Here is a 54,809-nt window from a genome sequence, read left to right as displayed (position 1 = left end):
GGCCGGCTACCGCGCCGCTTATGTTCAGGGCTTACAGCATGTACTGGATTGGCTGAACGACTACGGTCAGGCGCCCAAGCGTCTGCTGTTTGTCTCAAGCAGCAGCGTTTACGGTCAGCAGGACGGTGAATGGGTCGATGAAACCTCGCCCACGCAAGCGAGCGGTTACTCCGGGCGTTTGATGCTGGAAGCCGAGCAGGTGGCTTTGCACAGCGGCATACCGGCCAGTCTGGTTCGCTTGACCGGCATCTACGGTCCGGGCCGTGAGTGGCTGCTGACTCAGGTGCGCCAGGGTTATCGTGTGGCAATCGACCCGCCGTTGTATGGCAACCGGATTCACGTCGACGATGCTGCAGGCCTGCTGGCGTTCCTGCTTCAGGCGGATCATCGGGGCGAAATGCTGCAGGACTGCTATATCGGTGTCGACGATACACCTGCACCACTGTCGGAAGTGGTCGGCTGGTTGCGCGAGTACTTGGGGGTCACTGAATGGGCAGCGGATGCCAGTGTCCGCCGCAACGGCAGCAAGCGTTGCAGCAATGCCCGGGCTCGGGCATTGGGCTGGGTACCGCGTTATCCGAGCTTTCGTGAAGGGTATGTGGCGATTCTTGAAGGGCGCTGCTGAAGGTCAATCGCCACACACACATCTAATGTGGGAGCGGGCTTGCTCGCGATGAGGTCGTAACATTCAGCATCTACGTTGACTGTTACACCGCTATCACGAGCAAGCCCGCTCCCACATTTGGATTGTGTTGATATCAGGGTTGGATCACTGCTTCTCGAGCAACCACTTGCGATCACCCGGCGTGAACGAAGGCATCTCGTCCGCCTGAGCAGTGTTGATCGTTTGGAATATCTCCAGCTGTTTGCCCTTGCGCGCGAAAATCCAGGTATTGCCTTGGCCGTTCTGTTGCAGCCAGATGTTGTCGTTGCCGCCGCTCATGGACGCGCAATCACCGGCGAGGCAGAGCGCGTAGCGATCTGTGCCTGGCAGGCCTTCAATCCGGCCATCGGCCTGGAACTGAACGGTGCTGCCTTCGCCTGGACCGCTGACGACTTTCCAGCTACCGCCCATGTAAGAGGAGTACAGGGCCCGCTCGAAACTGGCGCCAATCGGTGCGCCTTCGGGAACCGTGCCTTGCGCCCGATCGAAAACCTGTTCCGGTTCGGAGTCGGTTGCCACTTGCTGGAGTTGTTTGCCGTCGCGACTTAGCTCACTGGCGGAGCTGCCATAGAAGTCGACCTTCCAGGCACCGGATTTTTCGCCCAGCAGTTTGCCTTCGACATTTTCAAAACCGTTGGTGTATCGCGCCTGGCCGGCTTTGGTATTGATGTCCCATTCCAGGTTTGGACCGTGGGTCTGGAGGGCTTCGCGCAAGTGGCCGCCTTTGGACGCAGCATCGATTGCCGCCTGGTTGATCCAGGTGCCACTGATGTCGCGGTCGGCGGGATCGCTGGCACAGCCGCTGAGAAAAATGGCAAGCAAAGAGAGAGCAAGCGCTTTGCGCATGACGGAATCCTTTCAAAACGGAATTGGCGCAGCGCGGCGGCTGCGCCAGGACGTGTTACCAGTTACTCGATGACGAGAATGGCGTCCATCTCAACCTGAGAGCCTTTTGGCAGTGCAGCGACGCCGATGGCGGCGCGGGCAGGGTAAGGCTGGTCGAAATATTTGCCCATGATCTCGTTGACCTTGGCGAAGTGGCTCAGGTCGGTGAGGAAGATGTTCAGTTTGACGATATCTTTGAACGAACCACCGGCGGCTTCAGCCACGGCCTTGAGGTTCTCGAAAACCTGAATGGTCTGGGCTTCGAAGCCTTCGACCAGTTCCATGGTTTTTGGGTCCAGAGGGATTTGACCGGACATGTAGACAGTGTTGCCAGCCTTGATCGCCTGGGAATAAGTACCGATGGCGGCAGGTGCTTTGTCGCTGGTGATAACAGTCTTGGTCATGAATGACTCCTTGTAATGGGTTGGTTACGCGCGCATGCGGGTGATGCGGGTGACCCCGGTCAGGGCGCGCAGTTTCTTGATCACTCGGGCCAGATGCACTCGGTCGTGCACGCTGACCACCAGTTGGACCACGCTGATGCGACCATCGCGTTCGTCCATGCTGATTTTTTCGATATTGCCATCGGCCGCGTTGACGCTGCTGGCCAGCAGGGCAATCAGACCGCGCTGGTGTTCCAGCTCGACGCGCAGTTCGACGTTGAATTCGCCGGTAACATCCTTCGCCCAGGAGAGCTGGATGCATTTTTCCGGGTTATGGCGGATTTCGCTGATGTTGCGGCAGTTGTCCAGGTGCACCACCATCCCTTTGCCTGCGGACAGGTGGCCGACAATCGGGTCACCAGGGATCGGTGTGCAGCACTTGGCGTAACTGAGGACCAGGCCTTCGGTGCCGCGAATCGCCAGCGGACCTTCCGCGCTCGGCAGCTGTTCGCCTTCGCCGAGCAGGCGGCGGGCGACGACATAGGCCATGCGATTGCCAAGGCCGATGTCTTCAAGCAAGTCTTCGATCACTTCGAGACGGTATTCGTTGATCATCAACTGGATGCGCTCGGCCGGTACTTTTTCCAACGAGCTGTCGAAGCCGTTGAGCACCTTGTTCAGCAGGCGTTCACCAAGGCTGATGGACTCGGAACGGCGTTGCAGTTTCAGGGCGTGACGAATATGCGTGCGGGCCTTGCCGGTAACCACGAAGTTGAGCCAGGCCGGGTTTGGCCGGGCGCCCGGGGCGCTGACGATTTCCACGGTCGAGCCGCTTTGCAGTGGTTCGGACAGTGGCGCCAGGCGACGGTTGATCCGGCAGGCGATGCAGCTGTTGCCGACGTCGGTGTGTACCGCATAGGCGAAGTCGACCGCCGTGGAGCCTTTGGGTAGCTCCATGATCCGGCCTTTGGGCGTGAAGACATAGACCTCGTCCGGGAACAGGTCGATCTTCACGCTTTCGATGAACTCAAGGGAGTTGCCGGCGCGCTGCTGCATTTCCAGTACGCCCTTGACCCATTGGCGAGCACGGGCGTGAGTGCCTTTCGGTTGCTCATCACCACTGGATTTGTACAGCCAATGGGCGGCGATGCCGTTGTTGGCCATCTCTTCCATTTCACGGGTGCGGATCTGAATCTCGATCGGTACGCCGTGCATGCCGAACAGCGTGGTATGCAGCGACTGATAGCCGTTGGCTTTGGGAATCGCGATGTAATCCTTGAAGCGCCCCGGCAGTGGTTTGTACAAATTATGTACAGCACCGAGCACTCGATAGCAGGTATCGACCTTGTCGACGATGATGCGGAACGCGTAGACGTCCATGATCTCGTTGAAGGCCCGACGCTTGCCGCGCATCTTCTTGTAGATGCCGTAGATGTGTTTCTGCCGACCGCTGACCTCGCCCTGAATCTCGTCGATGGCCAGGCAGTGGCTGAGGGACTCTTCGATCTTGTTGACGATTTCCTTGCGATTACCCCGGGCGCGTTTGACGGCCTGGTAGATCCGCGCGGAACGCATCGGGTGCATGGCTTTGAAGCCGAGGTCTTCGAACTCTATACGAATGCTGTGCATGCCCAAGCGGTTGGCGATGGGTGCATAGATTTCCAGGGTTTCCTTGGCAATCCGTCGGCGTTTTTCGCCGGACAGCACTTCCAGGGTCCGCATGTTGTGCAGGCGGTCGGCCAGCTTGACCAGGATCACGCGAATATCGCGGGCCATGGCCATGGCCATTTTCTGGAAGTTTTCGGCTTGGGCTTCGGCTTTGGTCTCGAAGTTCATCTGGGTCAGTTTGCTGACCCCGTCGACCAGTTCGGCCACGGTTTCACCGAACTGCGCTGAGAGCGCTTCCTTGGCAATACCAGTGTCTTCGATCACGTCATGCAGCATGGCCGCCATCAGGCTCTGATGGTCCATATGCATGTCGGCAAGAATATTCGCGACCGCTAATGGGTGCGTGACGTAGGCTTCGCCGCTGCGTCGGCGTTGGCCGTCGTGGGCTTGTTCGGCGTAGAAATACGCTCGGCGAACCAGGTTTACCTGGTCCGTGCCGAGATAGGTCGATAAGCGATCGGCGAGGGCGTCTATGCTCGGCATGATGACTCCTGCCGATGACTGTGACCCTGCGCCGTGCTACGTCGACCAGGCATAGGCTTAGACGGCCTCGTTGGACTCGTCCTCGAACGCTGCGAACAGCGGTTCGTCTTCAACGATTTCGGCTTCAGCGATGACTTCATAGCTCATCAGACCTGCTGCGATTTCACGCAACGCCATTACGGTAGGTTTATCGTTTTCCCAGGCCAGCTTAGGCTCTTTGCCACCGGTCGCCAATTGACGAGCACGTTTGGTAGAGAGCATGACCAGCTCAAAGCGGTTAGCCACGTGATCTAGGCAGTCTTCAACGGTTACGCGGGCCATGGTATTCCTCGTAGCAAATGCAATATGCGCGCTGCCCGGATGGGCAAGCGGACTGAACAGTTTAAAAAATCACCAGCGTTTAGGGAAGCGCTGATTTTTCGCCCAGCTCTCCAACGCGCTACAAGTGCCAATGTAAAGCCCTTGCAGCGGTTTTGGGAAGTGGTCTTTAAGCCAGCAGTTCAGCGAGTAATTTACCGAAACGCTGCTGCTGAGGCTTTTGGCGGAGCTGATTGGCGCGGAAGATCGCCTTCAGATCGTCCAGTGCAATGGCAAAGTCATCGTTGATGATCAGGAAGTCGTAATCGAGGTAATGACTCATCTCGCTGACCGCTTCGCGCATCCGGCCCTCAATGATTTCGTCGCTGTCCTGACCGCGATTGGTCAGGCGTTGACGCAAGGCTTGCTGGGACGGCGGCAGAATGAAGATCGAACGAGCCTGGGGCATCAACTTGCGCACTTGTTCAGCGCCTTGCCAATCGATTTCCAGAATCAGGTCATGGCCTTCATCCAGGGTCTGCTGCAAATGGCTCTGCGAAGTGCCATAGAGGTTGCCGAACACTTCGGCTCGCTCGAGGAAGTCCCCATGCTCGATCATCCGCACGAACTCGGCGCGGTCGACAAAGTTGTAGTTCACGCCGTCGACTTCACCGGGGCGCATGGCGCGGGTGGTGTGCGAAACCGACACGCGGATTTGCGGCTGCGCGTCGATCAGGGCCTTGACCAAGCTGGTCTTGCCCGCGCCTGAAGGGGCGGAAATGATGTAGAGAGTGCCGGTGCTGTGGGTCATGTCGGGGGAGCCTTACTCAATATTCTGCACTTGTTCGCGCATCTGCTCGATCAACACTTTGAGGTTGACCGCCGCCTGAGTGCTGCGCGGGTCGAAGGCTTTGGAGCCCAGTGTATTGGCTTCGCGGTTGAGCTCTTGCATCAGGAAGTCCAGGCGCCGGCCAGCGGCACCGCCGGATTTGAGTACGCGGCGAACTTCAATGATGTGGGTGCTCAGCCGGTCCAGTTCTTCGGCCACGTCGCTCTTTTGCGCGAGCATGACCATTTCCTGTTCCAGGCGCTGCGGGTCCAGCTCGGCCTTCATGTCGGCGAAGCGGTCCAGGACTTTCTGGCGCTGGGTCGCGAGCATTTGCGGGACCAGCTCGCGTAGGGTCACAACGTCTTCTTCTATGGAGCTCAAGCGTTCGTTGATCAGGCGGGCCAGCTCCGCGCCTTCGCGCTCGCGGCCGCTCTTCAGTTCTTTCAGGCCCTGGTTGAACAGGGCCAGTGCTTCAGCGTTCAGCGCTTGCGGGTCGCTCGCGTCGGCCACCAGTACACCCGGCCAGGCCAGGACTTCCAGCGGGTTCAGGGCTGCTGGGTGTTTGATCAGGCTGGCCACGGTCTCGGCCGCTGCCACCAGTTGCGCGGCACGTTCACGATCCACCTGCAAAGGCTTGCCGGTGGTTTCTTCGGTGAAGCGCAGGGTGCATTCGAGTTTTCCGCGGGACAAGCCCTGGCGCAGCGCTTCGCGCACAGCACCTTCGAGGTCGCGAAAAGACTCTGGCAGACGCAGGTGCGGTTCCAGGTAGCGGCTGTTGACCGAGCGCAACTCCCAGCTCAGGGTGCCCTGGATGCCGGCTTTTTCGACGCGGGCGAAGGCGGTCATGCTATGCACCATGGAGGTACCTCGCGATTCGGGCCTGCTAAAACCTCGAGGGGTTTCAGCGGGCCTGATGGATAAATTAAAGCCGACAGGCTGCAAAGGCGCAGGATTGTAACGCAGTGCAGCGAATGCTCCCAAACTGCGCGTGTGATAAAGGGCTGCAGGTGGTCGGCAGTCGGCGTCAGGGCCTTGTTCAGAGCCTTCGGTCGCGGCGCAGGTTTTTTAGAAGTGCCCAGTCGGTGTTCCGGGCTCTATAATGCTCGGCAGATTTCCGTCCCTGTACAGGTATTCCTCTATGAAACGTCCAAGTGGTCGCGCTGCCGATCAGCTCCGCTCGATCCGCATCACCCGCAACTACACCAAACACGCCGAGGGATCTGTACTGGTCGAGTTCGGTGATACCAAAGTGATCTGTACGGTCAGCGTCGAAAATGGCGTGCCGCGCTTCCTTAAAGGTCAGGGTCAGGGTTGGTTGACTGCTGAATACGGCATGCTGCCGCGCGCCACTGGTGAGCGTAACCAGCGTGAGGCGAGCCGTGGCAAACAAGGTGGTCGTACGCTCGAGATCCAGCGTTTGATCGGTCGCTCCTTGCGCGCTGCCCTGGACATGTCCAAGCTGGGTGATGTCACCTTGTTCGTCGATTGCGATGTGATCCAGGCCGATGGTGGCACTCGCACCGCGTCGATTACCGGCGCCATGGTTGCACTGATCGATGCCTTGAAAGTGATCAAGAAGCGTGGCGGCCTGAAAGGCGGTGACCCGCTCAAGCAAATGATCGCTGCTGTTTCGGTGGGTATGTACCAAGGCGAGCCTGTGCTCGATCTGGACTACCTGGAAGACTCGGCTGCCGAGACTGATCTCAACGTCGTGATGACCAGCACCGGCGGTTTCATTGAAGTTCAGGGTACTGCCGAAGGCGCGCCGTTCCAGCCTGAAGAGCTGAACGCGATGCTGGCTTTGGCTAAGAAAGGCATGAACGAGATTTTCGAGCTGCAACAAGCTGCACTGGCTGACTGATTGCCCCGACTTCCAGCAAGGAGAGCATCATGAGTGACGAACAACTTCCGCTGCCTATGCCGAGCCAGGAGGTTCGCCAATGGGCGATGTTTTGTCACTTGTCCGCCTTGCTGGGGATCTGGATTCCTTTCGGTACGCTGATCGGGCCGCTGATTCTCTGGCAGATGAAGCGCGAGATGGACCCCTTCATCGATGCGCAGGGTAAGGAAGCGCTGAATTTTCAGATCACCGTCGCCATCGCATCGGCCATCTGTTTCTTGTTGATGGTGCTGATAATCGGGTTCTTCCTGTTCGGGCTGGTAGCGATTGGTGCCATGGTGCTGGCGATTATCGGCGGCATCAAGGCCAATGAAGGGGTGCCGTATCGCTATCCCTTCACCTGGCGCCTGATCAAGTAAGCGTTTGAAACCCCGCCACAACCCCTGTAGGAGCGAGCTTGCTCGCGATGAGGGCATTACATTCAACATTGATATGGAGGTCAGACCGCTATCGCGAGCAAGCTCGCTCTTACAGGGGGCACAAAAAAGCCGACATCGCTGTCGGCTTTTTTGTGGCTGCGAAAAGACGCTTAGATGGTCAGCGTCCAGTCGTAATCCACGATCAGCGGTGCATGCTGCGAGAAACGTGGTTGGCGCGGCAGGCGTGCGCTACGTACGAAGCGACGCAGACCCGGAGTCAGCAGTTGATAGTCGAAACGCCAACCCAGGTTGAGCATCTCGGCCTGTTCGTTGTCCGGCCACCAGCTGTACTGATCGCCTTCACGACTGACTTCACGTAGCGCGTCGACATAACCCATGTTGCCGACAATCTCGTCCATCCAGGCCCGTTCAGGCGCCAGGAAACCCGGAGATTGCTGGCTGTCGCGCCAGTTTTTGATATCCAGCTTCTGTTGCGCCACGTAGAGCGAGCCACAATAAATGTACTCGCGACGTTTGCGCCGCTGTTTATCTAGGTAGCGAGCGAAGTCGTCCATAAACTTGAACTTCTGGTTCAAGTCTTCATCGCCGTTCTGCCCTGATGGAAGCAGCAAGGTTGCGATACTGACCTTGTCGAAATCGGCTTGCAGGTAACGCCCGTAGCGGTCGGCTGTCTCAAAGCCCAGGCCGCTGATGACCGCCTTGGGTTGCAACCGCGAATACAAAGCCACGCCACCTTGGGTGGGGACTTCAGCATCGCAGGCATAAAGGAAGTAGCCATCCAGTTGGAAGGCTGGGTCGTCCAGTTCAAAGGCGGAGGCACGGGTGTCCTGCAGGCAGATGACGTCGGCATTCTGTGCTTGCAGCCAACTGAGCAAACCACGCTCGACTGCAGCCTGAATACCATTGACGTTCACACTGATGATCCGCATAAATGGCCCCAAAAATCACGTGCGTGTATGATACCCGAGGTCTACCTAATTAGCTAAATCCGTGATATTGGGGCTTTTTTCATGCAGGCGTATCAGCGCGATTTCATTCGTTTTGCCATCGATCGCGGCGTTTTGCGCTTCGGTGAGTTCACCCTGAAGTCCGGGCGTACCAGTCCTTACTTCTTCAATGCCGGCCTGTTTAACAGCGGATCGGCCCTGGCTCAGCTCGGGCGTTTTTATGCTGCGGCCATTGTCGAAAGCGGTATTTCCTTCGACGTGCTGTTCGGCCCGGCCTACAAAGGCATTCCTTTGGCGGCCACGACGGCTGTGGCGTTGGCTGAGCACCATCAGCTCGATCTGCCATGGTGTTTCAACCGCAAGGAAGCCAAGGCCCACGGCGAAGGAGGCAGCCTGGTTGGCGCCCCACTGGCGGGTGATGTGCTGATCATCGATGACGTAATCACTGCCGGCACTGCGATCCGTGAAGTGATGCAAATCATCCAGGCCCAAGGTGCCAAGGCTGCCGGTGTGTTGATCGCCTTGAACCGCCAGGAGCGTGGCAACGGTGAGTTGTCGGCAATCCAGGAAGTGGAGCGTGACTTCGGTATTCCGGTGGTCAGCATCGTGTCCTTGACCCAGGTTCTGCAATTCCTGGCTGATGATCCGCAGCTCAAGCAGCACCTGCCGGCGGTGGAAGCCTACCGCGCGCAGTACGGGATCTGATCTTCGCCAAGGTTTGAACCACAATAAAAAAGGCCCCGCTCAGCATGCTGAGCGGGGCCTTTTGTTTGCATCGCTTAGTGACGCTTGCGATTGCTGATCAGTGTGCCCACACCAGTGTCGGTGAAGATTTCCAGCAACACCGCGTTAGGTACGCGACCGTCGATGATGTGCGAGGTCGTGACGCCGCCTTGTACTGCTTCCAGTGCGCAACGGATCTTTGGCAGCATGCCGCCGTAGATGGTCCCGTCAGCGATCAGCTCGTTGACTTGCTCGGTAGTCAGACCGGTCAGGACTTTGCCTTGCTTGTCCATCAAACCGGCAATGTTAGTCAGCAGCATCAGCTTCTCGGCTTTGAGGGCTTCAGCTACTTTGCCAGCCACCAGGTCAGCGTTGATGTTGTACGACTCGCCATCGGCGCCGACACCGATAGGTGCGATGACCGGGATGAAATCACCTTTGACCAGCAGGTTCAGCAAGTCGGTGTTGATCCCGACTACTTCACCAACGTGGCCGATGTCGATGATTTCCGGGGTGGTCATTTCTGGTGTTTGGCGGGTGACAGTGAGCTTTTTCGCACGAATCAGCTCCGCGTCCTTACCGGTCAGGCCGATGGCGCTGCCGCCATGACGGTTGATCAGGTTGACGATGTCCTTGTTCACCTGGCCGCCGAGGACCATTTCCACCACGTCCATGGTCTGCGCGTCAGTCACGCGCATGCCATCGATGAAATGGCTCTCGATCGACAGACGCTTGAGCAGGTCGCCGATTTGCGGGCCGCCGCCGTGAACCACCACCGGGTTGATGCCGACGGCTTTCATCAGCACGATGTCGCGAGCGAAGCCGGTTTTCAGCTCCTCGCTTTCCATCGCGTTGCCGCCGTATTTGATCACCAGCGTCTTGCCGACATAGCGGCGAATGTAAGGCAGCGCTTCGGACAGGACCTTGGCGGTGTTGGCGGCGGCTTCGCGTTCGAGGGTCATTCAGGGCTCCGGCACTTCAAAAGAAGGCGCTTCAAAAAATCAAAACGGTAGAAGGAGATCAGGTGCAACACGTTTCAGCTGGGCGTGGAAGACATCCTTGATGCGCTGCAATTCAGCCTCGTCATCGGCCTCGAAGCGCAGCACCAGCACCGGTGTGGTGTTGGACGCGCGAACCAGGCCCCAGCCTTTGGTGTAGTCGACTCGCACGCCGTCAATGGTGGTCAGGTTGGCGCCTTCACCCCATTTCGCATCGTGCAGTGCATCAATGATGCTGAATTTGCTCTCTTCGGTCACATGGATATTGATTTCCGGCGTAGAAATATCGTTCGGGAAGGTCGCGAACAACTCTTCAGCAGTGGATTTTTCCTTGCTGAGGATCTCCAGCAGCCGCGCGGCGCTGTAAATGCCGTCGTCGAAACCGAACCAGCGCTCCTTGAAGAAGATGTGCCCGCTCATTTCACCGGCCAACAGGGCGCCGGTTTGTTTCATTTTCTTTTTGATCAGCGAGTGACCGGTCTTCCACATTAGCGGACGGCCGCCGTACTCCTTGATCAGCGGGGTCAGGCGGCGGGTGCATTTGACGTCGAAGATGATCTCCGCGTCCGGATTGCGCGCTACCACGTCGCGGGCGAACAGCATCAGCAAGCGATCGGGGAAAACGATGCTGCCGGTGTTGGTCACAACGCCGACGCGGTCGCCATCGCCGTCGAAGGCCAGGCCCAAGTCGGCGTTGGTTTCCTTGACCTTGGCGATCAGGTCCACGAGGTTTTCAGGCTTGCCCGGATCCGGGTGATGGTTCGGGAAGTTGCCATCGACTTCGCAGAATAGCGGGATGACTTCGCAGTTCAGGGCTTCGATCAGTTGCGGGGCGATCACGCCAGCGGCGCCGTTACCGCAATCGACCACAACTTTCAGGCGACGGGCCAGTTTGATGTCCTGGACGATTTCGGTGTTGTAGCGATCGAGTATTTCGACCTTGGTGATGCTGCCCTTGCCGCTGCTCAGGTTGTTGGTCTTGAGGCGTTCATGCAGGGCCTGGATCTGTTCGTTGGCCAGGGTGTCGCCAGCGATGACGATCTTGAAGCCGTTGTAGTTCGACGGGTTGTGGCTGCCGGTGAGCATCACTCCGGATTTGCCGGCCAGTACGTTGGCGGCGTAGTACAGCGCAGGGGTTGGCACCAGGCCGACGTCGCTGACGTGGCAGCCGCTGTCGGCGAGGCCCTGGATCAGTTGTTCCACCAGCTCCGGGCCGGACAAGCGGCCGTCGCGCCCGACGGAAACGTTCGGTTCGTCCTGGGCCAGGCTCTGGGAGCCGATGGCGCGACCGATCCAGTAAGCGGTTTCAGCGGTCAGGGTTTCCGGGACGGTGCCGCGAATGTCATAGGCGCGGAAGATGCTGTCGGGAAACTTGGGTGCGACTTGGGCTGGGCTGCTCATTACTGGAAATGCTCCATCTTGAAGGTGGCTGGACCTGCCTGCGAAGAACTCGTCAGCAGGCTCAAACTGAAAGGTATGACGGCGTTTTCCACAGAGAGTTCGTGGTGTGCAAAGGCCATGTCACCGGCGCCAGCGAGCGAATGACCGGCCAATGCCTTGATTTTGGGCGGTAAACCTTCCAGATGAGGTCTATGCATTTTTCGTCCTGAAATGCAAAACACGGGTTTAGGCCGGGCAGGGCGCCCAGCCTGAATGCCTGTGATCAGTGGCTGCCGGAATGCCCGAAACCGCCGGTACCGCGCTGGGTTTCATCGAACTCTTCGACCAGCTCGAAGTGCGCTTGAACCACCGGCACCAGAACCAGCTGGGCCAGGCGTTCGCCAACCACGATGTTGAAATCGGTCTGGCCACGGTTCCAGCACGACACCATCAGTGGGCCCTGGTAATCGGAGTCGATCAGGCCGACCAGGTTGCCCAGCACGATGCCGTGCTTATGGCCTAAGCCTGAGCGCGGCAGAATCAGTGCTGCCAGGCCCGGATCGCCGATATACACCGACAGGCCAGTAGGGATCAGCAGGGTTTCGCCCGGTTTGATGACGGTGTCTTTTTCCAGCATGGCGCGCAGGTCGAGGCCGGCGGAGCCTGGCGTGGCGTACTGCGGCAGCGGAAATTCGGTACCAATGCGTGGGTCGAGGATCTTGGCTTGTAAAGCGTGCATGCGAGTTAAACCTGGTTCAGACGTTCGGCGATAAAAGTGATCAGCTGGCGGGCAATCTTGCCCTTGCTGGTCTGGGCAAAGAGAGTTGCGTGCAATTCCCGGTCAATCACGCTGCAGGCGTTTTCCTCACTGTTGAAGCCAATGCTCGGGTTGGCGACGTCGTTGGCGACGATCAGGTCGAGGTTTTTGTCTTTCAACTTGCGGGCAGCGTAGTCGAGCAAATGTTCGGTTTCGGCAGCGAAGCCGACACTGAACGGACGGTCGGGACGGGTAGCGATGGTGGCCAGAATGTCTGGGTTGCGCACCATCTGCAGCAGTAAGCCGTCACCGTTCGTAGGGTCTTTCTTGAGTTTCTGTGGGGCGACGACTTCGGGGCGGTAGTCGGCGACCGCCGCGGAGGCGATGAACAGGTCACAGGGGATCGCGGCTTCGCAGGCGGCTAGCATGTCCCTAGCGCTGACAATGTCGATTCGCGTCACCCGGTCCGGGGTCGGCAAGTGCACGGGGCCTGTGATCAAGGTCACACGAGCGCCGGCTTCGACGGCGGCTTCGGCCAGTGCGAAGCCCATTTTCCCGGAGCTGTGGTTGGTGATGTAGCGCACCGGGTCGATGTTTTCCTGAGTCGGGCCAGCGGTGATCAGCACGTGTTTGCCGGTCAGCGATTGACGCTGGAAACAGTCGGCGGCGCAGAGTGCAAGGTCGTTGGCTTCGAGCATGCGGCCCATGCCGACGTCGCCGCAGGCCTGGCTGCCAGAGGCCGGGCCGAACACTCGCAGGCCACGGCTTTCGAGCAATTGGGTGTTGGCTTGGGTCGCTGGGTCGCGCCACATGGCCTGATTCATGGCCGGGGCGATAGCGACGGTGGCGTCGGTGGCCAGTACCAGCGTGGTCAGCAGATCATCGGCGATGCCTTGTGCCAGGCGGGCGATAAGGTCCGCGGTGGCGGGGGCGATCAGCACCAGATCGGCCCACTTGGCCAGCTCGATATGGCCCATCGCAGCTTCGGCCGCCGGGTCGAGCAGGTCCATGTGGACCGGGTGCCCGGACAAGGCCTGCATGGTCAGCGGGGTGATGAACTCGCTGCCGCCACGGGTCATGACCACGCGTACTTCCGCGCCCTGGTCGAGGAGTCGGCGAACCAGCTCGGCGCTCTTATAGGCGGCAATGCCACCGCCGACGCCGAGAACAATGCGTTTCCGATACAGCCGCTGCATAGGCCTGCCTTTCCGTTCAGTGATGGCTACGTGCAATACCCCTCCCCAGGTGAAATCGCACGCAAAAAAGATGGACTAAGATAGCACAGCGACCGCTATGGAACAGCGGCGCCCACACACATGGAGGTGCTATGAGTATTCGCGATTGGCCTGCGGCAGAACGCCCGCGGGAGAAGCTTCTTGATCAAGGTTCGGCGAGCCTTTCCGATGCCGAATTACTGGCAATTTTTCTACGAACCGGAGTGGCGGGCAAAAGTGCCGTCGACCTTGCGCGACACTTGTTGCTTCAATTTGGCAGTCTGCGGGCACTGCTGGAGGCGGATCAGCAGACCTTCAGCCGCCAGCTGGGGTTGGGCCCGGCGAAGTTTGCCCAATTGCAGGCAGTGCTGGAGATGGCCCGGCGTCACTTGGCCGAGAGGTTGCGGCGGGACTCTGTGCTGGAAAGCCCGTTAGTCGTACGCGACTACCTCAAAGCATTGCTGCGTCATGAGCCGCATGAAGTGTTTGGGTGTCTGTTTTTGGATGCCAAGCATCGTGTGCTGGCGTTCGAGGCGTTGTTCAGAGGCTCGATCGACAGCACCAGTGTCTATCCCCGGCAAGTGGTCAAACGTGCGCTGGCGCACAACGCAGCGGCGTTGATTCTGTGTCACAACCACCCTTCGGGCATCGCTGAGCCGAGTCAGGCTGATCGTGTACTGACCAAGCGCCTTCAGAAGGCGCTGGATCTGATCGATGTGCGGGTGCTGGACCATTTCATCATTGGTGAAGGCGACCCGCTGTCGATGGCCGAGTACGGCTGGATGTAGCCGCACAAAGGCTCAGGGCTTGATGCTGACCTTTGAGAAGTCCTGTCGACCGAACGGGCTGACCTGGTAGCCCTGAACCTCCTTACGCGTCAGGGCGAAGGCTGTCGGGTGCGCTAGCGGCAACCAGAGCGCCTGTTGCTGAATTTGCGCCTGAGCTTGTTGGTACAGCTTGCTGCGCACACCTTGCTCGCCGGTGGTTTTGCCGGCGCTGATCAGCTTGTCCAGGCCTTGGTCGCAGTAGCGGGCGAAGTTAGTGCCGGACTTCACTGCCGCGCACGAGAACTGCGGCGTGAGGAAGTTATCCGGGTCACCGTTGTCGCCAGCCCACCCCATGAATAGCAGGTTGTGCTCACCGGCTTTCGCGCGGCGGATCAGCTCGCCCCATTCGATCACCCGAATCTCGGCCTGAATGCCGACTTCGGCAAGATCTGCCTGCAATAGCTGCGCCCCCAGACTTGGGTTTGGGTTGAGCAGACTGCCTGAGGGGCGGGTCCAGATGGTGGTCTTGAAACCGTCTTTAAGACCGGCCTTGGCCAGCAATTGTCGCGCTTTTTCGACGTCATGCGGATAGCCCGGCAGATCCTTGGCATAGCTCCAGGTATTGGGCGGGTAAGGTCCGCTGGCGGGTTCGGCGGTGTCTTCGAAGACGGCTTTCAGGTAGCTGGTTTTATCAAAAGCGAGGTTGATTGCCTGGCGTACTTCAGCTTTGTCCATCGGCGGATGTTGACTGTTGATGGCGACGAAAGCGGTCATGAACGCCGGCGTTCTCTCGACTTTCAGCGCCGGCTCCTGGCTGGCGGCCTGCACATCCAGCGGTTTAGGAGAAAGGGCGATCTGGCACTCGTTACGTCGCAATTTTTGCAGGCGCACGTTCGCGTCTGGTGTGATGGCGAACACCAGGGTGTCCACCGACGGTTTGCCGGCGAAGTAGTCGCGGTTGGCCTTATAGCGAATCGACGCGTCCTTCTGGAAGCGCCCGAAAATGAACGGGCCGCTGCCGATTGGTTGGCTGTTGAGTTTTTCCGGGGTTCCGGCCTTGAGCAACTGGTCGGCATATTCAGCCGAATAGATCGATGCGAAACCCATGCTCAGGGTTGCGATGAACGTCGAATCCGGGTGGTCGAGGGTGAAGCGCACGGTCAGCGGGTCGAGCGCGTCGATCTTTTTGATCAGCGTCGGCAACTGCATCGATTGCGCATGGGGGAAGCCGCTCTGGGCGATCTGGTGCCAGGGGTTGGCAGGGTCGAGCATCCGGTCGAAGCTGAACTTCACATCTTCGGCAGTCAGGTCGCGGCTCGGGCTGAAGTAATCGGTGTGATGGAATTTCACCTGCGGATGCAATTTGAAGACATACGTCAGCCCGTCTGTGGAGACTTCCCAGCTGTCGGCGAGGCTGGGTACCACTTTGCCGCTAGCGGTATCGAAGTCCACCAGGCGGTTCATCAGCACGTCGGCGGACGCATTGGTGGTGGTCAGTGAGTTGTATTGCACCACGTCGAAACCTTCCGGGCTGGCCTCTGTGCAGACGCTCAGGGCGGCGGCATGGGCCAGCGGGCTCAGAAGGGGAGCGAGCAGTAGCGGTAGGGCAGCGAGGCGCATATTCGGTTTCCTTTGCAGATCGAAGGCCCATCTGCGAGTGCAGTCTGGAAAAGGCTTACCCTAGTGGCCTCTTTTGAAAATAACTATCCAATTTTTCAGATTGTCATGTTTCAGGGTTGTCGTTTATTAAGCGGTAAATTGCCGGATAACCGGTTTTTCTGACGAAATCAGAGGCTGTTTTTCGGGTAAATATGACCTTTATCGGCTCTTGAATGGGGCAGTTGAGGGTTGATCTTTGTCGCGGCGTCGCGTGTAGAGGCAACAAAACTCAAGTTCAGCGACGAGCGGTAACTGCCTTCGTCAGCCTTTGATTTGGGCGCCCGAAGCAAGAAAAACGGGACTTTACGAAAGGTAGATCACATCGCTTGTTGTTGCTATTGGGTCTTTCTGGTATAAAGCAGCGCTCTTTTCTAGGGGCCCGGTTCCTTCGCTTGTAGGTGTAGCCGGTAAGACCCTTAAAGAAACGCGGCGCCTGGCGCCAAATGACTGAGAGATTAAGCGGCCAACCCATGCCGGGTTGGGCATGTGGTTTTAGAGGGCTGAGGCATGTCGAGAGTATGTCAAGTTACCGGTAAGGGTCCGGTGACTGGGAATAACATTTCCCACGCAAACAACAAAACCCGTCGTCGTTTCCTGCCGAACCTGCAGCATCACCGCTTCTGGGTCGAGTCCGAGAAGCGTTTTGTGCGTCTGCGCGTATCTGCCAAAGGCATGCGTATCATCGACAAGCGTGGCATTGATGTCGTGCTTCTCGAAATTCGCCGCAATGGCGCTAAGGTCTAAGGGAGAGAATCATGCGTGAATTGATCCGTTTGGTGTCGAGTGCCGGTACTGGCCACTTCTACACCACTGATAAGAACAAGCGCACCACTCCGGATAAAATCGAAATCAAAAAATTCGATCCGCGGGTTCGCAAGCACGTGATCTACAAAGAAGCCAAAATCAAGTAATTGGTTTTGCTTCTGACGAAAAAACCCGCCTTCTGGCGGGTTTTTTTGTGCCTGCGATTCAGGCCTTCTGTTCAAACACCACATAGATCTTGCGGCAGTCTTCCAACACCTCCCAGGTGCCTTTGAAGCCGGCCGGGATGACGAAGCGATCGCCAGCGCGCAAGGTCTTGGCGTTGCCTTCTCTGTCTCGTAGTACGGAAACGCCCTGCACGATCTCGCAGTATTCGTGTTCGGTGTAGTTCACCAGCCACTGCCCCACGGCGCCTTCCCACACACCCGCACTCATCTGGCCGCAAGGGCTGTTGTAGTGGTTGTAGAGGGTTTGCTCGGGGTCGCCTTTGAGGATTTTTTCCTGGATTGGGCGAAAGCGTTCCGCCTTGGTGTTGGCCTGGTTGAAGTCGACGATGTCTTGGATGCTCATTGTTTTTATCCCCCGTAATTGCGGCGCGAGTGGCTGGAAAGCCCAAAGTCTATGTTTATTAAAATGAACATCGCAAGGTCGTTTGGCGGCATTGTGTCAAATATATTGAAACTTGAGGTGCCGCTGGTTTAGGGTGACGCTTGCCTTGGGCCGAATTTTAGGCTGGCCAGGCAGGATTCTTGAGGGTGCCTGCGTAGAACGCGTGGCGCTTGTATTCAATAAGAGGAGGACACTCGTATGACCACCCTGACTCGTGCTGACTGGGAACAACGCGCCCGCGATCTGAAGATCGAAGGCCGTGCTTATATCAATGGCGAATACACCGATGCGGTCTCCAGCGAGACGTTCGAGTGCATCAGCCCGGTCGATGGCCGTCTGCTGGGCAAGATCGCCAGCTGTGACGCCGCCGACGCCCAGCGCGCAGTAGAGAATGCCCGTGCTACGTTCAATTCCGGTGTCTGGTCGCGTCTGGCGCCGAGCAAGCGCAAATCCACCATGATTCGCTTCGCCGGCCTGCTGAAAAAGCACGCCGAAGAGCTGGCGCTGCTTGAAACCCTCGACATGGGCAAGCCGATCAGCGATTCCCTGGGCATCGACGTTCCAGGCGCAGCGCAAGCGCTGAGCTGGAGCGGTGAAGCCATCGACAAAATCTACGACGAAGTCGCTGCCACACCGCACGATCAGCTGGGTCTGGTGACCCGTGAGCCGGTGGGTGTTGTCAGTGCCATCGTGCCGTGGAACTTCCCGTTGATGATGGCCTGCTGGAAACTCGGCCCGGCGTTGTCCACCGGTAACTCGGTGATCCTCAAGCCATCCGAAAAGTCGCCGCTGACTGCTATCCGCATCGCTGCACTGGCCGTTGAAGCCGGTATCCCGGCTGGCGTGCTGAACGTGCTGCCTGGTTATGGTCACACCGTCGGCAAGGCACTGGCCTTGCACATGGATGTCGACACGCTGGTGTTCACCGGTTCGACCAAGATCGCCAAGCAATTGCTGGTCTACTCCGGCGAATCGAACATGAAGCGCGTCTGGCTTGAAGCCGGTGGCAAGAGCCCGAACATCGTATTCGCCGATGCGCCGGACTTGCAGGCCGCCGCCGAAGCCGCGGCCGGCGCTATCGCTTTCAATCAGGGCGAGGTGTGCACCGCCGGTTCGCGTCTGCTGGTCGAGCGTTCGATCAAGGACGCCTTCCTGCCATTGGTGATCGAAGCCCTTAAAGGCTGGAAGCCTGGCAATCCGCTGGACCCGGCGACCACCGTCGGTGCGCTGGTGGATACCCAGCAGATGAACACTGTGCTGTCCTACATCGAAGCTGGCCATACCGATGGCGCCAAACTGGTGGCTGGCGGCAAGCGCATCCTGCAGGAAACCGGTGGCACTTACGTCGAACCGACGATTTTCGACGGTGTGAGCAACGCGATGAAAATCGCTCAGGAAGAAATCTTTGGCCCAGTGCTTTCGGTCATTGCTTTCGACACCGTGGAAGAAGCCATTCAGATCGCCAACGACACGCCATATGGCCTGGCCGCGGCGGTGTGGACATCCAATATCTCCAAGGCTCACCTGACTGCCAAGGCTCTGCGTGCCGGTAGCGTCTGGATCAACCAATACGATGGCGGCGACATGACCGCACCGTTTGGTGGCTTCAAGCAATCGGGTAACGGTCGTGACAAGTCGCTGCACGCGTTCGACAAGTACACCGAGCTGAAGGCGACCTGGATCAAGTTGTAATAACCAGGGTTCTTGGCTTTGTACCGTCTGTGATGACGTCATCGCGGGCAAGCCTCGCTCCTACGGATATTGCGATGTCCCTGTAGGAGCAGGGGACGCCTAGTCCTTGCCCGCGATCCAGTGCGAAGCGCTGGCAACGGTATATAGCCAGGAGCCGGATCCATTTCACAGCCGGGCTTTCCTTCAAGGAAGTCCGGCTGTGTTGTTTCGGGTCCCGAAGAATAATTATCCACAGGAGCGTGGAAATGCGTTGGGCGACTTATTTCGCCGTATTGGCGTCTGTCTTGAGTGTCGGTCTGGCGCTGGGCGTCAGCATGCCGCTGGTGTCGCTGCGGCTTGAAAGCTGGGGCTATGGCTCGTTTGCCATTGGTGTGATGGCGGCGATGCCGGCGGTTGGCGTACTCCTCGGCGCCAAGATCTCGAGTCGCCTGGCGGCGCGTTTCGGAACTGCGGCTTTGATGCGCTTGTGTTTGTGGGCTGGAGCAGTCTCGATTGGCCTGTTGGCGCTGTTGCCAAGCTACCCGATCTGGCTGGCGCTACGCCTGATGATCGGAGTCATCCTGACCATTGTCTTCATCCTCGGTGAGAGCTGGATCAATCAGTTGGTGGTGGAACAATGGCGAGGACGGTTGGTGGCGCTGTATGGCAGCAGTTATGCCTTGAGCCAACTGTCCGGGCCGTTGCTGCTGGGCGTTCTTGGGACCGAAAGCGATTTTGGTTTCTGGGTCGGCGTCGGGCTGCTGGTGGTCTCGCCGTTCCTGCTGCTGGGTCGCAGTGGAGCGCCGACCAGCGAGGCTTTCAGTGTGACCCTGAGGGACTTGCTGGGCTTTTGTCGTGGGTTGCCGGCAATTGCCTGGGCGGTGGCGCTGTTTGCCGCGTTCGAGGCAATGATCCTGACCTTGTTGCCGGTCTATTGTTTGCGCCAGGGCTTCACCGCGGAAATGGCCCTGGCGATGGTCAGCACCGTGGTGGTGGGCGATGCATTATTGCAACTGCCGATTGGCGCACTGGCGGATAGGCTGTCGCGTCGTACGCTGTTTACCGGTTGTGCAATGGTCTTGCTGCTGTCGAGCCTGGCGATTCCGCTGTTGATCGATACCTTGCTGATCTGGCCACTGTGGGTGCTGTTTGGTGCCAGTGCCGGCGGGTTGTTCACCTTGTCGTTGATTCTGATCGGCGAGCGCTATCGCGATGATGCGCTGGTCCGCGCCAATGCCCATGTCGCGCAGCTATGGGGCATCGGTTGCCTGATCGGACCGTTGGCGGCAGGAGCGGGCAGCCAATGGATCAGCGGGCATGCCTTACCGTTGTTAATGGCGGCAGGGGCTTTAGGGTTGGTGATTCTTGTGTCGCGCCAAGGGGCGTTTGGTACGGTTGCCGAGGCGGTTTAAAGCATCCGCTCCAGGCCAACGGTGGTACTGAGCCAGGCGCTAAAGTGTCGCCACCAGCTCCCCGGCTCACGGGTCAGGGTATGCAGTTGATGGTTGTCTTCAGTGACCCAGACTACGTGGCCATTCTCCAGTCGGGCCTGATAACTCAGGGCCGGTGCCATACCTTGCAGGGCCAGCGCGCGGACATGCCCGGCCAGCTCCGGGCTGTCGACCATCACGCCGACTTCGGTGTTCCACAGTACAGAGCGCGGATCGAAATTGAATGAGCCGATGAAGGACTTCTGCCGGTCGAAGATCATCGCTTTGCTGTGCAGGCTAGAGTCAGAGCTGCGGTACGAGCCGCTTTGGAATGGATGGGGTCCGCTGCCACCATGCTCTCCAGGTTGGCGCCGCAGCTCGAAGATCTTCACGCCATGTTCCAGCAGGGCTTTGCGATAGGGTGCGTAACCACCATGCACTGCCGGCACATCGGTGGCTGCCAGTGAGTTGGTCAGCAAGCTCACCGAGACCCCGGCGTCAGCGCGCCCGGTCAGATACACCAGACCCGGCTGACCGGGAACGAAGTAGGCCGAGATCATTATCAACTCTTTGCTGACGCCTTGGAGCACCGGGGCCAGTTGGGTGGTGAGCAGCAACTGAGGGTCCGGCTCGTCTTTGGCCAAGACCTTGCTCGGTGCATCCCACAGCGCCTGACTCCAGGCCCAGATTAACTCTTTGCGCCAGATATCCAGGCGTGGTTTGGTTCGATAAGTCATCAGTCGCTGATACAGCGCCTGGTTCTGTTGCCGGGCTTCGACCAGGAACTCCTTCAATCGCAGCCGGGTGTTGGCCAAGTCCTTGGCAGACGGTTTGCTCGAGAGAAACTCGTCAATCGGTTTGCTCAGAGCACTGTTCCAGTATTGGTCGAAGCTGTGTCCGAGCTGCTCGGCGACCGGGCCGACACTGAGCATGTCGATATCGGTGAAATTCAGATCAGGTTCGGCATCGAAATACTCGTCGCCTAGATTGCGCCCGCCGACGATGGCCACGCTGTTGTCCGCCAGCCACAACTTGTTGTGCATCCGCCGATGTTGCAGTGACAGATTGAACAGCCGACCCAGGGTTCGAGTCACGCCGGTACTTCGGCCCAGGTGCAGCGGGTTGAACAGCCGAATCTGGATGTGCGGGTGGGTGGCGAGGGTGGCAATAATCTGATCCAGGCCATCGCTGGTGGTGTCATCCAGCAGAATACGGATGCGCACACCGCGATCGGCCGCCTTGAGCAGCTCTTCCACCAGCATCCGTGTGCTGAGGCCGTCATGGACGATGTAGTACTGCAAGTCGAGGCTGCTCTGGGCGTTGCGGATCAGCTCGGCGCGGGCCATGAAGGCTTCGGTGCTGTTGGACAGCAGGCGGAAACCGGACTGACCCTGGTAGGGCGCCGCCTGGGCCTGGATCGAGCGGCCAAATACTGAGTCTGTCGCAGGCAAGGCCTGACTGGGCTCGCGCGGCACATCGAAGGTGGCGCAACCGCCCAAGGTCAGGACGAACAACAAAAGAAAGGGCAGTGCTCGTCTGGATCTCAAGTCGGCTCGTCCCGATTGGCGGCGGTTGTCGTCATATGGACGCTGGCTTGCGGTCAACGGTCAGTCGACGGCGCCATCGGATTCGGCCAGCAGTTTGATCGCCGCAGTCCCCACCTTGCGTACTGCCTCTTCAATCTGCGCAGTCGGTTTGGCAGCGTAGTTCATTCGCAGGCAATTGCGATATTTGCCCGAGGCCGAAAAGATACTGCCGACGGCGATCTGTACGCCCTGTTCGAGCAATACACGATTCAGTTTCAAGGTGTCGAAGCCGTCGGGCAGTTCGACCCACAGCATGAAGCTGCCTTGTGGGCGGCTGGCGCGGGTGCCGGCGGGGAAATAGCGGCTGACCCAGTCGATCATCAAATCGCGGTTACGCTGGTACTGGGTGCGCATGCGCCGCAAATGTGGTTCGAAATGCCCGGCCTTGATGAATTCGGCAATGGCGATCTGTGGCTGCGGTGCGGTGGAACCGGTGCTGATGTATTTCATGTGCAGCACCCGCTCCAGATAACGGCCCGGCGCCACCCAACCGATGCGCAAGCCCGGCGCCAGAGTTTTCGAGAACGAACTGCAGAGTAGGACGCGACCGTCTTCGTCGAAGGATTTGATGGTCCGTGGACGCGGGTAGGTGTACGCCAGTTCGCCATACACATCGTCCTCGATGATCGCCACGTCGAAGCGCTGAGCCAGCGTCAGCAAGGCCCGCTTGCGCGACTCCGGCATGATATAGCCCAGTGGGTTATTGCAGTTGGGAGTCAACTGTATGGCCTTGATCGGCCATTGCTCCAGCGCCAGCTCAAGGGCATCGAGGCTGATCCCTGTGAGCGGATCAGTGGGGATTTCCAGGGCTTTCATGCCCAGGCCCTTGAGGGTCTGCATGGCGCCGTGAAAACTCGGCGAGTCCACGGCGACGATGTCGCCTGGCTCGCACGTGGCGCGAATGCTGGTGGACAGCGCCTCATGGCAGCCGGTGGTGATCACCAGTTCGCTCGCACTTAGCTGGCAGCCCGAGTCGAGCAACAAGCGGGCGAGCTGTTCGCGCAATTCCAGGGTGCCGTAAATGTTGTCGTAATGCAGACCAGGCATGTCCTGCCGACGGCTGATCCGGGCCAAGCCGCGTAGCAACGGTTTTAGGGTCGGTGTGGTCAAGTCCGGCATACCGCGGCCCATCTGTATGATGTCTTTGCGGGGCACGGCACGGATCAATTCGAGTACCTGATCCCACTGGGAAATATCCACAGGTCGTTGGGCGGGGCGACCAATCGCCGGCAACTCAGGCAGCTCGCGCCCAATGGGGACAAAGTAGCCGGATTTGGGCTTCGGCGTGGCCAGGCCACTGTCTTCCAGCATCCGATACGCCTGTTGCACGGTGCTCAGGCTGACTCCGTGTTCGACGCTCAACGCCCGCACCGAGGGTAGCCGGTCACCAGGGCGATAGAAGCCCTGTTCGATACGCGTACCCAGCAATTCGGCGAGATTGACGTAAAGGGTCATGGCGAGGCCTCGATGGGATCAATGCAGGGAACCAGTACAGATGGCGCAAAAATACAAGATTCAGTGCCACGATTGGAAGTTCTGTATGGAAATAATACCAATGCTTTGAATCTGTAATGGTTTCGGACGTCCGCGCATCATGTCTGCTCATGGCTACCCAAGTAAACAGGAGCAGAAAAATGAACGGCTTGAGCGATGTGCGGCTCGCGTTACACAGTCAGGAATTAGTGGCAGGGCAAGAGAAAGGGTCACGTGCGGCGACTATGCGCAACGTCCCGTCCGGCCTGAGCCGTTGGGGTCTGTTCTGGCATCGCCTGCACACCCGCAAAGCCTTGCTCGACCTGACGGCCGAGCAGTTACGCGATGTTGGCTTGAGTCGTGAGCAGGCGCGGGAGGAGGGGCTCAAACCCTTTTGGCGGATTTAGGGCGTGAAACACATCCCTGTGTAGCAGCTGCTGCCAGGCTGCGTCGGCCGCGAAGCAGTCGTGAAACCTAGCACCACGAATCTGAAGGTAGATCGGGGTAACCGGATTGCGACTGCTACGCAGCCGGACGCAGGCTTCGCCAGCTGCTACAAGGAATGCGTCGGCCTCACGATTATTTACGTCAGTTCTTTGAGCCGATGCCACAACATCCCCAGCGCCAGCAGCGGTGAACGCAGGTATTTGCCACCGGGGAAGGTGATGTGCGGCACCTTGGCGAACAGATCGAAGCCGCCGCTTTGCTGGCCGCTGATGGCTTCGGCCAGCAGCTTGCCGGCCAGGTGCGTGGCGTTTACGCCATGACCTGAATAGGCCTGGGCGTAATACACATTTGGCTGGTCCTTGAGTCGTCCGATCTGCGGCAGGCGATTGGCGCCGATGCCGATCATTCCGCCCCACTGATAGTCGATTTTCACCCCGGCCAGTTGTGGGAACACTTCCAGCATTTTCGGCCGCATGTAACCCGCGATGTCCTGTGGGTCGCGCCCGGAATAGTGACAAGCACCGCCAAACAGCAAACGCCGGTCCGCCGAGAGGCGGTAGTAATCCAGCGCTACCCGTTGATCACAGACCGCCATGTTCTGTGGCAGCAATGAATGGGCCAGGGCTTCGCTCAAGGGTTCGGTGGCGATGATGTAGCTGCCGGCGGGGAGCACTTTGCCGCTGAGTTGCGGGTTGAGTTCGTTGAGGTAGGCGTTGCAGCCCAGCACCAAGGTCTTGGCGCGGACCGAGCCTTGGGCTGTGTGAACGTTGACTTCAGGGCCGTAATCGATTCGGGTGACAGCCGATTGCTCGAACAGCCGCACGCCGAGTTGCTGCGCGGCGGCGGCTTCGCCCAGCGCGAGATTCAACGGATGCAGATGCCCTGAGCCCATATCGATCAAACCGCCGACATAGCGATCGGAGCCGACCACGCTGCGCATTTCATGGGCTTGCAGCAGGCGGGTTGCGTGACGATAACCGAGGCTGCGCAGTTCTTCGGCGTCCTCGGCGAATCTTTCAAGATCGCGGGGTTTGTTGGCCAGATCGCAATAACCCCAGGTCAGGTCGCAGGCAATCTGAAAACGCTCGACACGTTGGCGGACGATCTCTACGGCTTCCAGGCCCATCAGCTTCATCTGGCGTACGCCGTCCGTGCCGATCACGTTGGCGAACTGATCGAGGCCATGACCGACACCGCGAATCAACTGCCCACCATTACGCCCACTGGCGCCCCAACCGATTTTGCGCGCTTCCAGCAGCACCACGCTGAGGCCGCGTTCGGCCAGTTCTATCGCCGTGTTCAGCCCGGAAAAACCGCCCCCGACCACACACACGTCGGCCTGCAACTCGCCTGTGAGCACCGGGTGGTCGGGCTGTGGCAGGCTGCTGGAGGCGTAGTAAGAGGCGGTATGCTGGTTGCTCGGGACAGGTTGCTGAGCACGGGCATTCATGTGCGTGATCCTGATTATTGTGTTTGGAAAACTTTACGGAGCATAAGCCGGACCTTTCAGAATCGGCAACACTGGTCGGCTGGCGCTGTCTGGAACGTGGCTTTTAAGGCAAAATCCCAATCCATCCACTTTCCCGGTAACCGCTTCGATGAGCTGCAACAGCCAGAAAATCCGCACTCTTCGGCAGCAGATCCCCTCGTTCGAGTGTGTACCCGGCTGCCATGACTGCTGTGGTCCGGTAACTACCTCACCCGAAGAAATGTCCCGCCTGCCGCGCAAGACCCGGGCCGAGCAGGACGCAGCGATGGATGAACTCAATTGCGTCCACCTGGGCCCCAACGGTTGCACAGTGTACGAGGAGCGACCGCTGATCTGCCGTCTGTTCGGCACCACAAAGACCTTGCCATGCCCCAATGGTCGGGGGCCAGTGGAGCTGATTCACCCGCGGGTCGAGAAGCAGATTCATGAGTACATGGCTAGCACGCGGCAAGTGTTGGTCTGATAGCGGCTTATCCCGGTCAACCGAGCCGCCACCATCGCGAGCAGGCTCGCTCCCACATTAGATCTTTAGTGGGCACGGATTTGTGTACGACATTGATCCCGTGTGGGAGCGAGCTTGCTCGCTATGGCGCCCGCACAGGCGACCACTATCTTCGGATAACCCTTCAATCCGGAATCGGCAGACTCAAACTCTCTTTCACTTCTTCCATCACGATATAGCTCTTCGACTCCCGCACATGGGGGAGCTTGAGCAGGATGTCGCCCAGCAATTTACGGTACGACGCCATCTCGGAAATCCGTGCTTTCACCAGGTAGTCGAAGTCGCCTGACACCAGATGACACTCCAGAACGTGAGGCAGCTTCAGCACGGCCCGTCGGAACTCTTCGAAGGTGTCGCCGGATTTGTAGTCGAGGCTGATCTCGACGAATACCAGCAGGTTGGCCTTCAAGTGCTGGGGGTTGAGCCGGGCGTTGTAGCCCATGATGATCCCTTCGCGCTCCAGACGACGCACCCGCTCGGTACAGGGCGTGGTCGACAGGCCGACCTTTTCCCCCAGCTCGGTGAAGGAAATGCGCCCGTCCGCCTGCAGGATGCGCAAGATGTTGCGGTCGATCTTGTCCAGCTCGCGTTTGCTCTGGGTATTGGTACGCATAGGGGATGCGCCTCCGTGAAAAGGGTTTTTGCCGAGAATTCTCGCCAAATATAGGCACTTATATAGTGAAAAGCACTGGCAAATTTTTTTTACACTGCGCGCAACTTCGCTCTGAACAACAAACGTCAGCGGTAAGCCGCGATGAGGGATATGAAAATGCGCGTTCTGGTCTTGGGTAGCGGCGTCATCGGTACCGCCAGTGCCTACTATCTGGCTCGGGCCGGCTTTGAGGTGGTGGTCGTCGACCGTCAGCCGGCCGCTGCCATGGAAACCAGTTTCGCCAACGCCGGACAGGTTTCTCCGGGTTATGCCTCGCCGTGGGCTGCGCCGGGTGTGCCACTGAAGGCGATCAAGTGGCTGTTGCAGCGCCACGCGCCGCTGGCGATCAAGGCCACCGCCGACATCGACCAATACCTGTGGATGGCGCAGATGCTGCGCAACTGCACCTCCAGCCGCTACGCAGTGAACAAAGAGCGCATGGTCCGCCTGTCCGAGTACAGCCGTGACTGCCTCGACGAACTGCGCGCCGAAACCGGCATTGCCTACGAAGGCCGCAGCCTGGGGACTACCCAACTGTTCCGCACTCAGGCGCAACTTGACGGTGCGGCGAAAGACATCTCGGTACTCAAAGAGTCTGGCGTACCTTTTGAACTGCTCGACCGCGCTGGCATTGCCCGCGTCGAACCTGCACTGGCCAGCGTCACCGACATCCTCGCCGGTGCCTTGCGCCTGCCGAACGACCAAACCGGTGACTGCCAGATGTTTACTACCCGCCTGGCCGAAATGGCCGTGAAATTGGGTGTGGAATTCCGCTTCGGTCAGGACATTCAGCGCCTCGACTATGCTGGTGAGCGCGTCAATGGCGTGTGGATCGACGGTAAGCTGGAAACCGCTGACCGCTATGTGCTGGCACTCGGCAGTTACTCGCCGCAGTTGCTCAAGCCGCTGGGCATCAAGGCACCGGTGTACCCGCTCAAGGGTTACTCCTTGACCGTGCCGATCACCAACGCGGCGATGGCCCCGACTTCGACTATCCTCGACGAGACTTACAAGGTCGCGATCACCCGTTTCGACAATCGCATTCGTGTCGGTGGCATGGCTGAGATCGCCGGTTTTGACCTGTCGCTCAACCCACGCCGGCGCGAAACCCTGGAGATGATTGTCAACGACCTTTATCCTCAGGGCGGTGATTTGTCCCAGGCCAGTTTTTGGACCGGCCTGCGTCCGACGACGCCGGACGGCACTCCGATTGTCGGTGCCACGCCGTTCCGCAATCTATTTTTGAACACGGGTCACGGCACGCTTGGCTGGACCATGGCCTGTGGCTCTGGTCGCTTGCTGGCTGACCTGATGGCGAAGAAATCGCCGCAGATCAGCGCCGAAGGCCTCGATATTTCTCGTTACGGTAACAATCCCAAGGAGTCAGCTAAACATGTCAATCCAGCGCCAGCTCACCAATGACCGCATGAGCCAGATCGTTGTTCATGGCAGTACCGTGTATCTGGCAGGGCAGGTCGGCGACGATATGAGCGCCGGGATTGAACAGCAGACCCGTGAAACCCTCGCCAATATCGAGCGTTTGCTGGATCTGGCCGGTACCGACAAGAGCCGTTTGCTGTCGGTGACGATTTACCTGAAAGACGTCGACGCTGATTTTGCTGGCATGAACAGTGTCTGGGACAAGTGGCTGCCAAAAGGCGTGGCGCCTGCCCGTGCAACCGTCGAAGCCAAGCTCTGCGAGCCGGAAATTCTGGTTGAGCTGTCGGTTGTGGCCGCTCTGCCTTAAGTAACGCTTTAAGTAACAACGATCCCTCTCCCGGTGCTGTTGGTGGTTCACGCTGTCAGCCAGCGCCGGTTTTTTTTCCTCATGACCGCCTACTAGAAGTCTGCCGCCATGCGTCCTGCCCGTGCCCTGATCGATCTTCAAGCTCTGCGTCACAACTACCAGCTGGCCCGCGAATTGTCGGGAGCCAAGGCTCTCGCCGTGATTAAAGCCGATGCTTATGGCCATGGCGCGGTGCGCTGCGCCCAGGCGCTGGAAGCTGAGGCTGACGGTTTTGCTGTGGCCTGTATCGAAGAAGCGCTGGAACTGCGTGCGGCCGGTATTCGTGCACCCGTGTTGCTGCTCGAAGGATTTTTCGAGGCTGATGAGCTGGCGCTGATTGTCGAGCATGATTTCTGGTGTGTGGTGCATTCGCTGTGGCAGCTCGAGGCGATCGAGAAAGCCGCACTGGCCAAGCCTCTGACCATCTGGCTCAAGCTCGACTCGGGCATGCACCGTGTCGGACTGCATCCGGCGGATTATCAAGCGGCCTATCAACGACTCCTGGCCAGCGGCAAAGTGGCCAAGATCGTCCTGATGAGCCACTTCGCCCGCGCCGATGAGCTCGATTGCACCCGCAGTGCCGAGCAGGTCGCAGTTTTTGAAGCCGCTCGCCAGGGTTTGTCGGCTCAGGTCAGCCTGCGCAACTCGCCGGCCGTTCTCGGTTGGCCGAACATTCCCAGTGACTGGGTGCGCCCGGGCATCATGCTTTACGGCGCGACTCCGTTTGAAGAAGCCAACGCGGTGGCCGCGCGTTTGCAGCCGGTGATGACCCTGGAATCGAAGGTGATCTGCGTGCGTGAACTGCCAGCCGGCGAGCCGGTGGGCTATGGCGCGAAATTCATCACCCAGAAGCCGATGCGTATCGGTGTGGTTGCCATGGGCTATGCCGACGGCTATCCGCGCCAGGCGCCTACCGGTACGCCAGTGTTGGTGGCCGGGCAGCGCAGTCAGCTGCTTGGGCGGGTATCGATGGATATGTTGTGCATTGACCTGACCGATGTGCCGCAGGCTGGTCTTGGTTCGACGGTCGAGTTGTGGGGCAAAAACATCTTCGCAAGCACAGTGGCGATGGCCGCCGACACCATCCCTTATCAGATTTTCTGCAACCTGCGCCGAGTGCCACTGCTCTATTCCGGTAACTAACGGGCAGTCCGCTTTACCGGAAGTCGCCTTCCTGAACAGGATTCAGGTCCAAGTGTTGTAAATACTGAACGCTGTCGCCATGATAACGTTCAATATCCATACAACCTGAATCCTGGGAGGCTAATGCATTGGACGTCGGTGAACGACTGCAATCCATCCGTAAACTGAAAGGTCTTTCCCAGCGTGAGCTCGCCAAGCGCGCGGGCGTCACCAATAGCACCATTTCGATGATCGAGAAAAACAGCGTCAGCCCCTCGATCAGTTCGCTGAGGAAGGTTCTTGGTGGTATCCCCATGTCCATGGTCGAATTCTTTTCCGAAGAAATCCTCCAGGAGAAGCCGACTCAGATCGTCTACAAAGCCCACGAGCTGATCGATATTTCCGATGGCGCGGTCACCATGAAGCTGGTCGGCAAGGCTCATCCGAGCCGGGCGATCGCTTTTCTCAACGAAATTTACCCACCAGGTGCCGATACCGGCGGCGAAATGCTCACCCATGAGGGTGAGGAGACCGGGATTCTCCTGGAAGGTCGACTGGAGTTGGTGGTGGGGCTTGAGACATTCGTGCTCGAAGCCGGTGACAGCTACTACTTCGAAAGCACCAAGCCGCACCGTTTCCGTAATCCGTTCGATGCGCCGGCGCGACTAATCAGCGCAGCCACGCCAGCGAACTTCTAAGAAAAGAGGCGTCCAGCAAGGTTTGCGGAGGCGCCCTGGTTGGTTTTCGCCACGACTAATCCCCCTTCGACTTTAGGGTTGTTTCAGTGTGGCGGGCTAACCGTTATACTTGCGCCCGCCTGCGAACCGTGGCCGTGGGCGTGACTAGCCACCATTGAGGGTGTACGCGTGAACCTAATTATGAAAATGCTGGCTGCACCAGCAACCGTATTGGCCCTTTGGGCAGTCAGCGCTCAAGCTGCGACCAACGACGATATCGCTAAACGCCTTGAACCAGTCGGCCAGGTCTGTGTGCAAGGTCAAGAGTGCAAGGGGATGGAAGTCGCGGCTTCGGCGGGCGGCGGCGGTGCGAAAACTCCCGACGACGTGATTGCCAAGCATTGCAATGCTTGCCACGGCACCGGCCTGCTGGGCTCGCCAAAAATCGGCGACGCTGCTGACTGGGGCAAGCGCGCCAAAGAACAAGGCGGTCTTGACGGTCTGCTGGCTAAAGCCATTACCGGTATCAATTCGATGCCGCCAAAAGGCACTTGCGCTGATTGCTCCGATGCCGAGATCAAAGGCGCAATCTCGAAGATGTCTGGCTTGAAATAAGCTTCATCTTCCGCGAAAAAGCCGCTTGCGAGCGGCTTTTTTGTGCCTGAGATTTAGCCGCAAGACTGTTCTTTGCAGCAAAGACCCGGCAAGCTCGGGCCAACCCAATTCAAGGCGGGTCCACGGAGGGTCAGATGGTGCAGTCCTGTTCAATCGAGCACGCGGTCGATGACGTACTCACGCGTTTGCCGGCGCATATTCATATGGGCCTACCGCTGGGTCTGGGCAAACCCAATATTTTTGTTAACGCGCTGTACCAACGCATTGCGCAGCTGCCCGAGCGGCAACTGACGATCTACACGGCCTTGAGCCTCGGCCGTCCAACCCTGGGCGATGGTTTGCAACGGCGCTTTCTTGAGCCCTTTATCGAGCGGGTATTCGGTGATTATCCAGAGCTGGATTTTCTCGCTGATCTGCACCGCGACAGCCTGCCCGCCAATATCCGTATAGAGCAGTTCTTCTTGCAGCCGGGCAGTTTGCTCAACAGCCCGCCCGCTCAACAGGACTACGTCAGCAGCAACTACAGCCATGCCGCGCGGGACATCAATGCCGCTGGTTTGAACCTTGTCGCGCAATTGGTCGCTCGTGATCCATTGCAGGCGGATCGCTTGAGCTTGAGTTGCAACCCGGACATCACGCTCGACTTGCTGCCGATGATCGCCAAGCGGCGCGCGGCGGGAGAAACCATTCTGATGCTCGGCCAGGTTCACCGCGACCTGCCCTACATGCCGGGCCATGCAGAAATCGGCAGTGATGCTTTCGATCTGCTGATCGACGAGGAGGACAGCACGACGCTGTTTTCCACACCGAATATGCCCGTGGGCTTCCAGGACCATTTCATCGGGCTGCATGCCAGTACGTTGGTGCGCGATGGCGGCACCTTGCAGATCGGCATCGGCTCCATGGGCGATGCCCTGGCCGCCGCACTGCTGGCGCGGCAGGCGGATAACGACGGTTATCGAGCACTGTTGGCGGATATCAATGTCACTCACTGGCAGCGCCTGATCGAGCGGGAAGGGGGCGTCGAGTCCTTCGCCAAAGGGCTTTACGGTTGTAGCGAAATGTTCGTCAACGGGCTATTGGTTCTGGCCGATGCTGGAATCGTGCGACGCAAGGTTTACCCGGATGTCGCGCTGCAAGAGCAGGCGAATGCCGGAATGCTGGATGAAGCGGCCGAGCCTGGGGGGATCTCGGTACATGGTGGGTTCTTCCTTGGCCCGCGCAGTTTCTATCAGCGCTTACGCGAGTTGCCGTTGAGCAAGCTGGCCGAATTCAACATGACCGCCATCAGCTACATCAATGAGCTATACGGCAACGAACAGCTCAAACGCTTGCAGCGCCAGGATGCACGCTTCATCAACAGTGCCTTCACCATGACCTTGCTCGGTGCCGGGGTGGCGGATCAACTGGAGGATGGGCGGGTAATCAGCGGTGTCGGTGGGCAATACAACTTTGTTGCCCAAGGCCATGCGCTGGAAGGCGCGCGTTCAATTCTGATCCTGCGCAGTTGGCGCGAATCAGGCGGAGATGTGAGCTCGAACATTGTCTGGGAGTACGGTCACTGCACGATCCCGAGGCATCTGCGTGACATCGTGGTGACCGAATACGGCATCGCCGACCTGCGCGGCAAGACCGACTCGACGGTGATCGAGGCGTTGTTGAATATCAGCGATTCGCGCTTCCAGCAGGGCTTGATCGAGCAGGCGCAGAAAGTCGGCAAGTTGCCCAAGGACTTCCGTCTTGATCCACGTTTCGCCGACAACAGCCCACAGCGTTTGCAGGCGATTCAGGCGCGGCATCCGCAGCTGTTTCCGGAGTATCCGCTGGGCAGTGATTTCAGCAGCGAGGAGCGTGATCTGTTGCGGGCGCTCAACTGGCTGAAGAGCAAGTTCAAGCTCACGGAAATTCTTGAACTGGGCAAGGCTGCGCTGGATGCGCCGGAGCCTGAGGCTTTCCCCGCGCATCTTGAACGGATGCAACTGATGAAGCCCGAAGGCCTGCGCGAGGATCTGTTCCAGCGCTTGCTGTTGGCGGGTCTAAAGGCCACCGCTCAATAACTACCAGCGAAGATCAAATGTGGGAGCGAGCCTGCTCGCGATAGCGGTGTAACAGTCAACATAGATATTGAATGTTATGGCCTCATCGCGAGCAGGCTCGCTCCCACAGTGTTGTGTGGTGTGGCAGATCAGTCGATAAACGTCACAACGCCGCCCGCCAGGGATTTCACCCGAGCCAGGGATTCAACACGATAACCCTGCGAGTCCAGTTCAGCACGGCCGCCCTGGAACGATTTCTCGATCACGATACCCAGGCCTGCCACTGTGGCGCCGGCTTGCTTGATGATCGAGATCAGCGCTTGCGAGGCCTTACCGTTGGCCAGGAAGTCATCGATGATCAGCACGCGGTCGCTGCTGGTCAGGTGTCGTGGGGAAATCGCCACGGTGCTTTCTGTCTGCTTGGTGAACGAGTACACGGTCGCCGACAGCAGGTTTTCGGTCAGGGTCAGGGACTGATGCTTGCGGGCGAAAATCACCGGCACACCGAGATTCAGGCCGGTCATGATCGCCGGAGCAATACCTGAGGCTTCGATGGTGACGATCTTGGTGATGCCCGAATTTGCGAACAGCGTGGCGAATTCGTCGCCGATCAGCTTCATCAATTGCGGGTCGATCTGGTGGTTCAGAAAGGCGTCGACTTTCAGGACTTGATCGGAAAGCACGATGCCTTCTTCGCGAATTTTCTTGTGCAGTGCTTCCACGGAACTTCCCTCTTTTGACGCCTTGTGCGCCTGAGCTCTGTTAAAAAGTGTTCGGTTAAAAAGTAATCGATTCTAGCGCTTTAACATCGCGCGTATGTCCGCTAATGCGGTATTGCCGCGAACGGCTTTGACTTCGGTAGGGATGTCGTCGGTGCCTTCCCAGGCCAGGTCGTCCGGCGGCAGTTCATCGAGGAAGCGGCTCGGCGCACAGTCGATGATCTCGCCATATTGCTTACGCTTGGCAGCGAAGGTGAAGGCCAGAGTCTGGCGGGCTCGGGTAATTCCGACGTAGGCCAGACGGCGTTCTTCTTCGATGGTGTCGGCTTCAATGCTGGAGCGGTGAGGGAGGATTTCCTCCTCCATGCCCATGATGAACACGTAGGGAAATTCCAGGCCCTTGGAGGCGTGCAAGGTCATCATCTGCACGCCTTCGGCGCCGTCTTCCTCTTCTTGCTGACGTTCGAGCATGTCGCGCAAGACCAGTTTGCCGATGGCGTCTTCGATGGTCATCTCGCCATCTTCGTCTTTTTCCAGGGTGTTCTTCAGCGCCTCGATCAGGAACCAGACGTTGCCCATGCGGTAGTCAGCAGCTTTGTCGCTGGAACTGTTGGTGCGCAGCCAGTTCTCGTAATCGATGTCCATGACCATGCTGCGCAGGGCGGAAATCGGGTCCTCTCCCGCACACTGCTCACGCACGCGGTCCATGAAGCGTTTGAAGCGCGCCAGGCGGTCGGTGAAGCGGCTGTCCAGATGCTCGCCAAGACCGATTTCCTCGGTGGCGGCGTACATCGAGATCTTGCGCCCAGTGGCGTAGTTGCCAAGCTTTTCCAGGGTAGTCGAGCCGATTTCCCGGCGTGGGACGTTGATCACCCGCAGGAAGGCGTTGTCGTCGTCCGGGTTCACCAGCAGGCGGAAGTAGGCCATCAGGTCTTTCACTTCCTGACGTCCGAAAAAGCTGTTGCCACCGGACAGACGATAGGGGATCTGGTGATGCTGAAGCTTCAGCTCGATCAGCTTGGCCTGGTAGTTACCACGATAAAGAATCGCGAAATCACTGTATGGCCGGTCGGTACGCAGGTGCAGGGTGAGGAGTTCCACGGCCACGCGTTCGGCTTCGGCGTCTTCGTTGCGGCAGCGGATCACGCGGATCTCATCACCGTGCCCCATCTCGCTCCACAGCTGTTTTTCAAATTCGTGGGGGTTGTTCGAGATCAGCACGTTGGCGCAGCGCAGGATACGGCTTGTGGAGCGGTAGTTCTGCTCGAGCATCACCACTTTCAAGGACGGATAGTCGTCCTTGAGCAGCATCAGGTTTTCCGGGCGTGCGCCGCGCCAGGCGTAGATCGACTGGTCATCATCGCCAACCACGGTGAACTGGTTACGCTTGCCGATCAGCAGCTTCACCAGCAAATACTGGCTGGCGTTGGTGTCCTGGTATTCGTCCACCAGCAGGTAGCGGACTTTGTTTTGCCATTTTTCCAGGATGTCAGCGTGCTCCTGGAACAGTTTTACCGGCAGCAGGATCAGGTCGTCGAAGTCCACCGCGTTGAAGGCTTTGAGCGTGCGCTGATAGTGGGTGTAGACGATGGCTGCGGTCTGTTCCTTGGGGTTGCGCGCGTTTTCCAGGGCTTCGGGCGGCAGGATCAACTCGTTTTTCCACGAGCCGATCATGTTCTTGATCTCGTCGACGCCGTCGTCGCCCGAGTATTCCTTCTGCATGATGTCGGTCATCAAGGATTTGACGTCGGTCTCGTCGAAAATCGAGAACCCTGGCTTGTAGCCCAGCCGCGCATGTTCTTTGCGGATGATGTTCAGTCCCAGATTGTGGAACGTACACACGGTCAGCCCGCGACCTTCGCCGCCGCGCAGCAGGCTGCCGACTCGCTCTTTCATCTCCCGCGCTGCCTTGTTGGTAAAGGTCATGGCGACGATGTACTGGGCACGGATGCCGCAGCTCTGGATCAGATGGGCGATTTTTCGGGTAATCACGCTGGTCTTGCCGGAGCCTGCGCCGGCGAGCACCAAAAGAGGGCCGCCGACGTAGTTCACGGCTTCTTGCTGCCGGGGATTGAGTCGGGACATGACGGGGACGGAAGTCGCTTGCGAAATGGGCGGGCATTTTAACAGGCTGGAAAGATTCTGCTGCTCCTCTGCGACTTGTGACGCAACACTCGATCTAAATTTGCCGGTTTTGATACTTTCCCGCAGGATGCGCAATGAAATTGCGTCTAATGTTTGTGTTTGAGTGGTATAAGTTTGCGTTTGATAATCAGTAGCATTTGGCATTGTTTATCAGCACGTCATAATGGCCGCCGCCAACATCTTTTGCAGCGTCTAGGGAGTTAGCTTGTCTACGCCTGTCGAACCCTTGCGTTTGCTGCTACTGGCCGAAGAGCCAGCGTGGGCAGCGTTGTTGCGCGAGTGTCTGGCTCCGATGGGGAGCTCGGCTGTGCTGATCAGTGCGCCGAGCTGGGAGTCAGTCAGTAGTTTGTTCGATGACGACCGCACGGCGGTGTTGTTGACGATTCCAGCACTGCAACCCGCTCCGGGTCGCTGCAGTTTGCCAACGGTATTGCTGTTGGAGCATGAGCCGGTTGTTGCGCCGGACGGTGTCAGCGACTGGTTGGTCCGCGATGTGCTGGATATCGCTACCTTGCGCCGTTGCCTGCGCCACGTTCGCGAACGCGGTGTGCTGGAAAACACCCTGCAACGCTTGGCTGAACAGGACCCGCTGACCGGCATCGCCAATCGCCAGGGTTTTCAGACCTTGTTGGCAGCCCGTCTTGCCGAGAATGAAGGCCGTGGTCTCGCGCTGGGCCACCTGGACCTCGACAACTTTCGTCACGCCAACGATGCCCTCGGTCATCAGGCCGGCGACCGGCTGATCCTGCAAGTGGTCTCGCGGCTCAAAAGCCAGCTGGAGGCCGGTGATCAACTGGCGCGCTTGGGCAGCGATGAATTTGCTTTGCTGATCGATACCCGCCGTGCACCGCAGCGTGCCGAGTGGATGGCTGAGCGCATTACCGAAGCCATGTCCGAACCCTATTGGGTCGATGGCGAAAGCCTGCTGATCGGCTGCAGCCTGGGTATTGCCTATGCCCGCGCCCGGGCCGGTGCCGACCCGCTGATGTGGCACGCGCATATCGCCATGCAGCAGGCCAAAAGCACCCAGGGCTGCACCTTTCACATCTTCAATGAGCGCATCAATCGCAACGCCCGAAGCCTCGCCGATCTCGAAAGTGAACTGCGTCGTGCCTTGCGTCGTGATGAGTTGGAACTGCATTACCAGCCACGGTTGAACCTTGATGACGGGCAGATTGTTGGCCTCGAGGCGTTGGTACGCTGGCGACATGGCGAGCGAGGCCTGTTACCACCGAGCGAATTTGTACCGCTGGCCGAGCAAAGCGGTTTGATTGTGCCACTCGGTTATTGGGTGATTTCCCGCGCCCTACGGGATATGCAGGCCCTGCGCGAGCGTGGCCTGCCACCATTGCACATGGCGGTCAACCTGTCGTTCCGGCAGTTTCAGGACAGTCAGTTGCTCTCGACCTTGAGCCGACTGATTGCCGAACGTGGCGTTGAGGCGCAATGGCTGGAATTCGAACTGACGGAAACCGCGGTGATGCGTCGCAGTGATCTGGTCAAGCAGACCATGGATGCGCTGGGCCGTTTGGGGGTGCGTTTCTCACTGGACGACTTCGGCACCGGCTTCTCTTCGTTCGTGCACCTCAACAGCCTTCCGATTGCGCTGCTGAAGATCGACAAAAGCTTTGTCGGTGGCATGGAGCAGCGCGAAGAGAACCGCAAACTGGTCCACGCGATGATCAACCTCGCCCACAACCTCAACCTTGAAGTGGTGGCCGAAGGCGTCGAAACACCGGAGCAGCTTGCATTACTGCGTGGCTTCGGTTGCGATCAGGTTCAGGGTTACCTGATCAGCAAGCCGTTGCCGTTGGTTGAGTTGGTCGAATACTTGAAGTTCGGCACCAGCCAACAGTCGGTGATCCAAGCGTAAAGAGTGTGGGAGCGGGCTTGCCCGCGAAGACGTCATCTCAGGCGACGAATGCGCTAAGCGACCATCGCTTTCGCGAGCAAGCCCGCTCCCACAACGACCGCCTGCGAACTCAATGCGATCTAATCCGGCTGAGCCACCCGAAACTGCAGCTCCGGCTCTGGCGGCTCGCGTTTGATCATCCGCTTCATCTTCCATTCGAACGCCAGCGTCAGGCTCACCGCCGCACAGGCCAGCCCCAGCGCCAGCCCCCACCAGACACCAGTCGGCCCCCAGCCGAGGGTAAAGGCCATCAACCACGCGGCTGGCGCGCCGATCAGCCAGTAGCAACCCAGACCAACCAGGAAGGTGGTCTTGGCGTCCTTGAGCCCGCGAATTGCGCCCATGGCGATCGTCTGCGTGCCATCGAACAGCTCGAACCAGGCAGCTACCGCCAGCAAGCTCACGGCCAGATTGATCACGTCGCGAAAGGCCGGGTCGTTCTGGTCGAGGAACAGCCCCACCAGCTGGTTCGGCAACAGCCAGAACACCATGGCGAAACCGAGCATCGCGGCCCCACCGAAGGCGATCCCTACCCGACCGGTCAGGCGTGCATCGAGCAGTTGCCCGGCGCCATAGTGCTGACCAATGCGCATGGTGATCGCGTAGGAAATACCCGCCGGAATCATAAACGCCACAGAGACAATCTGCAGGGCGATCTGATGCGCCCCCAGTTGCGTGCTGCCCATGGTGCCCATGCACAGCGCGGCGAACGCAAACAGGCCGACTTCCACCGCATAGGTGCCACCGATTGGCAGCCCCAGACGCCATAGTTCGCGCAGGTACTGGCGGTTTGGCCGCGATAGACCCTGACGCAACGGATAAGCGTCGTAGGCCGGATGCCGACGGATATGCCAGGCCAGCACCAGTGCCATGCAATTAGCGACAATCGCCGTGACCAGGCCAATCCCGATAAGACCGAGCTTCGGCAGACCGAACATGCCGGTGATCAACGCATAGTTGAGCAGGAAGTTGGCCACGGTGCCGCCGAGGCTGATGATCATCACCGGTGTGGCGCGGCCGATGGCGCTGGTGAATCCACGCAAGGCCATGAAGCTCAGATAGCCGGGCAGGGCGAACGGCAAGATCAGCAGGAACTGACCGGCCGCGTGAACGTTGGTTTCAGTCTGGCCGAACAGCAGCAGAACGGGCTTGAGGTTCCACAGCAGCAGACCGGCCACCAGCGCCATCAGCCAAGCCAGCCAGAGCCCGGCCTGGGTCAGGCGGGTGGCGCCTTCAATGTCGCCTGCGCCCTGGCGAATGGCGACCAAGGTCCCGACTGCGGCAATCACACCAATGCAGAAGATCGACACAAATGTATAGCTGGCGGCGCCCAAACCGCCACCGGCCAGCGCTTCAGGGCTTATTTTGGCCATCATCAGCGTGTCGGTGAGCACCATCAGCATGTGCGCCAACTGCGAGGCGATCAGCGGCCCAGCCAGCCGCAGGATGGCCCGGAGTTCGATACGTGCTGGATGCTGCATGATCATCACACTCGATTATTCAGAGGAACGAGGAAGGGTTGATTCTCGGCGCTCTCAGGCGTATGCACAAAGGGATAAAAACGATTGCTGGCATGATAAAAACTCATGCTGCGGTGATTCTGGTAGGGTTTTTCATCTCACGCTATAGGAGCTTTCCTCATGTCCCGTCGTCTTCCTCCTCTTTACGCCTTGCGCGCTTTTGAAGCGGCGTCGCGGCATAGCTCGTTTACCCGTGCGGCAGAGGAGTTGTCGATTACCCAGAGCGCAGTCAGCCGGCACATTCGCACGTTGGAAGAGCATTTCGCCTGCCGCCTGTTTCAACGTAGCGGCCGCAATCTGCAAATGACTGAGGCCGCGCGTCTGCTGCTACCCGGGGTACGGGAAGGTTTCTCGGCGCTGGAGCGAGCCTGCAATACCTTGCGCGCCGAAGACGACGTCCTGCGCATGAAGGCCCCGTCAACCTTGACCATGCGCTGGCTGCTGGCGCGCCTCAGTCGTTTTCGGCATTTGCAGCCGGGTAACGAGGTGCAACTGACCAGCGCCTGGATGGATGTCGATTCCGTGGACTTCAATCAGGAGCCCTTCGATTGCGCGGTGCTGCTGAGTAACGGGCATTTTCCGCCGGATTGGGAGGCCAGCTATCTGTTCCCCGAACTACTGATCCCGGTGGGCGCGCCGAACCTGTTGAGCGATCAGCCATGGGACGCCGCGCGATTGGCCCGCGCCGAGCTGCTGCACCCGACGCCGGACCGTCGCGATTGGCGCAATTGGCTGGAGCGCATGGGCCTCTCTGAACAGGTGTCGCTCAAGGGCGGCCAGGTCTTTGACACACTGGAACTGGGCATGATTGCCGCTGCCCGTGGCTACGGTGTTTCCATGGGCGATTTGCTGATGGTGGCCGAAGATGTTGCTCAAGGGCGGTTGAGTCTGCCGTGGCCGACTGCCGTCGCCAGTGGAGAGAACTATTACCTGGTCTGGCCGAAAACCCGTCCCGGAGGTGAGCGTTTGCGCAGGCTCAGCGATTTTCTTCAGGGCGAAGTCCAGGCGATGGAGCTTCCAGACGTCGAGCGCCTGAGCTGAAGCCAGGTTGTGATCAGTGGCAGCACCGTTTTCGCCCATCGCTCGCTGGATTCCGCCAACCTCGACATGGACGCGAACCGAAGTGCGGCAGACGCCGTTGGTGGATCTTCTAAAGGGATGACAACGGTTTAACTGGCTGCCGGCCGATACTGCAGCGCTTCAGCCAGATGACTGCGACTGATCATTTCAACCTGCTCAAGGTCCGCCAGCGTGCGGGCCACCTTGAGCAGTCGATGCGCGGCCCGCAAAGACAGGGTCAGCCGTTCGCATGCCGTCTCAAGCCAGTGCTCGTCGACTGTGGATAACTTGCAGTGTTGGCGCAGGCCTGGCAGGTCGAGGAAGGCATTGGCACAACCCTGACGCCGTTGTTGCCGACTGCGAGCGGTGGCCACCAGTAAGGCGGCGCTGGCGGTGTCATCGCCGGGTTGCTGCGTGGGGTTGAGCGCAGTGGCTTCGCGGGCGACGGTCAGGTGCAGGTCGATGCGATCCAGCAGAGGGCCGGAGAGTTTGTTGCGATAGCGCTGAATCTGTTCCGGTGTGCAGCGACAACGTCCGCTGGGCTCGCCGAGATAGCCGCACGGGCAGGGATTCATCGCAGCCACCAATTGGAAGCGTGCGGGGAAACGTACCCGGTCTCGGGCTCGGGCAATGACAATTTCGCCGGACTCCAGGGGCTCTCTTAAAACCTCCAAAACCTTTCTGTCGAACTCAGGCAATTCGTCCAAAAAAAGCACGCCATGGTGGGCGAGGGTGATTTCCCCTGGCTGCGGTTTTGAGCCTCCGCCCACCAGCGCCGGGCCGGATGCCGAGTGGTGAGGATGGCGAAACGGCCGTTGTGGCCAGTGGCTCAGCGGTACATGGCTGGCGACCGACTGAATCGCGGCGACCTCAAGCGCTTCATGTTCATCCAGAGGTGGAAGCAAACCGGGCAAACGACTGGCCAGCAGGGTTTTACCGGTGCCCGGCGGGCCGCTGAACAACAGGTTATGCGCACCTGCCGCGGCGATCAGCAGCGCTCGTTTGGCGGCGATTTGCCCCTGAACTTCACTCAAGTCGGGATAAGGTTTATTCGTGTGCAGCAAGCCGCTGGAAACAAAAGGTTCAATAGGCGTATGGCCGTTGAAATGCGCGACCACTTGTAGCAGATGATCGACCGCGATCACCTTAAGCCCCGAAGCCAGACAAGCCTCTTCGGCATTGGCTCGTGGCACCACTAGCATGCGCCCGGCATCGCGTGCGGCGAGCGCCGCCGGCAGCACCCCTCGCACTGGCCGTACGGCGCCAGACAACGCCAGCTCCCCAAGACACTCCGCATCGTCCAGCGTCAATGTTGGGACCTGTACGCTGGCCGCCAAAATTCCCAAGGCAATCGCCAGGTCAAAGCGCCCGCCGTCCTTTGGCAAGTCAGCGGGAGCGAGATTCAACGTTATTCGACGAGCCGGAAAATCGAGGCCTGAATTGAGAATTGCACTGCGCACCCGGTCTTTGCTTTCCTTGACGGCCGTTTCCGGCAAGCCCACCAATGTCAGAGAGGGCAAACCGTTCGCCAGATGAGCTTCGACAGTAACTGCAGGCGCTTCCACGCCCACCTGGGCGCGGCTGTGGACGATGGCCAGAGACATAGATCATTCCTTGATGGTGCGAGAGCCGCTTCCTGCGGCTTTGGAAGGATAGTTGAGCGAAGAGTAGAAACTGGAGGATTACAGCGATTGAATCCAGACAGGATGTATCAGCCCACGTGAGAAGGTGACTGCAGCGCAGTCATTCGCGGGCAAGCCACACTCCCACAGGATGAGCGGGGACCTGTGGGTCGACGGCAACTTTATTCCGCAGGCGGTGCCAACTTCGCCTCAAGCTCCGCCACCTTTGCTTCAAGACTCTCCAACCGAGCCCGCGTGCGCGCCAGTACCACCATCTGACTGTCGAATTCTTCTCTGCTCACTAGATCAAGCTTGCTGAAGCCGCTTTGAAGCAGGGCTTTGAACTGGCTTTCGATTTCGGTGCGTGGCAGCGGGGCGTCGCCGCTGAGCAGGCGGGAGGCATGGCCGCTCAGGGCGTCGAGGAGGTCTTTGGGCGCGAGCATGGTAGGTGTCCTGGAAACAGATGGTCGGCAGTGTATCACGCAGTGTCTATAGTCAATTGCGCAGGCAGGGATGCACGTTTTTCGCGCATGTTGGCGTGCAGTCGCGCACCGTTGTTGTGCGGATCTGCTGCAGAGATTGTGAAGAGACGCTTGCGGCAGCGACCAAGGGATTGAAATCAGTAGGTTTTCACGAGATGGCAAGCTTTCTGCTTAGTCGTTGGTAACCCATGCACTGATGCAGTCGCTGTGACGAATGCAGTGCGCCGGGCGGAACGGGGGAAGTGTTTCGTCAGGAGTGGTTAGCGGGCGTCGGGATGGCCGAGCAGGGCCAACGATGCGTTACAAAGCCAGGCACTGCGCTTAGACTTGAGCCGGGTTTGTTTTCCTGGGGCAAGTCCACCAATTCGGGAGAGAGTTTTCATGAAGCTAGTCACTGCCATCATCAAGCCGTTCAAGTTGGACGATGTACGCGAGTCGCTGTCCGAGATCGGCGTGCAGGGCATTACCGTTACTGAAGTCAAAGGCTTCGGTCGGCAGAAGGGTCACACCGAGCTGTATCGTGGCGCGGAATACGTGGTCGATTTCCTGCCCAAGGTGAAGATCGATGTCGCCATTGACGACAAGGATCTTGACCGGGTTATCGAGGCGATAACCAAGGCAGCCAATACCGGCAAGATCGGTGATGGCAAGATCTTCGTGGTCAATCTGGAACAGGCGATTCGCATCCGTACCGGCGAAACCGATACCGACGCAATCTAAGCCGCCACAAACCCAACGCCCCAGGAGAAAACAATATGACTCTGCGTAAATTCGCAGGGCTTGGAGCCCTGTTGTCCATCGTAATGCCCGGCCTGGCCATGGCGGCAGATCCGGTGGCGCCTCCAGTCCTCAACTCCGGCGATACCGCCTGGATGTTGATCTCTACTGCCCTCGTGCTGTTCATGACGATTCCCGGCCTCGCGCTGTTTTACGGCGGCATGGTTCGCTCCAAAAACGTTCTTTCCGTGATGATGCAGTGCTTCGCCATTACCGGTCTGGTCACCATCCTGTGGTTCATTTATGGCTACAGCATGGCGTTTGACACCACGGGGATGGAAGTCAACGTCGTCAACCTCAACTCCTTTGTCGGCAGCTTCGCCAAGGCCTTCCTCGCCGGCATCACGCCTGCCAGTATTACCGGGCCTGCGGCGCTGTTCCCTGAGGCGGTGTTCGTCACCTATCAGATGACTTTTGCGATCATCACCCCGGCGCTGATCGTCGGTGCGTTCGCTGAACGGATGAAGTTCTCCGCGATGCTGGTGTTCACAGGTCTCTGGCTCACGCTGGTTTACGCGCCGATCGCGCATATGGTCTGGAGCGGTCCGGGTTCGCTGTTGGGCGACTGGGGCGTGCTCGACTTCGCGGGCGGCACCGTGGTGCACATCAACGCCGGTGTGGCCGGTCTGATTGCGGCTCTGGTATTGGGCAAGCGCAAAGGCTTTCCGACCACGCCGATGGCTCCGCACAACCTCGGTTATACCCTCATGGGTGCCGCGATGTTGTGGGTCGGCTGGTTCGGCTTCAACGCCGGTTCCGCCGCTGCGGCCAACGGCACTGCCGGTATGGCGATGCTGGTTACCCAGATCGCAACCGCCGCCGCTGCGCTGGGCTGGATGTTCGCTGAGTGGCTCACTCACGGCAAACCAAGTGCACTGGGTATTGCTTCGGGTGTGGTCGCCGGTCTGGTGGCAATCACTCCGGCCGCTGGCACCGTAGGCCCGATGGGCTCTCTGGTGATCGGCCTGGCAGCGGGTGTGGTGTGCTTCTTCTGCGCCACCACGCTGAAACGCAAACTCGGCTATGACGACTCCCTGGACGCCTTCGGCGTACACGGCATCGGCGGTATTCTCGGCGCGATCCTGACCGGTGTGTTTGCTGCACCGTCCCTGGGTGGCTTCGGCACCGTTACCGACATCGCCGCACAAGTCTGGATTCAATGCAAAGGCGTGGGCTTCACGGTGATCTACACCGCAATCGCCACCTTCATCATTCTTAAGGTCCTGGACGCTGTCATGGGCCTGCGTATCACGGAAGAAGAAGAGGCTGTCGGCATCGACCTGGCACTTCATAACGAACGCGGCTACAACTTGTAAGACGCGCATAAAAATCTTGCCCGGCTTGCCGGGCATTTTTTTGTCCGGATTTTGTCATTGAAGAAGCAGCTGAAAGGTTTTTTCTTACAGCTTTGGCCGTGTTTACGACGGGTGTTTTTCTGCGGCCAATGGCTTACGTGATGGAAGGAATATTAGGGCCTTTGTTTTTTCCCAGAGCGCGCTAGAATGCGCCCCGAATGTGCGGAGAACTGTATGTGGCAACAGACTCTGATTACCCTGCGGGCAAGGCCTCGGGGCTTTCATCTGGTAACGGACGAGTTACTCGCCGGCCTGCCTGAACTGAAGGCATGTCGGGTTGGTCTGTTGCATTTGTGGCTGCAGCATACCTCGGCGTCGTTGACCATCAACGAGAACGCCGACCCGGCGGTACGTCGCGACTTTGAACAATTTTTCAATCGGCTGATCCCACAAGGCATGGCCGGGTATGAACATGAGGACGAAGGCGCGGATGATCTCCCGGCGCACTTCAAGGCCAGCTTGCTTGGCTGTCAGCTGAGTTTGCCGATTACGGCAGGTCAACTGGCGTTAGGTAGCTGGCAAGGTGTTTATCTAGGCGAGCATCGTGATCATGGCGGTGTTCGTAAAGTCCTCGCCACCTTGCACGGTGATGGGGCATAAGCCGCTGGTTACCAGTGGATGATGAATTTTTTCCGGCGGCCTTCGACAGTGGGCGAAGCTGGGCTATAACTAATCTGCTTTTCGCAAGTCATGAGGTAGAACATGAGCGACGATGATCTGGAAAACGACGACCTCGAAGTAGGTGACGAAGACGAGACCGAAGAAGGTCTAGAAGCAGCGGCCGAAGACGTCGCTGACGACGATGGCGGCGATGCGCCTGCTCCGACCGCTAAAGGCAAAGCCAAGGCTGCTATTTCAGTCGATGAGCTGCCGAGCGTCGAAGCCAAGAACAAAGAGCGTGATGCTCTGGCGCGCGCTATGGAGGAGTTTCTCTCCAAAGGCGGCAAAGTGCAGGAAGTCGAGGCCAACGTGGTGGCTGATCCACCAAAGAAGCCTGACAACAAGTACGGCAGCCGTCCTATCTAAGCGCGCCTGGTACTTGCTTGCTGAAAAAGCCCGCCGTCGCTGCGGGCTTTTTCATGGGTGAAAGGAAAGTATGGGGGAGAGTGCTCTTCGTAGCAGCTGCCGAAGGCTGCGTTCGGCCGCGAAGCGGTCGTAGATGCCTTACGCTGATAAAGCGGGAAAAACGAGGTGTCCGGATTGCGACTGCTCCGCAGCCGAATGCAGCCTTCGGCAGCTGCTACGGTTCGTGTTGCTACAGGATTACTTGTTCCAGCGCGCCAACAGCTCTGGCAGTTCGGTCAAACTACGAATCTCTGCATCCGGCTGTTTCTCTGCTTCCCAGGCCTTGTTGCCAGGGTTGAACCAGATCGCCCTTAGCCCCGCTTGCTGCGCGCCGGCAATGTCATCCCCAGGATGGTCACCGATATGCACGGCGGTTTGCGCTGTCGCGTCACCACGCTGCAAAGCTTCGTGAAACAGACGCGAATCCGGTTTGGCAATACCGATATCTTCCGCGCAAAGGGCAAACTTGAAGTAGTCGGCAAGGCCCAGGCGGCGGACATCAGCATTGCCGTTGGTGACTACCCCCAGGGTGTAGTGTTTGGCGAGGACTTCAAGGGTCGGTTGTACCTCGGGAAAGATCTCGAGCTGATGCCGCGCATGCAAAAACACTTCAAAGCCCTGATCGGCCAGCTCCGACGCTTGCTGATGGGCGTAACCGGCTTCCTCCAGGGCGTGGAACAACACTTTGCGGCGCAAGGCGCTGATCCGGTGCTTGAGGCCAGGCTCATTGCTCAGGACCCGCTCACGGATCGCCCAGAGGTGTTCGACGGGCACGCCGCCGAGATCCGGCGCGCGTTCCGCCAGCCACTCGCGCAGTACCGCTTCCGCGCTGACGATGACCGGGGCGGTGTCCCACAGGGTGTCGTCGAGGTCGAAAGTGATCAGTTTGATCGTCATTGCTCACCGCCTTTGTTGCGTTTGGCCCGAGGATGGGCGCTGTCGTAGACCGACGCCAAATGCTGGAAATCCAGATGAGTGTAAATCTGTGTGGTCTTGATGTCCGAGTGACCGAGCAACTCTTGCACTGCGCGCAGGTCTTGCGAGGACTCCAGCAAGTGACTGGCGAAAGAGTGCCGAAGCATGTGCGGATGCAGGTTCTGCCCCAGTTCGCGCTCACCAGCGGCTTTAACGCGCAGCTGGATGGCTCGCGGTCCCAGGCGTCGACCCTGTTGGCTGACGAACACTGCGTCGTCTGCCGGGTTGGTCAGGGCGCGCAGTGGCAACCACAACTGCAATGCCTCCCGCGCTTTTCTGCCGACGGGCAGAACCCGGGTCTTGCTGCCTTTACCGAGGACTTGAACCAGGCCATCTGCTAAATCGAGCTGATCGAGATTGAGCCCGGTCAGCTCCGAAAGGCGCAGGCCGGAGGAGTAGAACAGCTCCAGAATCGCCTGATCACGATGGGCTAGAAAGTCGTCCTCGACAGCGCCGTCGAGCAGTTGTAGCGCGCGGTCGGTATCGAGGGTCTTGGGTAGCCGACGTTCGCCCTTGGGGGGTGCCAGACCGTTGGCCGGGTCGTGGTCGCAGAGGCCTTCGCGGTTCAAGTAGTGGTAGAGCCCGCGAACCGCGGAAAGCAGGCGCGCCAGGCTGCGGGAGGACTGGCCCTGCTGATGCAGGCGGGCGATCAGGCTACGCAGGCGTTGAATATCCAGCGTGGCCCAGCTTGAAATCTGCTGTTTCTCGCAGTACGCCAGCACTTTGTTCAGGTCGCGGCGGTAGGCTTCCAGTGTATGAGGTGACACTTGGCGCTCACTGCGCAGGTGAGCGCAGTAGGCGTCCAATTGTCGTTCCACGGTTAGCGTACCGAGCGTAGAGAGTTGTGGATGCGCGGTAGTACGCGGCCCATAACCTCAGCGATATAGCTCAAGAACAGCGTGCCCACCGAGCTTTTGTAATGCTGCGGATCACGGCTGGCGATGGCCAGGACGCCGTGCAGGCCTTGGTGGCTTAGGGCGACGACGGCCGTGGAGCCAATTTGCTTGCGCTGTTCTTCGCCGAACAGGAAGTCCAGTTCGTGCTCGCGCAGACTGCCACTGACGGTTTTGCCTTCCGACAACAAGCCGCCGATGGCTTGTTGCGCTTCGGCACTGGTGACCCAGCGGCCGACCGGTAAGGCGCTGTCGCTGAACAGAATCAGACTGACAAAAGGCACCTGAAAGTCCTGTCGCAGGCTGTCTTCGACTGAAATCACCACGTCTTCCAGGCTGTTGGCGTCCATGAGCGCGAGAATCAGCCGGCGAGTCTTGTCGAATAGCCGGTCATTGTCGCGAGCGACGTCCATCAGTTGTGAGAGGCGATGACGCATCTCGATATTGCGTTCGCGCAGCATCTTCAACTGGCGCTCGACCAGTGAAATGGTGTCGCCGCGCTGATGAGGGATGCGTAATCCCATGAGCAGTTCTTCGTGCTCGACGAAGAAATCCGGATGAGCCTCCAGGTACGCGGCAATTGCCGCCGCCTCAAGGCTTTCGGAAGGGGATTCGTCGGGCTGTTGGGCTGGAACCTGAGGCTGATCGGTCATGGATTTCGCTCACTCATAGACGCACCTGTCCTTCGTATACGCGCACTGCCGGGCCGGTCATCATCACCGGTTGGCCGGGGCCGGCCCACTCAATGGACAGGCGCCCGCCGGGCAGGTCGATCAATAGTGGCGAATCCATCCACCCCTGGCTGATCGCGGCCACTGCTGCTGCGCAGGCGCCGGTTCCACAGGCCTGGGTTTCCCCAGCGCCTCGTTCCCAGACGCGCAACTGCGCGCGTTGGCGGTCAATGACCTGAAGAAAACCGACGTTGACCCGTGCCGGGAAGCGCGGGTGGTTTTCGATTTTTGGCCCCAGTTCATGTACCGGCGCGTTGTTGATATCGTCCACGCGCAGCACCGCGTGCGGGTTTCCCATGGACACTGCAGCCAGCTCGACGGTCTTGCCGTCGACTTCGACCGGATAGCTCAAGGCTTGAGCATCGGCCTGGAATGGAATGTCGGCCGGAACCAGGCGCGGCGGGCCCATGTTGACACTGATCTGGCCGTCGCTGCGGATATCCAGTTCGATGATGCCGCTTTTGGTCTCGACGCGGATCTGTCGTTTTGCGGTCAGGCGTTTGTCCAGCACGAAGCGCGCGAAGCAGCGCGCACCGTTGCCGCATTGTTCCACTTCGGAACCGTCGGAGTTGAAGATCCGATAACGGAAGTCCACGTCCGGGTTGCTCGGCGCTTCGACGATCAGCAGTTGATCGAAGCCGACGCCGGTGTTCCGATCGCCCCATTGTTTGGCGTGCTTGGGCAGAATGTGCGCGTGCTGGCTGACCAGGTCGAGGACCATGAAGTCATTGCCCAAGCCGTGCATCTTGGTAAAACGCAGCAGCATGGTCTTACTCCGGCAGCAGGCTTTCGCCAGCAAACAACTCGGCTACCGTCTCGCGGCGACGCACTTCAAAAGACTGATCGCCATCTACCAGCACTTCGGCGCAACGACCGCGAGTGTTGTAGTTGGAGCTCATGACAAAACCGTAGGCTCCGGCCGAATGCACGGCGAGCAAGTCACCTTCTTCCAGCGCCAGCTGACGATCCTTGGCGAGGAAGTCGCCGGTTTCGCAGATCGGACCGACGATGTCGTAGGCACGAGCCTGAGTATCGCGCGGGCGGACTGCCGTGACGTCCATCCAGGCTTGATACAGCGCCGGGCGTATCAGGTCGTTCATGGCCGCGTCAACAATGGCGAAGTCTTTGTGTTCGGTGTGCTTGAGGTATTCAACCTGGGTCAGCAGCACGCCAGCGTTGGCCACAATGAAGCGACCCGGCTCGAACACCAGGGCCAGTTCGCGACCTTCCAGGCGTTCACGCACAGCTTTGATGTAGTCCGCAGCAAGAGGCGGCTCTTCATCGCGATAACGCACGCCGAGGCCGCCACCAAGATCAATGTGGCGCAGGTAGATCCCGCAATCGCCGAGACGATCGACCAAGGCCAGCAGGCGGTCGAGGGCGTCGAGGAACGGCGGCAGGCTGGTCAGTTGCGAACCGATATGGCAATCGACGCCGACCACGTCAAGGTTCGGCAATTGCGCGGCGCGGATGTACACGTCTTCGGCGTCAGCGATGGCAATGCCGAATTTGTTCTCTTTCAAACCGGTGGAGATGTACGGGTGGGTACCAGCATCGACGTCCGGGTTGACCCGCAGCGAGATCGGCGCGCGAACGCCCAGCTCGGCGGCCACCACTTGCAGGCGCTCCAGCTCATCGGTGGATTCGACGTTGAAGCAGTGCACGCCGACTTCCAGAGCGCGGCGCATGTCGTCACGGGTCTTGCCAACACCGGAGAACACGATCTTGTCAGCCTGGCCGCCAGCGGCCAGAACACGCTCCAGTTCACCACGGGAAACAATGTCGAAACCAGCGCCCAAACGCGCCAGGACATTCAGTACACCCAGGTTGGAGTTGGCCTTGACCGCGAAGCAGACCAGGTGCGGCATGCCGCTCAGGGCGTCGGCGAAAGCCAGGTATTGCGCTTCGATGTGCGCTCGGGAGTAGACGTAGGTCGGTGTACCAAAGCGCTCGGCGATGGCGGACAGGGCTACACCTTCCGCGAACAGCTCGCCGTCACGGTAGTTAAAAGCGTCCATGGTGTTCCCTTAGTAAGTGTCGTGCTGGTGCGACTGCGATTTCGATTTCGATTGTGACTTCGCTTGGTCTTCAGGGGATTTGCTGTCATCGGGAAGATACAGCGGGCCTTTTTGACCACAGGCAGTAACAAGGCAGGCAACCGCGACGAGCGCAGCAAGGGAAGAGATCAGGCGCTTCATGGCGAAATCCTTGAAAATGCGTTAATTGCGCCGGAGTATACCGGCCACCCGACAGCTTGCCTATGCGGGCGGCTGGCCGTCCGGCGGGGGCTGTGACGTGCCTCGGAGGATAATTTATGCCACTGCCGGGCGCTTGATCGGTATCCTTTGCATTCGCCCGGACGCGCCCGTATCTTGCGGCGCTTAAGCGTGAGTAGACACTTTTTGAGGTTCCTGCAATGAGTTTGACTGAAGCCCGTTTCCACGATCTGGTCGATGCCACCCAACAGACGCTGGAAGATATTTTCGATGACAGCGAACTGGATGTTGATCTGGAGAGCTCGGCCGGTGTGCTCACCGTTGAGTTCGAAAATGGTAGCCAGGTAATCTTCAGCCGACAGGAACCCTTGCGTCAGTTGTGGCTGGCTGCGCGCTCCGGTGGTTTCCACTTCGACTACGACGAAGAAAGCGAGCGCTGGATGTGCGACAAGAGCGAAGAGCAGCTTGGCGAAATGCTGGAGCGCATCGTCCTTGAGCAGGCTGATGCGAAGCTCGACTTCGAAGGTCTCTGAAGTCGTGACCCAATCTGCTCCAGTGCGTGCGGCCAAGCCGCTGTATAGCAACGTCAGCCCGGCCGTGCCCTCACCGTGCATCAGTTTGTGCCGGCTGGATGAGCAGAAGGTCTGCCTCGGTTGCTTTCGCCATGTCGAAGACATCCGCGAGTGGCGTTCGGCAGACGACGATCGGCGTCGTGTCATTTGCGCCCAGGCGGCGCAGCGCAAGACCGCCACCTGACGCCTTCACGCGACCTGTAGCAGCTGGCGAAGCCTGCGTCCGGCTGCGCAGCAGTCGTAAACCTGAATGCTCGGTACTCCTGATACACCGTATCGCCTGATCCCACGACTGCTGCGTCCGAACGCGGCCCGAGCCGAACGCAGGCTTCGCCAGCTGCTACAAAAGTGTGTCGTCGCCCCTCACTTGTATATTTATTGAGCTGTGATAGTGTCCAGATACGCCTCAACCCATCGAGGCTCGTGAAAACCCCGCCTTTTTCTGGCGGGGTTTTGCTTTTTCTGTGCAGAAGAAAGGAGTCTGCCCAAATCATGACCGTACCTTCAATCACCCTTACCCGTCTGGACGTGCAACGTCTGGAGCGCCTGATCGACAGCCTGGATGACACGCTGCCGGGCGTTATCGCGCTGCAAACCGAACTGGATCGCGCCGATACCCTGGTCGGTCACGATGAAGTACCCGCCGATGTCGTGACCATGAATTCCCGTGTGCATTGCCGCGAAGAAGGCAGCGGCAAGGACTATCACCTGACGCTGGTTTATCCGAAGGATGCTAATGCTGACGAAGGCAAGATTTCCATTCTGGCGCCGGTCGGCAGCGCGCTGCTCGGCCTGAAGGTGGGTCAGCACATCGACTGGCCAGCACCGGGCGGCAAGACGCTCAAACTGACCCTGCTGGAAGTTGAATCGCAGCCGGCCGAGGGCGGTCACTTTCCGGAATAAGCTCGTCAGACCTGCTCGAGCGCCTCGTTCAATGCGCGCTCCAGGTCAGCCTTGTAGCGCAAATACAAAATGCTTGAACTCTGACCATCACCGAGCAGGCCCGACAGGTCCAGGTCGGTGATGTAGCAGCGATAGCGTTCGGTTTCACGGCGCTGCTCGACGATTTCCCGGGCGACCACGCTGAACAGTCGGTCGCCATGTTCCAGCTCTGAAAATTCCCGCTGATTGCAATACAACGTGACCTGCACCTGTCCCGGTGCGGCTTTGCCGACAATCGCCTGCACGTCGTAGAACGGTTTGTTGACCGGGGTTTGCGGCGCTGGCCGAGCTTCGACCCGACGCGCCCGTACAGGGCCGGAGGGCAGCAGTTGGTAATACAAGGTGTCCAGGCTCAGCGGCTGGGCGACGTCCATCGGCAGCAAGGCGTCGCGCCGGTACTGGATCGATTGCAGGAAACGTTGCAGCGGCACCAGCAGGCTTTGCTCGTCGTGGTAGGGCAAGCGCTGCTGCCACAGGGCATTGAATTCATCCAGCACGTACAGGTCGGCGTGGTATTCGTTGATCCGGTAGAACACCTGAATGCAATCGGGCTGACCCATCGGCAGGACCAGCGCCAGGTCGTGGTCTTCCAGTGCCATCAGGTCCAGGTGCAGCGGGCTGTAGCTTGCCCGCTCTTCGCCCAGGTAATCGACCAGCGCCGGCAGCGTGGCGAGGGCGACATGATTGACCTGGCCGGGTACCAGTTCCAACACGTGGTAGTGCTGCTGGACCTGAATCAGGTAGCGATGATTGAGTTTGCTCAACAACAGGTTCTGCGCGGTGTCGAGGATCTCTTCGACTCGCCGGGCGATGAACTGTGCGCGGTTGTGGCAGAAGCAACGAACCCGCAACGTGGGTTGTTGTAGCCCGCCGGGCAGGTTGTTGAGGTAATCGCGCACGCAGTCGAGCAGCGCTTGAGGGCCGTCGAAGCGGCTGACCAGCACTTCGTTCCAACTATTGAGTGTGACCTGATCAAGGGTCAGTACCAGGTTTTCCCGGACACCGGCGTAACTCAGGGAGTCGGTGCGCTCGGTGGTCATCAGGATGTTCAAGTCGCGGTGGTGCTTGAGTGGATCGACACCGACGTTCACCAGAATCAGCACTTCGCTCGGCACGCTGGCGCGCAGTAACGGTTCTTCGGCGACGCTCGTCAGCGGCAGGACGATGCTCTGTTGCAGGCTGCCGAGCAGGTTGAACAGTTCGAACTCGCTCAGGTCGCTGGTGCCGGGATGCAAGGCCAGGCGAGTGCTGCTGTCGATCACGCCATTGCGGTGACACCAGGTCAGCAGTTCCAGCAATTGGCGGCTGCGCTTGATCGGTGCGAAATGTTCCCATTCGAGGGCTGTCAGGCTGCCGTTGTACAACCCCCACTGAGTTTTACCCGATTCTTTTTTGTTCGGCGCGTGCACCAGCGTGAGGGTGTCTTCGGCCAGATCCGGTGCGATGCCGGGGTTGATGAACTCGATCTTGTCGGCCTTGCGCTCGAAGGCCGCATAGAGTCGTCGGCCGAGGACATTAAGATCACGCTTGTTGATCAGGCTGACGGTTTGCTCGGTGCGGGCGAACTGAGTCAGGAAGCGATAGCTGTAGTTCAGCTCGCTGACCAGCGCCCGGCGCTCGGCGCTGACCTGACGGACTTTCCATTGGCTGCGACTGTCGAGCATCGCCAGTTGGCGTTGATCCCAGCCCCATTCGTGGGCCAGGCGCTCAAGCAGCAGGCGCTGCCAGCTTGTGTTGCGCTGGGCAGTATTACCGGTGAGCTTGCGGTTGACCTTCAGGTACAGGCTGCGGCGTACCAGTTCCAGGCGTTCCGGCTCACCGCGAGCCTTGAGGTATTCCTCAATGCGACGATAGACCACGATGTAAGGGTCCAACTCATCAAGATCGAGGTGGTTGGCGAACACGGCTTGCTTGAAGCGCAGGCTCAGGCATTGGACCTTAGGGTGTTCGCTGGCGTAGACCTCGGTCAGCAATAGCTTGAGCACCGATTTGTAGGGCGACTCGATGCCCTTGTACAACTGCCAGAGCCCTGCACCAATGAACTCACCGGGCGGGATGTGCGCCAAGTGGCCAAGATCGAGGGTTTCATCGGCGCGAATAAAGCGTTTCGACAGCAACGTATGGGTGTACTGGTCGTAGCGCGGTTCTTCGTAAACCGGCACCAGCCACCACAGCGGTGTACGCCCGGCCAGCCAGATGGCTGTGCGGTAGAACTCATCGAGCAGCAAATAGTGCTGAGTGGTGCCACAGTCATCCGAACTCAATTGGGTGTCACGTTCGCCACGCACGAAGCGGCTCGGGTCGATCAGGAAGAAGTGAGCCTCGGCGCCTTGGCTGGTGGCCCAGGTTTCCAGTAGCTGGCATTTCTTGCGCAGCTCGGCGAGTTCGCTCTCGCTCAGGTCCGGTGCGTGACAGACCCATACGTCCATATCGCTTTGGTCGGCCTGGGCCAGTGTGCCCAGGCTGCCCATCAGAAACAGTCCATGGATCGGCCGCGGCGGATTGCCGTGGCGAGTCTTGTAGGAAAAGGAGCGGGTCAGGCGCTGAGCTTCGGCGAGGGCCTGCGGGTCTGGCTCGAAATTCGACAGCCCGGCCGGTGTGCTGCCTGAAACGTAACCCGGCAACAGCGGATGGTTGACGTGAAAGAACAGCGGCAACAAGGTCAAAACCACTTGCTGGCGTGGCGACAACCCTTCCATCGCACGGGCCATGCGGCCCTCGTTGAGTTTCAGAAAACGCGCGCGCAGCTGGCTGAGAACCTTGCGATCGATTCCCTCGTCCAGGTCGGGGCGTATTTCGTGGGTGCGGGTCATTTCAACTCAAACCGGCTCGCGAAGCTCGAACGTGGGAGGTCTCAGGGCGGTGCGCAGTTTACAGCGTCGAGGCTTCGACCTTTAAGCTGAATTTTATTTTTTGACGTCAGGGCTTTAGCGCGTGGCGACAGTGTGCCCGCGGAATCCATTAGGGGGGATCCCGTGGGCAATGCGCTGGTCTTTATGCGGTTTCTTGAACGGTCAGAATAGTCAGCAATGT

General features: G+C 59.1%; 56 protein-coding genes and 1 pseudogene (2 of these 57 cut by a window edge). 26 read left to right on the top strand and 31 right to left on the bottom strand.

Translation table 11 applies throughout. The features are described 5' to 3' along the window. On the top strand, nucleotides 1-625 hold the 3' portion of the coding sequence (locus ACZYSM_RS05165) for an SDR family oxidoreductase (protein WP_489069501.1). The gene continues 233 nt to the left of window position 1, outside the view; 625 of the gene's 858 nt are visible here — the last part of the coding sequence; its start codon lies off the left edge, out of view; the stop codon is at nucleotides 623-625. A 144-nt stretch (nucleotides 626-769) separates the two neighbouring features. Here the strand turns inward: ACZYSM_RS05165 and ACZYSM_RS05160 are convergent, their stop codons facing one another. The 6 genes from ACZYSM_RS05160 to ACZYSM_RS05135 form a co-directional block, all read right to left on the bottom strand. Next, nucleotides 770-1,510 (bottom strand): hypothetical protein, encoded by a 741-nt coding sequence (locus ACZYSM_RS05160; RefSeq protein WP_489069499.1) that lies wholly within the window; start codon nucleotides 1,508-1,510, stop codon nucleotides 770-772. A gap of 62 nt (nucleotides 1,511-1,572) precedes the next feature. Then, on the bottom strand, nucleotides 1,573-1,953 hold the full coding sequence (locus ACZYSM_RS05155) for a RidA family protein (protein ID WP_015097371.1): 381 nt from the start codon (nucleotides 1,951-1,953) through the stop codon (nucleotides 1,573-1,575). Nucleotides 1,954-1,977: 24 nt separating this feature from the next. After that, entirely contained in the window at nucleotides 1,978-4,083 is a 2,106-nt protein-coding gene (spoT, locus tag ACZYSM_RS05150) for a bifunctional GTP diphosphokinase/guanosine-3',5'-bis pyrophosphate 3'-pyrophosphohydrolase (RefSeq protein WP_489069496.1), read from the bottom strand. A 57-nt stretch (nucleotides 4,084-4,140) separates the two neighbouring features. After that, a complete protein-coding gene (gene rpoZ, locus ACZYSM_RS05145) occupies nucleotides 4,141-4,404 on the bottom strand; it encodes a DNA-directed RNA polymerase subunit omega (RefSeq protein ID WP_150640823.1) in 264 nt (87 codons plus the stop codon). A 166-nt stretch (nucleotides 4,405-4,570) separates the two neighbouring features. Beyond that, nucleotides 4,571-5,191 (bottom strand): guanylate kinase, encoded by a 621-nt coding sequence (gene gmk / locus ACZYSM_RS05140; protein ID WP_489069493.1) that lies wholly within the window; start codon nucleotides 5,189-5,191, stop codon nucleotides 4,571-4,573. A gap of 12 nt (nucleotides 5,192-5,203) precedes the next feature. Continuing rightward, nucleotides 5,204-6,067 (bottom strand): YicC/YloC family endoribonuclease, encoded by an 864-nt coding sequence (locus tag ACZYSM_RS05135; protein WP_489069491.1) that lies wholly within the window; start codon nucleotides 6,065-6,067, stop codon nucleotides 5,204-5,206. A gap of 280 nt (nucleotides 6,068-6,347) precedes the next feature. Between ACZYSM_RS05135 and rph the strand changes: the two genes are divergently transcribed. After that, nucleotides 6,348-7,070, top strand: a complete 723-nt coding sequence (gene rph / locus ACZYSM_RS05130; protein WP_489069489.1) for a ribonuclease PH — start codon at nucleotides 6,348-6,350, stop codon at nucleotides 7,068-7,070. A 29-nt stretch (nucleotides 7,071-7,099) separates the two neighbouring features. Beyond that, nucleotides 7,100-7,468: a DUF4870 domain-containing protein gene (locus ACZYSM_RS05125; RefSeq protein ID WP_489069487.1), complete on the top strand. Its 369-nt coding sequence runs from the start codon at nucleotides 7,100-7,102 to the stop codon at nucleotides 7,466-7,468. A gap of 170 nt (nucleotides 7,469-7,638) precedes the next feature. Here ACZYSM_RS05125 and crc read toward each other — a convergent pair whose 3' ends face one another. Then, entirely contained in the window at nucleotides 7,639-8,418 is a 780-nt protein-coding gene (gene crc, locus ACZYSM_RS05120) for a catabolite repression control protein Crc (protein WP_489069485.1), read from the bottom strand. A gap of 81 nt (nucleotides 8,419-8,499) precedes the next feature. Between crc and pyrE the strand changes: the two genes are divergently transcribed. Continuing rightward, entirely contained in the window at nucleotides 8,500-9,141 is a 642-nt protein-coding gene (pyrE, locus tag ACZYSM_RS05115) for an orotate phosphoribosyltransferase (protein WP_419113971.1), read from the top strand. Nucleotides 9,142-9,215: 74 nt separating this feature from the next. Here the strand turns inward: pyrE and argB are convergent, their stop codons facing one another. The 5 genes and pseudogenes from argB to coaBC form a co-directional block, all read right to left on the bottom strand. Then, on the bottom strand, nucleotides 9,216-10,121 hold the full coding sequence (argB, locus tag ACZYSM_RS05110) for an acetylglutamate kinase (RefSeq protein ID WP_489069483.1): 906 nt from the start codon (nucleotides 10,119-10,121) through the stop codon (nucleotides 9,216-9,218). 39 nt (nucleotides 10,122-10,160) lie between these two features. Next, nucleotides 10,161-11,564, bottom strand: a pseudogene (locus ACZYSM_RS05105) (phosphomannomutase/phosphoglucomutase); the annotation flags it as partial. Further along, nucleotides 11,558-11,755, bottom strand: a complete 198-nt coding sequence (locus ACZYSM_RS05100) for a hypothetical protein (protein WP_489069481.1) — start codon at nucleotides 11,753-11,755, stop codon at nucleotides 11,558-11,560. The pseudogene ACZYSM_RS05105 and the gene ACZYSM_RS05100, both read right to left, overlap by 7 nt. Before the next feature lie 65 nt (nucleotides 11,756-11,820). After that, the gene (gene dut, locus ACZYSM_RS05095) at nucleotides 11,821-12,276 is read right to left on the bottom strand and encodes a dUTP diphosphatase (protein WP_419113968.1); all 456 of its coding nucleotides are present in this window, start codon (nucleotides 12,274-12,276) and stop codon (nucleotides 11,821-11,823) included. Nucleotides 12,277-12,281: 5 nt separating this feature from the next. After that, nucleotides 12,282-13,490 (bottom strand): bifunctional phosphopantothenoylcysteine decarboxylase/phosphopantothenate--cysteine ligase CoaBC, encoded by a 1,209-nt coding sequence (gene coaBC / locus ACZYSM_RS05090; protein ID WP_489069479.1) that lies wholly within the window; start codon nucleotides 13,488-13,490, stop codon nucleotides 12,282-12,284. Between the two features lie 131 nt (nucleotides 13,491-13,621). Here coaBC and radC point away from each other — a divergent pair, with 131 nt between their 5' ends. Beyond that, on the top strand, nucleotides 13,622-14,296 hold the full coding sequence (gene radC, locus ACZYSM_RS05085; protein ID WP_489069477.1) for a RadC family protein: 675 nt from the start codon (nucleotides 13,622-13,624) through the stop codon (nucleotides 14,294-14,296). A gap of 12 nt (nucleotides 14,297-14,308) precedes the next feature. On the opposite strand, the gene ACZYSM_RS05080 is transcribed toward radC, so the two are convergent. After that, nucleotides 14,309-15,895: an ABC transporter substrate-binding protein gene (locus ACZYSM_RS05080; RefSeq protein ID WP_489069475.1), complete on the bottom strand. Its 1,587-nt coding sequence runs from the start codon at nucleotides 15,893-15,895 to the stop codon at nucleotides 14,309-14,311. A 546-nt stretch (nucleotides 15,896-16,441) separates the two neighbouring features. Between ACZYSM_RS05080 and rpmB the strand changes: the two genes are divergently transcribed. Continuing rightward, entirely contained in the window at nucleotides 16,442-16,678 is a 237-nt protein-coding gene (gene rpmB / locus ACZYSM_RS05075) for a 50S ribosomal protein L28 (RefSeq protein ID WP_163944889.1), read from the top strand. 11 nt (nucleotides 16,679-16,689) lie between these two features. Next, entirely contained in the window at nucleotides 16,690-16,845 is a 156-nt protein-coding gene (gene rpmG / locus ACZYSM_RS05070) for a 50S ribosomal protein L33 (RefSeq protein WP_003437824.1), read from the top strand. Nucleotides 16,846-16,903: 58 nt separating this feature from the next. Here rpmG and ACZYSM_RS05065 read toward each other — a convergent pair whose 3' ends face one another. Continuing rightward, a complete protein-coding gene (locus ACZYSM_RS05065; RefSeq protein ID WP_489069471.1) occupies nucleotides 16,904-17,266 on the bottom strand; it encodes a cupin domain-containing protein in 363 nt (120 codons plus the stop codon). A 237-nt stretch (nucleotides 17,267-17,503) separates the two neighbouring features. Here ACZYSM_RS05065 and ACZYSM_RS05060 point away from each other — a divergent pair, with 237 nt between their 5' ends. Continuing rightward, complete coding sequence (locus tag ACZYSM_RS05060) at nucleotides 17,504-18,997, top strand: aldehyde dehydrogenase (RefSeq protein ID WP_489069469.1); 1,494 nt, start codon at nucleotides 17,504-17,506, stop codon at nucleotides 18,995-18,997. Nucleotides 18,998-19,242: 245 nt separating this feature from the next. Beyond that, the gene (locus tag ACZYSM_RS05055; RefSeq protein ID WP_489069466.1) at nucleotides 19,243-20,388 is read left to right on the top strand and encodes an MFS transporter; all 1,146 of its coding nucleotides are present in this window, start codon (nucleotides 19,243-19,245) and stop codon (nucleotides 20,386-20,388) included. Here the strand turns inward: ACZYSM_RS05055 and ACZYSM_RS05050 are convergent. Together ACZYSM_RS05050 and ACZYSM_RS05045 are read right to left on the bottom strand one after the other, a co-directional pair. Next, nucleotides 20,385-21,953: a phospholipase D family protein gene (locus ACZYSM_RS05050; protein WP_489069464.1), complete on the bottom strand. Its 1,569-nt coding sequence runs from the start codon at nucleotides 21,951-21,953 to the stop codon at nucleotides 20,385-20,387. The genes ACZYSM_RS05055 and ACZYSM_RS05050 overlap by 4 nt on opposite strands. Before the next feature lie 60 nt (nucleotides 21,954-22,013). Then, the gene (locus ACZYSM_RS05045; RefSeq protein WP_489069462.1) at nucleotides 22,014-23,447 is read right to left on the bottom strand and encodes an aminotransferase-like domain-containing protein; all 1,434 of its coding nucleotides are present in this window, start codon (nucleotides 23,445-23,447) and stop codon (nucleotides 22,014-22,016) included. A gap of 179 nt (nucleotides 23,448-23,626) precedes the next feature. Here ACZYSM_RS05045 and ACZYSM_RS05040 point away from each other — a divergent pair, with 179 nt between their 5' ends. After that, a complete protein-coding gene (locus ACZYSM_RS05040; protein WP_489069460.1) occupies nucleotides 23,627-23,872 on the top strand; it encodes a DUF1127 domain-containing protein in 246 nt (81 codons plus the stop codon). A gap of 176 nt (nucleotides 23,873-24,048) precedes the next feature. Here ACZYSM_RS05040 and ACZYSM_RS05035 read toward each other — a convergent pair whose 3' ends face one another. After that, nucleotides 24,049-25,362, bottom strand: coding sequence for an NAD(P)/FAD-dependent oxidoreductase (locus ACZYSM_RS05035; protein ID WP_489069458.1), 1,314 nt, complete (start codon nucleotides 25,360-25,362; stop codon nucleotides 24,049-24,051). A 148-nt stretch (nucleotides 25,363-25,510) separates the two neighbouring features. On the opposite strand from ACZYSM_RS05035, the gene ACZYSM_RS05030 reads away from it, so the two are divergent. Then, nucleotides 25,511-25,864, top strand: coding sequence for a YkgJ family cysteine cluster protein (locus tag ACZYSM_RS05030; protein ID WP_489069456.1), 354 nt, complete (start codon nucleotides 25,511-25,513; stop codon nucleotides 25,862-25,864). A 163-nt stretch (nucleotides 25,865-26,027) separates the two neighbouring features. Here ACZYSM_RS05030 and ACZYSM_RS05025 read toward each other — a convergent pair whose 3' ends face one another. Beyond that, complete coding sequence (locus ACZYSM_RS05025) at nucleotides 26,028-26,516, bottom strand: Lrp/AsnC ligand binding domain-containing protein (RefSeq protein WP_489069454.1); 489 nt, start codon at nucleotides 26,514-26,516, stop codon at nucleotides 26,028-26,030. 156 nt (nucleotides 26,517-26,672) lie between these two features. Between ACZYSM_RS05025 and dadA the strand changes: the two genes are divergently transcribed. The 6 genes from dadA (at nucleotide 26,673) to ACZYSM_RS04995 (ending at nucleotide 32,812) form a co-directional block, all read left to right on the top strand. Further along, nucleotides 26,673-27,977, top strand: a complete 1,305-nt coding sequence (gene dadA / locus ACZYSM_RS05020) for a D-amino acid dehydrogenase (protein WP_489069452.1) — start codon at nucleotides 26,673-26,675, stop codon at nucleotides 27,975-27,977. Next, on the top strand, nucleotides 27,949-28,302 hold the full coding sequence (locus tag ACZYSM_RS05015; protein WP_489069450.1) for a RidA family protein: 354 nt from the start codon (nucleotides 27,949-27,951) through the stop codon (nucleotides 28,300-28,302). Before dadA ends, ACZYSM_RS05015 begins: the two co-directional genes overlap by 29 nt. A gap of 108 nt (nucleotides 28,303-28,410) precedes the next feature. Continuing rightward, entirely contained in the window at nucleotides 28,411-29,484 is a 1,074-nt protein-coding gene (gene alr / locus ACZYSM_RS05010; RefSeq protein WP_489069448.1) for an alanine racemase, read from the top strand. A gap of 128 nt (nucleotides 29,485-29,612) precedes the next feature. Then, entirely contained in the window at nucleotides 29,613-30,161 is a 549-nt protein-coding gene (locus tag ACZYSM_RS05005) for a cupin domain-containing protein (RefSeq protein ID WP_489069446.1), read from the top strand. A 168-nt stretch (nucleotides 30,162-30,329) separates the two neighbouring features. After that, the gene (locus ACZYSM_RS05000) at nucleotides 30,330-30,755 is read left to right on the top strand and encodes a c-type cytochrome (RefSeq protein WP_489069444.1); all 426 of its coding nucleotides are present in this window, start codon (nucleotides 30,330-30,332) and stop codon (nucleotides 30,753-30,755) included. A 134-nt stretch (nucleotides 30,756-30,889) separates the two neighbouring features. Continuing rightward, entirely contained in the window at nucleotides 30,890-32,812 is a 1,923-nt protein-coding gene (locus tag ACZYSM_RS04995; protein WP_489069442.1) for an acetyl-CoA hydrolase/transferase C-terminal domain-containing protein, read from the top strand. Between the two features lie 128 nt (nucleotides 32,813-32,940). Here ACZYSM_RS04995 and ACZYSM_RS04990 read toward each other — a convergent pair whose 3' ends face one another. Beyond that, entirely contained in the window at nucleotides 32,941-33,513 is a 573-nt protein-coding gene (locus ACZYSM_RS04990) for a xanthine phosphoribosyltransferase (RefSeq protein WP_489069440.1), read from the bottom strand. A 72-nt stretch (nucleotides 33,514-33,585) separates the two neighbouring features. Beyond that, a complete protein-coding gene (gene rep / locus ACZYSM_RS04985; RefSeq protein WP_489069438.1) occupies nucleotides 33,586-35,595 on the bottom strand; it encodes a DNA helicase Rep in 2,010 nt (669 codons plus the stop codon). Between the two features lie 265 nt (nucleotides 35,596-35,860). Here rep and ACZYSM_RS04980 point away from each other — a divergent pair, with 265 nt between their 5' ends. Continuing rightward, nucleotides 35,861-37,528, top strand: a complete 1,668-nt coding sequence (locus ACZYSM_RS04980) for a putative bifunctional diguanylate cyclase/phosphodiesterase (RefSeq protein ID WP_489069436.1) — start codon at nucleotides 35,861-35,863, stop codon at nucleotides 37,526-37,528. A 119-nt stretch (nucleotides 37,529-37,647) separates the two neighbouring features. Here the strand turns inward: ACZYSM_RS04980 and ACZYSM_RS04975 are convergent, their stop codons facing one another. Further along, nucleotides 37,648-39,048, bottom strand: coding sequence for a NorM family multidrug efflux MATE transporter (locus tag ACZYSM_RS04975; RefSeq protein WP_489069434.1), 1,401 nt, complete (start codon nucleotides 39,046-39,048; stop codon nucleotides 37,648-37,650). A gap of 159 nt (nucleotides 39,049-39,207) precedes the next feature. On the opposite strand from ACZYSM_RS04975, the gene ACZYSM_RS04970 reads away from it, so the two are divergent. Then, nucleotides 39,208-40,128 carry a LysR substrate-binding domain-containing protein gene (locus tag ACZYSM_RS04970; protein ID WP_489069432.1) on the top strand — a complete coding sequence of 307 codons (921 nt, stop codon included), beginning with the start codon at nucleotides 39,208-39,210 and terminating at the stop codon, nucleotides 40,126-40,128. 128 nt (nucleotides 40,129-40,256) lie between these two features. Here the strand turns inward: ACZYSM_RS04970 and ACZYSM_RS04965 are convergent, their stop codons facing one another. Both ACZYSM_RS04965 and ACZYSM_RS04960 read right to left on the bottom strand, forming a co-directional pair. Then, nucleotides 40,257-41,750: a YifB family Mg chelatase-like AAA ATPase gene (locus ACZYSM_RS04965; protein WP_489069430.1), complete on the bottom strand. Its 1,494-nt coding sequence runs from the start codon at nucleotides 41,748-41,750 to the stop codon at nucleotides 40,257-40,259. Between the two features lie 200 nt (nucleotides 41,751-41,950). Beyond that, complete coding sequence (locus ACZYSM_RS04960) at nucleotides 41,951-42,211, bottom strand: accessory factor UbiK family protein (RefSeq protein WP_489069428.1); 261 nt, start codon at nucleotides 42,209-42,211, stop codon at nucleotides 41,951-41,953. A 420-nt stretch (nucleotides 42,212-42,631) separates the two neighbouring features. On the opposite strand from ACZYSM_RS04960, the gene glnK reads away from it, so the two are divergent. The 4 genes from glnK (at nucleotide 42,632) to sutA (ending at nucleotide 45,408) form a co-directional block, all read left to right on the top strand. Next, on the top strand, nucleotides 42,632-42,970 hold the full coding sequence (gene glnK, locus ACZYSM_RS04955) for a P-II family nitrogen regulator (protein WP_002555808.1): 339 nt from the start codon (nucleotides 42,632-42,634) through the stop codon (nucleotides 42,968-42,970). 35 nt (nucleotides 42,971-43,005) lie between these two features. Beyond that, nucleotides 43,006-44,343 carry an ammonium transporter gene (locus ACZYSM_RS04950; protein ID WP_489069426.1) on the top strand — a complete coding sequence of 446 codons (1,338 nt, stop codon included), beginning with the start codon at nucleotides 43,006-43,008 and terminating at the stop codon, nucleotides 44,341-44,343. Between the two features lie 213 nt (nucleotides 44,344-44,556). Next, nucleotides 44,557-44,982 (top strand): secondary thiamine-phosphate synthase enzyme YjbQ, encoded by a 426-nt coding sequence (locus ACZYSM_RS04945; protein WP_489069424.1) that lies wholly within the window; start codon nucleotides 44,557-44,559, stop codon nucleotides 44,980-44,982. Between the two features lie 102 nt (nucleotides 44,983-45,084). Continuing rightward, nucleotides 45,085-45,408, top strand: a complete 324-nt coding sequence (gene sutA / locus ACZYSM_RS04940) for a transcriptional regulator SutA (RefSeq protein WP_489069422.1) — start codon at nucleotides 45,085-45,087, stop codon at nucleotides 45,406-45,408. A gap of 237 nt (nucleotides 45,409-45,645) precedes the next feature. Here the strand turns inward: sutA and ACZYSM_RS04935 are convergent, their stop codons facing one another. Genes ACZYSM_RS04935 through lptM form a run of 6 tightly spaced genes read right to left on the bottom strand, consistent with a single transcriptional unit; the run spans nucleotide 45,646 to nucleotide 50,244 of the window. Then, nucleotides 45,646-46,344 carry an HAD family hydrolase gene (locus ACZYSM_RS04935; RefSeq protein ID WP_489069420.1) on the bottom strand — a complete coding sequence of 233 codons (699 nt, stop codon included), beginning with the start codon at nucleotides 46,342-46,344 and terminating at the stop codon, nucleotides 45,646-45,648. Continuing rightward, the gene (xerC, locus tag ACZYSM_RS04930) at nucleotides 46,341-47,240 is read right to left on the bottom strand and encodes a tyrosine recombinase XerC (RefSeq protein ID WP_489069418.1); all 900 of its coding nucleotides are present in this window, start codon (nucleotides 47,238-47,240) and stop codon (nucleotides 46,341-46,343) included. Before xerC ends, ACZYSM_RS04935 begins: the two co-directional genes overlap by 4 nt. A gap of 2 nt (nucleotides 47,241-47,242) precedes the next feature. Further along, nucleotides 47,243-47,968 carry a DUF484 family protein gene (locus ACZYSM_RS04925; protein WP_489069416.1) on the bottom strand — a complete coding sequence of 242 codons (726 nt, stop codon included), beginning with the start codon at nucleotides 47,966-47,968 and terminating at the stop codon, nucleotides 47,243-47,245. Between the two features lie 13 nt (nucleotides 47,969-47,981). Then, entirely contained in the window at nucleotides 47,982-48,812 is an 831-nt protein-coding gene (dapF, locus tag ACZYSM_RS04920) for a diaminopimelate epimerase (protein WP_489069414.1), read from the bottom strand. Nucleotides 48,813-48,816: 4 nt separating this feature from the next. Continuing rightward, nucleotides 48,817-50,064 (bottom strand): diaminopimelate decarboxylase, encoded by a 1,248-nt coding sequence (gene lysA / locus ACZYSM_RS04915; RefSeq protein ID WP_489069412.1) that lies wholly within the window; start codon nucleotides 50,062-50,064, stop codon nucleotides 48,817-48,819. Between the two features lie 9 nt (nucleotides 50,065-50,073). Next, the gene (lptM, locus tag ACZYSM_RS04910) at nucleotides 50,074-50,244 is read right to left on the bottom strand and encodes an LPS translocon maturation chaperone LptM (RefSeq protein ID WP_489069410.1); all 171 of its coding nucleotides are present in this window, start codon (nucleotides 50,242-50,244) and stop codon (nucleotides 50,074-50,076) included. Between the two features lie 218 nt (nucleotides 50,245-50,462). Between lptM and cyaY the strand changes: the two genes are divergently transcribed. The 3 genes from cyaY (at nucleotide 50,463) to rnk (ending at nucleotide 51,737) form a co-directional block, all read left to right on the top strand. Continuing rightward, nucleotides 50,463-50,795 carry an iron donor protein CyaY gene (cyaY, locus tag ACZYSM_RS04905; RefSeq protein WP_489069408.1) on the top strand — a complete coding sequence of 111 codons (333 nt, stop codon included), beginning with the start codon at nucleotides 50,463-50,465 and terminating at the stop codon, nucleotides 50,793-50,795. Nucleotides 50,796-50,799: 4 nt separating this feature from the next. Next, on the top strand, nucleotides 50,800-51,018 hold the full coding sequence (locus ACZYSM_RS04900; protein WP_489069406.1) for a DUF1289 domain-containing protein: 219 nt from the start codon (nucleotides 50,800-50,802) through the stop codon (nucleotides 51,016-51,018). 308 nt (nucleotides 51,019-51,326) lie between these two features. Beyond that, nucleotides 51,327-51,737 (top strand): nucleoside diphosphate kinase regulator, encoded by a 411-nt coding sequence (gene rnk / locus ACZYSM_RS04895; protein ID WP_489069404.1) that lies wholly within the window; start codon nucleotides 51,327-51,329, stop codon nucleotides 51,735-51,737. Between the two features lie 5 nt (nucleotides 51,738-51,742). Here the strand turns inward: rnk and ACZYSM_RS04890 are convergent, their stop codons facing one another. Together ACZYSM_RS04890 and ACZYSM_RS04885 are read right to left on the bottom strand one after the other, a co-directional pair. Continuing rightward, a complete protein-coding gene (locus ACZYSM_RS04890) occupies nucleotides 51,743-54,589 on the bottom strand; it encodes a class I adenylate cyclase (RefSeq protein ID WP_489069402.1) in 2,847 nt (948 codons plus the stop codon). A gap of 181 nt (nucleotides 54,590-54,770) precedes the next feature. Next, nucleotides 54,771-54,809 carry the 3' portion of a TIGR02647 family protein gene (locus ACZYSM_RS04885; RefSeq protein WP_489069400.1) on the bottom strand. It continues 207 nt past the right edge of the window, so the window shows 39 of its 246 coding nt (coding positions 208-246); its start codon lies off the right edge, out of view — the gene reads right to left on this strand; its stop codon occupies nucleotides 54,771-54,773.

It is taken from the genome of Pseudomonas sp. F220 (assembly GCF_057813935.1).
This window is presented reverse-complemented; position numbering and strand designations above follow the sequence as displayed.

Excerpts from the sequence above, each read along its gene's own strand:
- dut (WP_419113968.1), bottom strand. The coding sequence starts at position 12,276 with ATGCACGCTTTACAAGCCAAGATCCTCGACCCACGCATTGGTACCGAA.
- ACZYSM_RS05065 (WP_489069471.1), bottom strand. The coding sequence starts at position 17,266 with ATGAGCATCCAAGACATCGTCGACTTCAACCAGGCCAACACCAAGGCG.
- argB (WP_489069483.1), bottom strand. The coding sequence starts at position 10,121 with ATGACCCTCGAACGCGAAGCCGCCGCCAACACCGCCAAGGTCCTGTCC.
- rnk (WP_489069404.1), top strand. The coding sequence starts at position 51,327 with ATGACCGTACCTTCAATCACCCTTACCCGTCTGGACGTGCAACGTCTG.
- spoT (WP_489069496.1), bottom strand. The coding sequence starts at position 4,083 with ATGCCGAGCATAGACGCCCTCGCCGATCGCTTATCGACCTATCTCGGC.
- ACZYSM_RS05135 (WP_489069491.1), bottom strand. The coding sequence starts at position 6,067 with ATGGTGCATAGCATGACCGCCTTCGCCCGCGTCGAAAAAGCCGGCATC.
- cyaY (WP_489069408.1), top strand. The coding sequence starts at position 50,463 with ATGAGTTTGACTGAAGCCCGTTTCCACGATCTGGTCGATGCCACCCAA.
- ACZYSM_RS05160 (WP_489069499.1), bottom strand. The coding sequence starts at position 1,510 with ATGCGCAAAGCGCTTGCTCTCTCTTTGCTTGCCATTTTTCTCAGCGGC.
- ACZYSM_RS04925 (WP_489069416.1), bottom strand. The coding sequence starts at position 47,968 with ATGACCGATCAGCCTCAGGTTCCAGCCCAACAGCCCGACGAATCCCCT.
- lptM (WP_489069410.1), bottom strand. The coding sequence starts at position 50,244 with ATGAAGCGCCTGATCTCTTCCCTTGCTGCGCTCGTCGCGGTTGCCTGC.
- ACZYSM_RS04970 (WP_489069432.1), top strand. The coding sequence starts at position 39,208 with ATGTCCCGTCGTCTTCCTCCTCTTTACGCCTTGCGCGCTTTTGAAGCG.
- ACZYSM_RS05045 (WP_489069462.1), bottom strand. The coding sequence starts at position 23,447 with ATGACCCTTTACGTCAATCTCGCCGAATTGCTGGGTACGCGTATCGAA.
- ACZYSM_RS05035 (WP_489069458.1), bottom strand. The coding sequence starts at position 25,362 with ATGAATGCCCGTGCTCAGCAACCTGTCCCGAGCAACCAGCATACCGCC.
- lysA (WP_489069412.1), bottom strand. The coding sequence starts at position 50,064 with ATGGACGCTTTTAACTACCGTGACGGCGAGCTGTTCGCGGAAGGTGTA.
- ACZYSM_RS05025 (WP_489069454.1), bottom strand. The coding sequence starts at position 26,516 with ATGCGTACCAATACCCAGAGCAAACGCGAGCTGGACAAGATCGACCGC.
- dapF (WP_489069414.1), bottom strand. The coding sequence starts at position 48,812 with ATGCTGCTGCGTTTTACCAAGATGCACGGCTTGGGCAATGACTTCATG.
- rep (WP_489069438.1), bottom strand. The coding sequence starts at position 35,595 with ATGTCCCGACTCAATCCCCGGCAGCAAGAAGCCGTGAACTACGTCGGC.
- gmk (WP_489069493.1), bottom strand. The coding sequence starts at position 5,191 with ATGACCCACAGCACCGGCACTCTCTACATCATTTCCGCCCCTTCAGGC.
- ACZYSM_RS05100 (WP_489069481.1), bottom strand. The coding sequence starts at position 11,755 with ATGCATAGACCTCATCTGGAAGGTTTACCGCCCAAAATCAAGGCATTG.
- ACZYSM_RS04965 (WP_489069430.1), bottom strand. The coding sequence starts at position 41,750 with ATGTCTCTGGCCATCGTCCACAGCCGCGCCCAGGTGGGCGTGGAAGCG.
- ACZYSM_RS05080 (WP_489069475.1), bottom strand. The coding sequence starts at position 15,895 with ATGCGCCTCGCTGCCCTACCGCTACTGCTCGCTCCCCTTCTGAGCCCG.
- ACZYSM_RS04960 (WP_489069428.1), bottom strand. The coding sequence starts at position 42,211 with ATGCTCGCGCCCAAAGACCTCCTCGACGCCCTGAGCGGCCATGCCTCC.
- sutA (WP_489069422.1), top strand. The coding sequence starts at position 45,085 with ATGAGCGACGATGATCTGGAAAACGACGACCTCGAAGTAGGTGACGAA.
- ACZYSM_RS05030 (WP_489069456.1), top strand. The coding sequence starts at position 25,511 with ATGAGCTGCAACAGCCAGAAAATCCGCACTCTTCGGCAGCAGATCCCC.
- alr (WP_489069448.1), top strand. The coding sequence starts at position 28,411 with ATGCGTCCTGCCCGTGCCCTGATCGATCTTCAAGCTCTGCGTCACAAC.
- ACZYSM_RS04995 (WP_489069442.1), top strand. The coding sequence starts at position 30,890 with ATGGTGCAGTCCTGTTCAATCGAGCACGCGGTCGATGACGTACTCACG.
- glnK (WP_002555808.1), top strand. The coding sequence starts at position 42,632 with ATGAAGCTAGTCACTGCCATCATCAAGCCGTTCAAGTTGGACGATGTA.
- ACZYSM_RS04935 (WP_489069420.1), bottom strand. The coding sequence starts at position 46,344 with ATGACGATCAAACTGATCACTTTCGACCTCGACGACACCCTGTGGGAC.
- ACZYSM_RS05125 (WP_489069487.1), top strand. The coding sequence starts at position 7,100 with ATGAGTGACGAACAACTTCCGCTGCCTATGCCGAGCCAGGAGGTTCGC.
- ACZYSM_RS04945 (WP_489069424.1), top strand. The coding sequence starts at position 44,557 with ATGTGGCAACAGACTCTGATTACCCTGCGGGCAAGGCCTCGGGGCTTT.
- ACZYSM_RS04950 (WP_489069426.1), top strand. The coding sequence starts at position 43,006 with ATGACTCTGCGTAAATTCGCAGGGCTTGGAGCCCTGTTGTCCATCGTA.
- coaBC (WP_489069479.1), bottom strand. The coding sequence starts at position 13,490 with ATGCAGCGGCTGTATCGGAAACGCATTGTTCTCGGCGTCGGCGGTGGC.
- ACZYSM_RS05040 (WP_489069460.1), top strand. The coding sequence starts at position 23,627 with ATGAACGGCTTGAGCGATGTGCGGCTCGCGTTACACAGTCAGGAATTA.
- ACZYSM_RS05055 (WP_489069466.1), top strand. The coding sequence starts at position 19,243 with ATGCGTTGGGCGACTTATTTCGCCGTATTGGCGTCTGTCTTGAGTGTC.
- rpoZ (WP_150640823.1), bottom strand. The coding sequence starts at position 4,404 with ATGGCCCGCGTAACCGTTGAAGACTGCCTAGATCACGTGGCTAACCGC.
- dadA (WP_489069452.1), top strand. The coding sequence starts at position 26,673 with ATGCGCGTTCTGGTCTTGGGTAGCGGCGTCATCGGTACCGCCAGTGCC.
- ACZYSM_RS04975 (WP_489069434.1), bottom strand. The coding sequence starts at position 39,048 with ATGCAGCATCCAGCACGTATCGAACTCCGGGCCATCCTGCGGCTGGCT.
- ACZYSM_RS04890 (WP_489069402.1), bottom strand. The coding sequence starts at position 54,589 with ATGACCCGCACCCACGAAATACGCCCCGACCTGGACGAGGGAATCGAT.
- ACZYSM_RS05060 (WP_489069469.1), top strand. The coding sequence starts at position 17,504 with ATGACCACCCTGACTCGTGCTGACTGGGAACAACGCGCCCGCGATCTG.
- pyrE (WP_419113971.1), top strand. The coding sequence starts at position 8,500 with ATGCAGGCGTATCAGCGCGATTTCATTCGTTTTGCCATCGATCGCGGC.
- ACZYSM_RS05015 (WP_489069450.1), top strand. The coding sequence starts at position 27,949 with ATGTCAATCCAGCGCCAGCTCACCAATGACCGCATGAGCCAGATCGTT.
- rpmG (WP_003437824.1), top strand. The coding sequence starts at position 16,690 with ATGCGTGAATTGATCCGTTTGGTGTCGAGTGCCGGTACTGGCCACTTC.
- rpmB (WP_163944889.1), top strand. The coding sequence starts at position 16,442 with ATGTCGAGAGTATGTCAAGTTACCGGTAAGGGTCCGGTGACTGGGAAT.
- rph (WP_489069489.1), top strand. The coding sequence starts at position 6,348 with ATGAAACGTCCAAGTGGTCGCGCTGCCGATCAGCTCCGCTCGATCCGC.
- ACZYSM_RS05155 (WP_015097371.1), bottom strand. The coding sequence starts at position 1,953 with ATGACCAAGACTGTTATCACCAGCGACAAAGCACCTGCCGCCATCGGT.
- radC (WP_489069477.1), top strand. The coding sequence starts at position 13,622 with ATGAGTATTCGCGATTGGCCTGCGGCAGAACGCCCGCGGGAGAAGCTT.
- crc (WP_489069485.1), bottom strand. The coding sequence starts at position 8,418 with ATGCGGATCATCAGTGTGAACGTCAATGGTATTCAGGCTGCAGTCGAG.